The 57671-nt window shown below is 43.4% G+C and carries 52 protein-coding genes and 3 tRNA genes (2 of these 55 cut by a window edge); 33 read left to right on the top strand and 22 right to left on the bottom strand.

Features of this window, described 5'->3' with window-relative positions; all coding sequences use genetic code 11:
- Positions 1-445, bottom strand: partial view of an MFS transporter gene (locus AAC855_RS12285; RefSeq protein WP_340609929.1) — the 5' end (the start) only. Its footprint begins 761 nt before the window's first position; 445 of the gene's 1206 nt are visible here — the first part of the coding sequence; it begins with the start codon at positions 443-445; its stop codon lies off the left edge, out of view.
- Between the two features lie 476 nt (positions 446-921).
- Here AAC855_RS12285 and AAC855_RS12280 point away from each other — a divergent pair, with 476 nt between their 5' ends.
- On the top strand, positions 922-1275 hold the full coding sequence (locus AAC855_RS12280) for a DUF805 domain-containing protein (protein ID WP_340609928.1): 354 nt from the start codon (positions 922-924) through the stop codon (positions 1273-1275).
- A 118-nt stretch (positions 1276-1393) separates the two neighbouring features.
- Here the strand turns inward: AAC855_RS12280 and AAC855_RS12275 are convergent, their stop codons facing one another.
- From AAC855_RS12275 to rsgA, 4 genes are all read right to left on the bottom strand, one after another.
- A complete protein-coding gene (locus AAC855_RS12275) occupies positions 1394-2608 on the bottom strand; it encodes an MFS transporter (protein ID WP_340609927.1) in 1215 nt (404 codons plus the stop codon).
- Between the two features lie 29 nt (positions 2609-2637).
- Positions 2638-5982 (bottom strand): miniconductance mechanosensitive channel MscM, encoded by a 3345-nt coding sequence (gene mscM, locus AAC855_RS12270; RefSeq protein WP_340609926.1) that lies wholly within the window; start codon positions 5980-5982, stop codon positions 2638-2640.
- Positions 5983-6006: 24 nt separating this feature from the next.
- Positions 6007-6948: an archaetidylserine decarboxylase gene (asd, locus tag AAC855_RS12265; protein ID WP_340609925.1), complete on the bottom strand. Its 942-nt coding sequence runs from the start codon at positions 6946-6948 to the stop codon at positions 6007-6009.
- Positions 6949-7062: 114 nt separating this feature from the next.
- The gene (gene rsgA, locus AAC855_RS12260; RefSeq protein ID WP_340609923.1) at positions 7063-8133 is read right to left on the bottom strand and encodes a small ribosomal subunit biogenesis GTPase RsgA; all 1071 of its coding nucleotides are present in this window, start codon (positions 8131-8133) and stop codon (positions 7063-7065) included.
- Between the two features lie 110 nt (positions 8134-8243).
- On the opposite strand from rsgA, the gene orn reads away from it, so the two are divergent.
- Positions 8244-8789 carry an oligoribonuclease gene (orn, locus tag AAC855_RS12255; RefSeq protein ID WP_099109345.1) on the top strand — a complete coding sequence of 182 codons (546 nt, stop codon included), beginning with the start codon at positions 8244-8246 and terminating at the stop codon, positions 8787-8789.
- Positions 8790-8875: 86 nt separating this feature from the next.
- On the opposite strand, the gene AAC855_RS12250 is transcribed toward orn, so the two are convergent.
- Both AAC855_RS12250 and AAC855_RS12245 read right to left on the bottom strand, forming a co-directional pair.
- A complete protein-coding gene (locus tag AAC855_RS12250) occupies positions 8876-9151 on the bottom strand; it encodes a type II toxin-antitoxin system YafQ family toxin (protein WP_340609922.1) in 276 nt (91 codons plus the stop codon).
- 6 nt (positions 9152-9157) lie between these two features.
- Positions 9158-9418 carry a type II toxin-antitoxin system RelB/DinJ family antitoxin gene (locus tag AAC855_RS12245; protein ID WP_340609921.1) on the bottom strand — a complete coding sequence of 87 codons (261 nt, stop codon included), beginning with the start codon at positions 9416-9418 and terminating at the stop codon, positions 9158-9160.
- Between the two features lie 248 nt (positions 9419-9666).
- Here AAC855_RS12245 and AAC855_RS12240 point away from each other — a divergent pair.
- Positions 9667-9742: transfer RNA gene (locus AAC855_RS12240), tRNA-Gly, on the top strand.
- Positions 9743-9836: 94 nt separating this feature from the next.
- Here AAC855_RS12240 and AAC855_RS12235 read toward each other — a convergent pair.
- Positions 9837-11054, bottom strand: a complete 1218-nt coding sequence (locus AAC855_RS12235) for an MFS transporter (RefSeq protein WP_340610015.1) — start codon at positions 11052-11054, stop codon at positions 9837-9839.
- A 385-nt stretch (positions 11055-11439) separates the two neighbouring features.
- Here AAC855_RS12235 and AAC855_RS12230 point away from each other — a divergent pair.
- Positions 11440-11515, top strand: a tRNA-Gly gene (locus AAC855_RS12230).
- A 431-nt stretch (positions 11516-11946) separates the two neighbouring features.
- Positions 11947-12528 (top strand): hypothetical protein, encoded by a 582-nt coding sequence (locus AAC855_RS12225; protein ID WP_340609920.1) that lies wholly within the window; start codon positions 11947-11949, stop codon positions 12526-12528.
- Between the two features lie 133 nt (positions 12529-12661).
- On the opposite strand, the gene AAC855_RS12220 is transcribed toward AAC855_RS12225, so the two are convergent.
- Positions 12662-16054 (bottom strand): indolepyruvate ferredoxin oxidoreductase family protein, encoded by a 3393-nt coding sequence (locus AAC855_RS12220; protein ID WP_340609919.1) that lies wholly within the window; start codon positions 16052-16054, stop codon positions 12662-12664.
- Between the two features lie 373 nt (positions 16055-16427).
- Between AAC855_RS12220 and AAC855_RS12215 the strand changes: the two genes are divergently transcribed.
- A tRNA-Gly gene (locus AAC855_RS12215) sits at positions 16428-16503 on the top strand.
- A 38-nt stretch (positions 16504-16541) separates the two neighbouring features.
- Here the strand turns inward: AAC855_RS12215 and AAC855_RS12210 are convergent.
- The 4 genes from AAC855_RS12210 to AAC855_RS12195 all read right to left on the bottom strand — a co-directional run bounded on the left by AAC855_RS12210 (position 16542) and on the right by AAC855_RS12195 (position 21008).
- Entirely contained in the window at positions 16542-17453 is a 912-nt protein-coding gene (locus tag AAC855_RS12210; protein WP_340609918.1) for an AEC family transporter, read from the bottom strand.
- A 2-nt stretch (positions 17454-17455) separates the two neighbouring features.
- Complete coding sequence (locus AAC855_RS12205; RefSeq protein ID WP_340609917.1) at positions 17456-18364, bottom strand: DMT family transporter; 909 nt, start codon at positions 18362-18364, stop codon at positions 17456-17458.
- 321 nt (positions 18365-18685) lie between these two features.
- Positions 18686-19954, bottom strand: a complete 1269-nt coding sequence (locus AAC855_RS12200) for a tetratricopeptide repeat protein (protein ID WP_340609915.1) — start codon at positions 19952-19954, stop codon at positions 18686-18688.
- 154 nt (positions 19955-20108) lie between these two features.
- Positions 20109-21008 carry a LysR family transcriptional regulator gene (locus tag AAC855_RS12195; RefSeq protein WP_340609914.1) on the bottom strand — a complete coding sequence of 300 codons (900 nt, stop codon included), beginning with the start codon at positions 21006-21008 and terminating at the stop codon, positions 20109-20111.
- Positions 21009-21109: 101 nt separating this feature from the next.
- Between AAC855_RS12195 and AAC855_RS12190 the strand changes: the two genes are divergently transcribed.
- Entirely contained in the window at positions 21110-22594 is a 1485-nt protein-coding gene (locus AAC855_RS12190; protein ID WP_340609913.1) for an MFS transporter, read from the top strand.
- 337 nt (positions 22595-22931) lie between these two features.
- Complete coding sequence (locus AAC855_RS12185) at positions 22932-24365, top strand: 4-hydroxyphenylacetate 3-hydroxylase family protein (protein WP_340609911.1); 1434 nt, start codon at positions 22932-22934, stop codon at positions 24363-24365.
- 527 nt (positions 24366-24892) lie between these two features.
- On the opposite strand, the gene queG is transcribed toward AAC855_RS12185, so the two are convergent.
- Positions 24893-26050: a tRNA epoxyqueuosine(34) reductase QueG gene (gene queG, locus AAC855_RS12180; RefSeq protein ID WP_340609910.1), complete on the bottom strand. Its 1158-nt coding sequence runs from the start codon at positions 26048-26050 to the stop codon at positions 24893-24895.
- Positions 26051-26304: 254 nt separating this feature from the next.
- Between queG and tsaE the strand changes: the two genes are divergently transcribed.
- The 6 genes from tsaE to hflX all read left to right on the top strand — a co-directional run bounded on the left by tsaE (position 26305) and on the right by hflX (position 32974).
- Entirely contained in the window at positions 26305-26769 is a 465-nt protein-coding gene (gene tsaE / locus AAC855_RS12175; RefSeq protein WP_340609909.1) for a tRNA (adenosine(37)-N6)-threonylcarbamoyltransferase complex ATPase subunit type 1 TsaE, read from the top strand.
- A 14-nt stretch (positions 26770-26783) separates the two neighbouring features.
- Positions 26784-28121, top strand: a complete 1338-nt coding sequence (gene amiB, locus AAC855_RS12170; protein ID WP_340609908.1) for an N-acetylmuramoyl-L-alanine amidase AmiB — start codon at positions 26784-26786, stop codon at positions 28119-28121.
- A gap of 76 nt (positions 28122-28197) precedes the next feature.
- Complete coding sequence (mutL, locus tag AAC855_RS12165; RefSeq protein WP_340609906.1) at positions 28198-30168, top strand: DNA mismatch repair endonuclease MutL; 1971 nt, start codon at positions 28198-28200, stop codon at positions 30166-30168.
- Positions 30161-31102 (top strand): tRNA (adenosine(37)-N6)-dimethylallyltransferase MiaA, encoded by a 942-nt coding sequence (gene miaA, locus AAC855_RS12160; RefSeq protein ID WP_340609904.1) that lies wholly within the window; start codon positions 30161-30163, stop codon positions 31100-31102. The genes mutL and miaA overlap by 8 nt, the downstream gene beginning before the upstream one ends.
- Before the next feature lie 107 nt (positions 31103-31209).
- Positions 31210-31512 (top strand): RNA chaperone Hfq, encoded by a 303-nt coding sequence (hfq, locus tag AAC855_RS12155; protein WP_086955100.1) that lies wholly within the window; start codon positions 31210-31212, stop codon positions 31510-31512.
- A 181-nt stretch (positions 31513-31693) separates the two neighbouring features.
- Positions 31694-32974 (top strand): ribosome rescue GTPase HflX, encoded by a 1281-nt coding sequence (gene hflX / locus AAC855_RS12150; protein WP_340609903.1) that lies wholly within the window; start codon positions 31694-31696, stop codon positions 32972-32974.
- A gap of 61 nt (positions 32975-33035) precedes the next feature.
- On the opposite strand, the gene AAC855_RS12145 is transcribed toward hflX, so the two are convergent.
- Positions 33036-33263, bottom strand: coding sequence for a hypothetical protein (locus tag AAC855_RS12145; protein ID WP_228858100.1), 228 nt, complete (start codon positions 33261-33263; stop codon positions 33036-33038).
- Between the two features lie 41 nt (positions 33264-33304).
- Here AAC855_RS12145 and hflK point away from each other — a divergent pair, with 41 nt between their 5' ends.
- The 10 genes from hflK to rplI all read left to right on the top strand — a co-directional run bounded on the left by hflK (position 33305) and on the right by rplI (position 42974).
- Positions 33305-34534, top strand: a complete 1230-nt coding sequence (gene hflK / locus AAC855_RS12140; RefSeq protein WP_340609901.1) for an FtsH protease activity modulator HflK — start codon at positions 33305-33307, stop codon at positions 34532-34534.
- A 2-nt stretch (positions 34535-34536) separates the two neighbouring features.
- Positions 34537-35544, top strand: a complete 1008-nt coding sequence (gene hflC, locus AAC855_RS12135) for a protease modulator HflC (RefSeq protein ID WP_099109363.1) — start codon at positions 34537-34539, stop codon at positions 35542-35544.
- Between the two features lie 301 nt (positions 35545-35845).
- Entirely contained in the window at positions 35846-37144 is a 1299-nt protein-coding gene (locus AAC855_RS12130) for an adenylosuccinate synthase (RefSeq protein ID WP_099109364.1), read from the top strand.
- A 345-nt stretch (positions 37145-37489) separates the two neighbouring features.
- Complete coding sequence (gene nsrR, locus AAC855_RS12125) at positions 37490-37909, top strand: nitric oxide-sensing transcriptional repressor NsrR (RefSeq protein ID WP_099124180.1); 420 nt, start codon at positions 37490-37492, stop codon at positions 37907-37909.
- Between the two features lie 56 nt (positions 37910-37965).
- Positions 37966-40446: a ribonuclease R gene (gene rnr / locus AAC855_RS12120; RefSeq protein ID WP_340609900.1), complete on the top strand. Its 2481-nt coding sequence runs from the start codon at positions 37966-37968 to the stop codon at positions 40444-40446.
- An 87-nt stretch (positions 40447-40533) separates the two neighbouring features.
- The gene (gene rlmB, locus AAC855_RS12115; RefSeq protein ID WP_340609899.1) at positions 40534-41268 is read left to right on the top strand and encodes a 23S rRNA (guanosine(2251)-2'-O)-methyltransferase RlmB; all 735 of its coding nucleotides are present in this window, start codon (positions 40534-40536) and stop codon (positions 41266-41268) included.
- A 260-nt stretch (positions 41269-41528) separates the two neighbouring features.
- On the top strand, positions 41529-41927 hold the full coding sequence (gene rpsF / locus AAC855_RS12110) for a 30S ribosomal protein S6 (protein ID WP_086955108.1): 399 nt from the start codon (positions 41529-41531) through the stop codon (positions 41925-41927).
- A gap of 5 nt (positions 41928-41932) precedes the next feature.
- A complete protein-coding gene (gene priB, locus AAC855_RS12105; protein ID WP_340609898.1) occupies positions 41933-42250 on the top strand; it encodes a primosomal replication protein N in 318 nt (105 codons plus the stop codon).
- Positions 42251-42254: 4 nt separating this feature from the next.
- Complete coding sequence (rpsR, locus tag AAC855_RS12100) at positions 42255-42482, top strand: 30S ribosomal protein S18 (RefSeq protein WP_000135199.1); 228 nt, start codon at positions 42255-42257, stop codon at positions 42480-42482.
- Between the two features lie 39 nt (positions 42483-42521).
- Entirely contained in the window at positions 42522-42974 is a 453-nt protein-coding gene (gene rplI, locus AAC855_RS12095) for a 50S ribosomal protein L9 (protein WP_340609897.1), read from the top strand.
- A gap of 67 nt (positions 42975-43041) precedes the next feature.
- On the opposite strand, the gene AAC855_RS12090 is transcribed toward rplI, so the two are convergent.
- Positions 43042-43371 (bottom strand): type II toxin-antitoxin system PemK/MazF family toxin, encoded by a 330-nt coding sequence (locus tag AAC855_RS12090; RefSeq protein WP_340609895.1) that lies wholly within the window; start codon positions 43369-43371, stop codon positions 43042-43044.
- On the bottom strand, positions 43371-43628 hold the full coding sequence (locus AAC855_RS12085) for an AbrB/MazE/SpoVT family DNA-binding domain-containing protein (RefSeq protein ID WP_340609893.1): 258 nt from the start codon (positions 43626-43628) through the stop codon (positions 43371-43373). Before AAC855_RS12085 ends, AAC855_RS12090 begins: the two co-directional genes overlap by 1 nt.
- A 154-nt stretch (positions 43629-43782) precedes the next feature.
- On the opposite strand from AAC855_RS12085, the gene AAC855_RS12080 reads away from it, so the two are divergent.
- Together AAC855_RS12080 and cysQ are read left to right on the top strand one after the other, a co-directional pair.
- A complete protein-coding gene (locus AAC855_RS12080) occupies positions 43783-44403 on the top strand; it encodes a BamJ family beta-barrel-assembly machinery protein (RefSeq protein ID WP_099109373.1) in 621 nt (206 codons plus the stop codon).
- A 61-nt stretch (positions 44404-44464) separates the two neighbouring features.
- Entirely contained in the window at positions 44465-45205 is a 741-nt protein-coding gene (cysQ, locus tag AAC855_RS12075) for a 3'(2'),5'-bisphosphate nucleotidase CysQ (protein ID WP_340609891.1), read from the top strand.
- Between the two features lie 75 nt (positions 45206-45280).
- Here the strand turns inward: cysQ and AAC855_RS12070 are convergent, their stop codons facing one another.
- Positions 45281-45838, bottom strand: coding sequence for a YtfJ family protein (locus tag AAC855_RS12070; RefSeq protein ID WP_340609889.1), 558 nt, complete (start codon positions 45836-45838; stop codon positions 45281-45283).
- A 324-nt stretch (positions 45839-46162) separates the two neighbouring features.
- Here AAC855_RS12070 and AAC855_RS12065 point away from each other — a divergent pair, with 324 nt between their 5' ends.
- Positions 46163-46369, top strand: coding sequence for a DUF1107 domain-containing protein (locus AAC855_RS12065; protein ID WP_340609887.1), 207 nt, complete (start codon positions 46163-46165; stop codon positions 46367-46369).
- 65 nt (positions 46370-46434) lie between these two features.
- Here AAC855_RS12065 and paeA read toward each other — a convergent pair whose 3' ends face one another.
- Together paeA and msrA are read right to left on the bottom strand one after the other, a co-directional pair.
- Entirely contained in the window at positions 46435-47763 is a 1329-nt protein-coding gene (gene paeA, locus AAC855_RS12060) for a polyamine export protein PaeA (protein ID WP_340609885.1), read from the bottom strand.
- A gap of 163 nt (positions 47764-47926) precedes the next feature.
- A complete protein-coding gene (msrA, locus tag AAC855_RS12055; protein WP_340609884.1) occupies positions 47927-48574 on the bottom strand; it encodes a peptide-methionine (S)-S-oxide reductase MsrA in 648 nt (215 codons plus the stop codon).
- A gap of 135 nt (positions 48575-48709) precedes the next feature.
- On the opposite strand from msrA, the gene tamA reads away from it, so the two are divergent.
- Genes tamA through AAC855_RS12040 form a run of 3 tightly spaced genes read left to right on the top strand, consistent with a single transcriptional unit; the run spans position 48710 to position 54560 of the window.
- The gene (gene tamA, locus AAC855_RS12050; RefSeq protein ID WP_340609883.1) at positions 48710-50452 is read left to right on the top strand and encodes an autotransporter assembly complex protein TamA; all 1743 of its coding nucleotides are present in this window, start codon (positions 48710-48712) and stop codon (positions 50450-50452) included.
- A complete protein-coding gene (tamB, locus tag AAC855_RS12045) occupies positions 50449-54210 on the top strand; it encodes an autotransporter assembly complex protein TamB (protein WP_340609881.1) in 3762 nt (1253 codons plus the stop codon). Before tamA ends, tamB begins: the two co-directional genes overlap by 4 nt.
- Positions 54211-54212: 2 nt before the next feature.
- Positions 54213-54560 (top strand): gamma-glutamylcyclotransferase family protein, encoded by a 348-nt coding sequence (locus AAC855_RS12040; protein ID WP_099109381.1) that lies wholly within the window; start codon positions 54213-54215, stop codon positions 54558-54560.
- Positions 54561-54793: 233 nt separating this feature from the next.
- Here the strand turns inward: AAC855_RS12040 and ppa are convergent, their stop codons facing one another.
- Positions 54794-55324 carry an inorganic diphosphatase gene (ppa, locus tag AAC855_RS12035; RefSeq protein WP_340609880.1) on the bottom strand — a complete coding sequence of 177 codons (531 nt, stop codon included), beginning with the start codon at positions 55322-55324 and terminating at the stop codon, positions 54794-54796.
- Positions 55325-55560: 236 nt separating this feature from the next.
- On the opposite strand from ppa, the gene AAC855_RS12030 reads away from it, so the two are divergent.
- Together AAC855_RS12030 and AAC855_RS12025 are read left to right on the top strand one after the other, a co-directional pair.
- Positions 55561-55839 carry a type II toxin-antitoxin system HicA family toxin gene (locus AAC855_RS12030; RefSeq protein WP_340609878.1) on the top strand — a complete coding sequence of 93 codons (279 nt, stop codon included), beginning with the start codon at positions 55561-55563 and terminating at the stop codon, positions 55837-55839.
- Entirely contained in the window at positions 55836-56192 is a 357-nt protein-coding gene (locus AAC855_RS12025) for a type II toxin-antitoxin system HicB family antitoxin (RefSeq protein WP_340609877.1), read from the top strand. Before AAC855_RS12030 ends, AAC855_RS12025 begins: the two co-directional genes overlap by 4 nt.
- Positions 56193-56251: 59 nt before the next feature.
- On the opposite strand, the gene fbp is transcribed toward AAC855_RS12025, so the two are convergent.
- Entirely contained in the window at positions 56252-57256 is a 1005-nt protein-coding gene (fbp, locus tag AAC855_RS12020) for a class 1 fructose-bisphosphatase (protein WP_340609875.1), read from the bottom strand.
- Between the two features lie 170 nt (positions 57257-57426).
- Here fbp and mpl point away from each other — a divergent pair, with 170 nt between their 5' ends.
- Positions 57427-57671, top strand: partial view of a UDP-N-acetylmuramate:L-alanyl-gamma-D-glutamyl-meso-diaminopimelate ligase gene (mpl, locus tag AAC855_RS12015; RefSeq protein ID WP_340609873.1) — the start only. 1126 nt of this gene lie beyond the right edge of the window; the window shows 245 of its 1371 coding nt (coding positions 1-245); the start codon lies at positions 57427-57429; the stop codon falls past the right edge of the window.

Genomic DNA, 57671 nt, shown 5'->3' with positions numbered 1-57671 from the left:
GGGATTCTATTTCAAGAATGGCATTAATACGATACAGCTCACTGGCCTGAAAAACATCTTTAATAAATCCCTGGCGGGTTGTATAGAAAACCGCGAAATAAATCTGAATGCAGATATAGGCACAGATTAGGGCATACAATTGGTTCGAAAATGTATTACCTGAGAGAGAAAGAAACAGGAAAAGTATCAGAACTGCAATGGTGATAAACATCAGGATTGATTTTCGGTTGAAGGAATCGATTATTTTACCAATAAAAGGAGTCAAACAAAGGACTAACACAGCAGAAAACATGGCAGTTGTTGCCAGAGCAGAAGGATCACCTGCATTATTGCTGATATACCACGGAATAAGATACATTCCTATTGCAACAGCAATTGAAGAGAAAAGATTTGCTATCAGGAAAAAAGTTATTAGTAACCATGGTCTGCCGGATAAGGTTTTCATATCATCTCAAACGATAAGAGTATGTTTATTATTTAAGCTGGGATAATAGGATGTTGTTAAATTTATGTAAATATCATGGCTGGTGTAACCGCATTTTTTGCATGTGCGCGATGATTGATAATTGATTAGAGTATTTTTCAGGAGCATCATTTCTTTTTTAAATGATTTAATTAATTATAAGCATGCTAAACAAATGTTATTTTATGGTCAGTTAATGCTGCATTAATTGGCTTTTTTTTTCTGATTAATTGATAGCTAACTTTGATATGAAGTAGAAGAATATATATTAAAATTACGTTGTATTTTATATTGGGCAGACTTTATTAATTAAATATCGGAGGATTACATGGTTTGGTCAATGTTATTTCTTTAAGGGCGTGGTGTGGACTTTAAAAGATAAGTGAGTATAAAATCCCGCATCCTTTATAGTTTGTCTCCTTTTGTTTTATAAAATTTTCTCTTAAAGAAGTAATATTATGAATTGGTATGTTCAGGTTTTAAAAAATTACGCTGATTTTTCCGGGCGTGCACGTCGTAAAGAATATTGGATGTTTTATCTGTTTAATATGCTGGCCCTTTTGGCAGTGTTTATATTATCCTCACTTCTTGGTGAGACCATCGGACTCATATTAGTTGTTCTTTATGTGGTAATAACTTTTATCCCATCACTGGCAGTATCAGTACGCCGTCTGCACGATTCTAATCGTTCTGGCTGGTGGTTATTACTGAATATTATCCCGGCTGGCGGTATTGTCGTATTTATCTTTACTCTTCTGGAAGGTACAGAAGGCAGTAATGAATACGGCGCTGACCCGAAGGGACTGCGTTAATATAGTAATATCTCTTTGATCTTTTTCTTTAGTTTGCCAAAACTATAAAAACGCTGCTTATGATTTTATAACAGCGTTTTCTTATAAATAAAAAATCACCTTATTTTTCCGCATTTCCTTATTTTAAATTCCCCCTTTTTCCTCGCAGAAGTAAATAAACTAATATTCCACTCAATACTATTACCGCCATAATAAGAGGTGTTTGTTGGGCGATTCTGGATTCCAGCACAGCACCGAAAAAGATATACCCGACAGGAACGCTGATAAACCGGGTAGAGGTAAACAGAGTCATTATCCTGCCAAACAGATTTTCAGGTACTTTGCGTTGAATCAACGTAATTTCTACGGGAGCAGAGAAACCAATGCCACAGCCGATGATAAAAAGCTGGATAAACAGAATATATTGCCCACTGAATAGAGACAAAGACAGGAAGCATAACCCAAGCAGGCTGTAGCCGGAGAGAAGGATACGGTGGCTGGAGAAATTTTTTCCATAGATACCGTACAGCAAAGAGGAAAGAGCCGTGCCTATACCAAAGCATGTCATTGAAACCCCAAGGCTGATAACGGAATTAAATTCGGTTTTATTTACGTAAGGCAGATAAACAGTCAGGAATGGGGTGATAACAAAATTGATGATTGAGCTGAGGACAAGAACAGAAAACAGTTCCTTCTCTGATTTAATGTAGCTCAAGGCTTCAAGGAAATAACGGTGCGGTAGAGAAGGGGCTTCCGTTGTCTGATTTATATCAGAGACAAAATGTTTTTTCAGAATAATAATACCAAGAGCAACAACTAAAAAGCTCACCGCATCGAAGTATAACGCATTAATTGTACCCAGCATGGCGATAATGAGTGAGCCAAAAGCAGGGCCAACAAGATCACAAATATTTTCAATGGTACTATTTATGCCATTGATTAATTCATTCTCTCTTTTATGCAGTTTTATTTCCTTTGCCAGCATAATATCTTTTGCCAGACGCCCTGGGGCATCCAGAATAGTTGAAAATATTAATAAAATCGCTAAAAGATAAAGGTGAAGAATATCCATTGTATAAAATACGGGGATGAATAAGACACTCAGGAAATTAACGAAATCTGATAATACTGAGATCCGAAATGCGCCGTACCGATCAACCAATTGTGCACTGAAAAAAACAGATAATATTAATGGCAGCATTTTGGCTGACATCACAGCAGCAACCAATAATGGACTACCTGATATTTCCAGAATTAACCAAGGAATGGCAATTTCTGTAATGGTGTTTCCCAGAATGGAAACACCATTTAATGCCAGTAAGCCACTTATCTGAACAGGGATGCGCCTTACCATATTTTTGTTCTCTTTTTCCCTAAATTAAATTATAGATCTCCCGGTTTACGTGGAAGATTGCGACCTGATGTGTTGGTTGTAGCACTGCGGATCTCCTGTCCGAAAATATCAACACGAGCCTGAAATGGCGGGAATGGCAGGGTGATATTGTGGTTATGGAATTCCTGCAAAATATACTGATGTACTTCATGACGAGCAGGCATACGATGCCCCATTTCTGCGGCATAAGCTCGCAGTTCATAAATCTGAATCCCTTGTTGCAGGTCAACCAGATAGGCTTCAGGCATCGGATTATCGATAATTAACGGGCATCGTTTTGCAGCAGTCAGTAATATTTCTGTTGCTTTCGCAGATTCTGTTTCCACGGGAACAGGGATCGTCAGGACAATACGGGTGATGGTATCAGACAATGACCAGTTTATAAATTGTTCAGTAATAAATGCTCTATTGGGAACGATGATCTCTTTTCTGTCCCAGTCAGTCAGAGTCGTTGCCCGCGTATTAATTTTGGTGATGCTACCGGTCAGCCCACGGATAGTGACGGTATCACCAATACGGATTGGTTTTTCGAACAGGATCATCAGCCCGGAAATAATGTTGGCAAAAATTTCCTGTAACCCAAAACCAAGACCAACCCCCATTGCTGCAACTAACCATTGCAGTTTTGACCACTCAATACCTACTAATGAGAAACCGACGATACTGCCGATTAGCGTAATACCGTATTTGGTTAAGGTAGTGATGGCATAGCCTGTACCGGGTGTCAGTTCAAGATGTTGTAACAGTGCCAGTTCCAGTAATGCAGGGAGATTACGGACAAGCTGAGTCGTAATAATAATGACTAGAATGGCTATCAGGATAGAACCCAGCGTGATTGACTGGATAGTATCAATACCGTTGATGCTTGTGGTGACATCCCATAACCGGATATTTTCAAGGAAAGAGAACGCAGAATGTAGTTCTGACCATAACAGGATAAGTGAAACCAGTGCCAGCATCGTCAGGATGGAGCGTACCAGACCTAAAGACTGGGCACTGATTGCATCCAGATCGATAACCGGCTCTTCAACTTCAATCACCCCTTCAACACTGCTGTTAATGTTGCTGGAATCTTCTTCACTTTTAGCGCGCTGGGCGAGGATATCGGCCCGGCGTTGTTTTGCCCTTTCGAACGCAATTTTACGGCGCTGGATTAACATCCATCGACGGGTTATGTGATAAATGACCAGCAGGGAGAACCAGATGGCAACGGAGGTTTCCAACCGTGCTAACAGGGCCTGCGAAGTTTGCAGATAACCTAGTACAGAAGCCAGCGCGGCCAGAATCGGCGCAGAAAGTAATATCCACCATAAAACAGAGTTGATGACGTTTTCACCTGACCCATGTTTATCCATGTACAGTGGAATACCTGCCCGTTTCAGACTGGTTGTGACCAGACTCAGCGAGACGCAGAGCATGAGAAAACATAATCTGCCGAGGGTTGCACCAAACTCACGATCACTGTAATTGTTAAAGGTGATTAGCGCCATCATCAATGGCACAATCAGGAAAATTGATACCCGATAAAAGCGCATTGCCCGTTTGACGCGTTCTTCCGGCCAGCGGAAATGAGCAATAAACAGACCATTCGGATGGGCAAATGCGGCACTGAGCATGAAAATCCATAAGATTGGCGTTGTTTCGCTGACACCGTTACCGATAGCGGTTGCCATTGGATACTGCCAAGCATTTTTCAGACCGTAGCCAATCGCTGACCAGAGCATTGGCAGGGGCAAAGCCGCCACAACAGACCAGAACACGGTTCTTATGGTCAGAGAGAAGTGATCTTGTGTCACCTTGCCGATACGGTTGCTGGAACGTTCAAGGAAAGCGTGATATTGGCGGTGTGAACTGATGCTGAATATCACCAGTAACAACGTACCCAGCAGATAAAGCAAGGTATCCTGCGTTGTCAGCATCACGTGGATTGCAATGCCTAGTTGGGAAATTGTATCCAGAGAAAGTAATCGGGTTAAATCCCGTACAACCAATAGAGGGTAATGCAGTGAAATGGGATCGACATCCGCTACCCAGAATAGGTAGCGGTGTGTGGCATCCTTAACTTCTTTCAATGCCTCATTTAACTGGCTGGTAGAGACTTTGAGTTTTGTTAATTCCAATATTTCGCTGTCATAACCGGAAAGCAGGGAGTTAAGTAACTCTTTTCTGGTACGGATAAGGGAATCATAAACCTGTTTTTGGGTTGGCGTCAGGCTGTTATTTGTAATAGGAGTCTGTTCGCTTTCCCGCTGAGAGTGTTCCAACATTTCTTCATATTTCAGCCTTTCAACCCGTAATTCAACGATATTTCGGTCGAGCTGCTGAGATTTAGGGACATCAGGGATGCGGGTTAACTGTGCCCTTAACGCGGCGCCTAATGTTGTTGAATCACCCAGCCATTGCGCCTGTTCGCGGATAGTATTAAGGGTCTGGCGTACCCGCAGAATATCATCGGCCGCTTTGCGTTGTTGAGAGCCAATAGCATCCATGCGTAGGGTCTGCTGATTGAGCATTTGTGAGAGATGGCGGTTTTGCTGAAGTTCATCCAGCAGAAACTGAGGTAGTTTTCCACCATTCTGTTCTGCCAGCATTTCAGTATGCTCAAGAGCTGATTCTGCTTTTTGCTGCCGCTGGGCGTTTAACTGGCTACGAAGTTGCTGGAGCTGGATATCCAGATTTTGATAGCGTTTTTTAAATAATTCTGCTCGTAAGCGGGCAATCTCCTGCCGATTATTAGCAGAAAGTTGTGCCATCTCCAGTTCACTGGTCACCGTTTTGCGGGCATTCACTTCTGCCTGAGCAAGCGTTAACTGGGCGTCACCCAGTCCCGCAGAAGGTGGATTTAATGACTGAAGCCGGGAAGTGGCCTCAGCTAACAGGCGTCTGGCTTCTGTTTGCTGTTGAGGCATGAGACTGACGGACTCACTAATCTCCCGGATTTTCTCTTGTTCTTGTTGTAACTGCCGTTCCTGCTCCAGTAATTGACTGTTGAGCTGGATAATCTGTTGTTCCAGACTGCTGATGGTCTGATTAGCCGGAATAGCAGGCGGTGGTTCACTGGCTGCCAGTATTTTCTGGCGTAATTCTTTGATTAATTTTGGGAAATCATCAATTGACTGTTGGTATTTTGCAATCCGTTCCTTGGCGGATTTTGTATCACTAATCCAAGTGATAGCCCCTTGCAGTGCTTGCGCAATTTCAGCGTCCTGCGGATTTTTACTGCTTTCAATCTGTTTCAGCTCCTGTTTAAGCTGGTTTTCATCCAGCTGTGTTGTAGAGGCAAAAGCCAGATTCGCAATAAGCAGGCTAAGAAATAAACTGATAATCAGGCGCACAATAAGGGGCTCCTTGGTAATAAATTAACTGGCGCTATTTTGATTCATGGAAACATCGTCAGTTGTTTGCTCAATATGCTCTTGATCATGCTCTTCATCGCTTGAGATAGCCTGTGCCAGCAGGCCACCCATCAGGGTTTGTGAACCACTGTATAAGTTATTAGCAAACTGAATCTGATTAGGGGCAAACAAGTTGATTACGGTTGAACCCAATTTGAAACGGCCCATTTCTTCTCCCTTCTTGAGAGAAACAGCCCCTTCTTCGCCTTCTGCCGGATAGACCCAACGCTTGATAATACCTTCGCGTGGCGGAGTGACACAGCCACTCCAGACAGTCTCTATACTACCCACAATTGTGGCACCAACCAGGATTTGTGCCATTGGGCCAAAAGCAGTATCAAACATACAGATAACGCGTTCATTACGTGCAAATAAATTCGGTACATTGGCGGCAGTCAACGGGTTGACTGAAAACAGATCGCCGGGAACATAAATCATCTCTTTCAATACGCCGTCACATGGCATATGAACACGGTGATAGTCTTTCGGTGATAAGTAAATCGTCACAAACTGGCCATTACGGAATTGTTCAGCAAGTTGGTGCTGCCCGGCCAATAGTGCTTCTACAGTATAGTAGTGACCTTTAGCCTGAATAATCTGCTCTTCCCGGATGGCCCCCAATTGGCTGATGGCTCCATCTGCGGGCAGTGCCAACAGGTGTGTTTCATTGACGACGGGGCGAATGCCCTCTTTTAGTGGCCGGACAAAGAATTCGTTAAAGGTTGAATAAGCCTGAAAAGATGAGTTCTGGGCTTCATTCATATCAACTTTATAAACTTTAGCAAAAGCCTTAATGACAAGTTGTGTCAACCAGCCTGCTTTTTTATTGGCGAACCAGCCTGCTAAGTGAGTAATACATTGCTTTGGCAGTAAATATTGTAGTCTGATTTTAATATTATCCAGCACGTCAACCTCTTGAAGTGTTTTATAGGCCAATGTTTATAGGAAAATTGGGCAAAAGTCCGCTATTCTACCTGCCCTTACCTTGAATGTCAGGGCAACGTATTGCTAATTATTGCCTTACTTTTGACCTTCAGTGAAATTTTTGCGTGGTTTAACCTGTGCCATGCTTTCCAGGATCCGGTGGTAGTTTTCAAAGCGCTCTTCTGCAATAGCGCCTTGCTCCAGTGCATCGCGTAAAGCGCAGCCGGGATCATCAAGATGTTTGCAATCGCGGAATTTACAGCTTCCAAGGTAATCACGAAATTCAATAAACCCTTGTACCACCTGTTCTGGTGTCAGATGCCATAAGCCGAATTCCCGGACGCCGGGAGAATCAATGACATCTCCTCCCTGTGGAAAATGGTAGAGACGCGCTGTCGTCGTCGTGTGCTGACCCAGACCGGAGTTATCTGAAACCTCATTAACCAAAATGGTTTCTTCATTGTCCGGAAGCAGGGTGTTCAGCAGGCTGGATTTCCCGACCCCTGATTGACCCGCGAATATACTGATTTTATCAGCCAGTAATTGGATCAGTTCAGGAATGCCTTCTCCGGTATGGCTGGAAACTTCCAGTACCCGATACCCGATGTGACGGTAAATATCCATGACACCGTTAACCCATGCACGGCTTTCATCGTCCAGAAGATCGATTTTATTCAGCACTATCAAGGGTTCAATATTGAGTGTTTCACAGGCGACCAGATAACGATCGACAATATTCAGTGAGAGTTCAGGCAAGATAGCGGAAACAATCACAATTTGGTTGATATTAGCGGCAATGGGTTTAATACCATCATAATAATCAGGGCGGGTAAGCACGGAAGTACGCTCATGAACCGCTTCTACGATCCCATTGACCCTTACATCTGACTGAAGCTGTAAGGCAGGACGCCATACGACACGATCACCGGTAACCAGTGAACGAATTGTCCTGCGGATATTACAGCGTTGTATGGAGGCATCTGCGGCCTCAATATCTGCATGTTGCCCGAATCGGCTGATAACCAGCCCTTCTTGTGGCTCACCAAACTGGCTGTCGTCCAGCTCTGGTTTTTGGGCGTCATTCCTGCTGAGCGGCTGTTTTAGCCTGCGCTGGTGATTGGCCTGCACACGGCGTTGCTGCCCTTTGGAGAGTTTACTTTTAGCCACCGAACCTCACTTATTTCATCTATCTTGCTGGTTATCGCTGCGGGTGATCAAAAACGCTATGATACACCTCTGATACAGATTACCTGTTTTAAAGGAACCTAGGATATATCATGTCAAAAAGTGAGAACAATCTTATCTGGATAGATTTAGAGATGACGGGTCTGGATCCCGAGCGCGATCGCATAATTGAAATTGCAACTATCGTGACAGATTCAGAGCTGAATATTCTTGCAGAAGGACCGGTTATTGCGGTACACCAGCCAGCTGAGCAACTGGCCCTGATGGATGAATGGAACGTCAGGACTCACACTGGCAGTGGTTTAGTGGAGCGTGTAAAACAGAGTTCGTTTAGTGAGGCTGAAGCTGAAAAAGCGACGATAGCGTTTCTGGAGCAGTGGGTTCCGGCAGGAAAATCCCCTATTTGCGGTAATAGCATTGGTCAGGATCGCCGTTTCCTGTTCCGTTATATGCCCGAGCTGGAAAAATATTTTCACTATCGCTATCTGGATGTCAGCACACTTAAGGAGTTGGCTCGTCGCTGGAAGCCAGAAATGCTGGCGGGTTTAAGCAAGAAAAATACTCATCAGGCATTGGATGATATCCGGGAGTCAATTGCGGAGCTGGTTTACTACCGCGAGCATTTTATTCAGAAGTAAATGGCGGTATTTTGCTGATGTTAGTTGATTAAGTGGGGCGGAAACCCACTTAATCAACGTTTATCGTTACTTGCGTTGCTAGCAATTTAAAATAGGTCTGAGTGTGTTCCTGTGCGTTCAAATCGGAGAAGGTCACTGGTTATTTTGTAGATGAGGATCCAATCCGGTTCTATGTGAGCGTCCCTATAGCCTTTATAGTTACCATGTAGCGGATGATCTTTGTAAACAGTAGGCAATGGCAACTCATTGTTAATCAAGAGTTTCATTAGCTCTTTCAGTTTTTCTATGTCTTTATGTCTTTTCTGAGCTAACTTCACATCTTTTTGAAACTGAGTGGAATATTCAATAGCCCTTTGTTTCATGAGTGATTAGATACCCAGTTTATCAAAGATATCATCAGCATCTTTTGCTTGGTGAACATCAATGCCTTTTTGGCTATTGGCAATGGTTTTAGCTGTTAGCTCATTAGGAATACGCATATCAAATGGTAAAGCTTTTTCTGTGGCGACTTTAGTGAGTGTTATGCGAACTAGATCGGAAACGGTTAACCCCATGCTTGCTAGTACAGCTGCTGCTTCATTTTTCAATTTTTCATCTATGCGAGCGCGAACAAATGCATTTGCGGCCATATTTAAACCTCCTTTGATTAATAAGTGTACTGTAGCTCATTTGAGCTACACGATCAAATATGGATATGTATCAATCAAAGTAAGATATCTCTATCTGAATCACTAAACAGATTTCTCGTTTGATAACTGACCAGTTAAAAAGAAAGTCCAATTTTTTTCGTCTTGGTACTTGCCATAAGGTGAATTATTTGTATAATGCGCTCCCCGTACCGATGAAGAATTTCAAAAGTACAGCACACCAAAATTAAGCGGGAATAGCTCAGTTGGTAGAGCACAACCTTGCCAAGGTTGGGGTCGCGAGTTCGAGTCTCGTTTCCCGCTCCAAATCTTTTTTATCAGACTCAGCCCTGAATTTTTTATCACTCCCCAAATTCTGACAATACTCCTGATACAAACTGCTTTTAAGTAAATTTTTTGTTCAGTGCAATGTCATTGCCGTTCTGACACTACGTGGCATAAGCGAAAGTAAAGCAAAAACAGCCAGAATTAAGCCAATCCAAAGTGGTGATATTAATCCATACCCGGCGGCAATGCTTAACCCTCCAGCCCATGAGATAAAGGCAGAACCACTATTAATGAAAGCGACATGGACGCTGTTAACCAAAGGGCCTGCATTTGCCACGCGCATAACCCGTGTAATCAGAGCCGGGCTCATAGAGACACCAACAATGCCAATGATTAAAAAAGCGATCACACTGATATAGCGGTTTTCCGGGAAAAGCGCGAATATCAGCAGTGATATTGTCAGTATGCTGATCCCGATTGTCAGGACTGCAAAGGTGTGACGATCAGCAAAACGACCTGTGAGCGAAGTACCGATGACGTTTGCAACGCCGTAAAAGCCAAGAACAGCAGGAATGATAGTGGGTAATAACCCTGTAATTTCAGTCAGGATAACAGAGATATAGCTGAAAGCAGCGTAAGAAGCACCAATAATCAGAGCGCTTGACGCATAAGCTGCCCAGAGTTTCCCATTTTTGAATGAGGCAAGTTGCTCGCTGATACAGATATTGGCTGTATTGTGTGAAAATGGCACCCTTGTCCATAAAATCAAAGTACAAATAATGGTGAAGATAACGATTAACCAAAAACTGAAGCGCCAGCCGAGATACTGATCGATCATGATCGCTGCGGGAACGCCCAGAACATTTGCCAGCATCATGCCTGTGAATACAATCGATGACGCTTTTCCTCTTATTTCTGTTTTAACCACTTCACCACAGATTGCCAAAGAAATGCCGATGCAGGCCGATCCTGCAAAACCGGTCATAACGCGGGCGATAGCCATAACATAATAACTCCCGGCAATTGCGGCTATGACCCCTCCAATACTATAGAGCGTTAATATCCAAAGCAGCGCTTGCTTGTTGGGGATCCGAAGTACGCCAAATATCGTTGTCAATATCGGCCCGCCGATGAACATTCCTACTCCGTAGAGTGAAAGCAGGTAGCCGATATCAGTGACTGTAACGTCAAACGCATCCATTAACGATGGCATCATGCCCACAACCATAAACGCGGAAGTATTCAGGATGAATATCGTCAATCCGAGTAAATATATGGAGAGAGGTATATCCCGATGTTTTTTATCTGATACTTCTGGTGAGGCTTCTGTATTTATTTTCTCTGACGCCATGTTATTCACGGTGGATTTCCTCAATGTAGCTGTATTTTGATTGTCGATAAAAAGCAGTGTGGAACATAAAAATATCATTCAATTTAATAATTGAATATTAGATTAATTCGATGTCAAATTTTAGTCAAGAGGCTACACAATTCATGTTTTTTTGTTTTTTATTAAAGAGAGAATGTGCAGATGTTGAGCGATAATTAAGGCGGTAGTGGTGTTTATTGGGTCTGCTAGCATGTATTTTGAGCACTTGATGTTTTATGGCGTGTAAAATACTTGCCATCTTTATTAAATAAGTTCATAATGGCGCCCATCTTGATGCCGTTAAAGATAAAACATCAACCTAATCAATGAGTTGAGTGTTTTATATGTTCAATAACGCATTAACTATGCGGGAATAGCTCAGTTGGTAGAGCACAACCTTGCCAAGGTTGGGGTCGCGAGTTCGAGTCTCGTTTCCCGCTCCAAATTCAGGACGGTAGATTATTAATAATCTGCAAGTCATAGAAAAAAGCGCTGAAAGGCGCTTTTTTTTGTTTTTTTATTATGCAAATCCATTCTTGTGAATTGTGGTGTATCTGTTTTACTTAACAACATCCTGATTACCGACCGATCTCTGCTCTTGTGATTTTCCCCTGTTTATTCCTGAAATACTGATAAACAGCTTTTGATTGATTTATTTGGTAACGGATGGTCAAATAGCATAATCGAAATAAATATTTTTCAAATATATGCTGCCCCTCTCGATACTATTAGATACATCACAACCAATTACATCTAAAAGTATCATTCATAGAGTTAAACTTTCTAATTTAAAGCAAAGTGATGACCTATCTAATTTATATCGATTTTTAGAAAATAGATTTGATTGGTATCAGGAGATAAATGAGGAATGATTATGAATGAGATTAATAAAAGTGACAGTTATGAATTCGACAATTATATTTTCAGATTAAATACTAATGCCACTGAAGATAAGTTAATCATAGAAGAACATAAAAATAATAAAACTATTTTCTCAGGTTCGTTTAATGAAATAGATGATGTTTTATTGTTGGGTAAAAAAATTTACATTAATTTAATTGATAAAAACAAACCCATTATCATTAATTTTTCTGCTTTTTCTAATAAACTGGAAGTGTTTAAAGCTTACCAAAAGCTAGAGCGTAGTTTTCATGAAATAAAATTAAGAAATAAATTTAATGACTCATATGGAAAATACAAGAAAGAGGCTGAGGAAGTTTATAAAAAATATATTAAAGTGTGTGGTAGGTTTAAGAAAAGCATGCGAGAAGCGGGGAGTATATATGTCAAACTGAAAAAGGAAAATGAGGAATTAACTCATCAACTGAATACGCTGTTAGACCAGAAAAAAGATGAAAATATGAGTCATAAATCAGCTAAAAAAAGTATAAAAACATCAACGGGTAAAAGTTTTAACGGCGTACATTATAACGATAGTTTGTTAGAAGGAGGTTAGGGCAAGATTGTGACAACGATATTAATAAAATCATTAATAAATTCGGGACTTGATACACTCCATTCACTAAAAAATAATAAAATGGATGGATATCACCGTAGCCAGTGATATCCATCTGTTTTTAATAGGTATTTCAACACGTCATTTCAGCAAGCTCTTTTAGCAATAATTCCCTGCGTTCCTGCATATTTTTTATCGTTTTTTGCTTCACATGCCCAAAACCACGGATTTGGTCGGGTAAAACAGCGAGTTTCTGGCAGATCTCCATGTTATTGCGATTTAATTTTTCTACGAGTAGATCAATGAGTTGTTCATATTCGGATAGTAAATCCCTTTCTTGTTTCCGTTCTTCCTGATAGCCAAAAATATCAAAAATAGTACCGCGCAATGGCTTACAGGCAGCGAGAAAGCGAAAAACAGGAATTATCCAGGAGCCATACTCCCGTTTTCCTCTTTCACCCGTTCTGGGATCTTTACGATTGAAAAATGGTGCACTGAGGTGAAAGCGGATCTTATCCGTCTTATCAAACTGTGAACGGAGCTTATCTAAGAACCCGGTTTTGACGTAAAGGCGGGCAACTTCATACTCGTCTTTATAGGCCATCAGCTTGAATAAGTTTTCTGCGATAGATTTCGCCAGCCCTTCGGCATCAATTTGCTGCGTAACCTGTTGGATTTGAGCGATACGGCTGAGATACCGCAGTGCATATTTTTCATTCTGGTACTCAACCAGAAGCTGGTATCGGTGCAAAATGAGGTCATCCAGTGTTCTGATGGTCTGCTTCGGTTCAACATGCAGTGAATTATTCAGGATATCTGGTTGCACGGCCGCAATTCTACCGATATGTAAAGCGCGCCGTGCATTCTCTATAACATGATTTGTTATGCCACTTTTCTGTATGGCCTGCTCGATAGAGCTTAGGCTGATTGGGATTTTACCAAGCTGCCAAGCGTAACCGATTAAAACGATATTAGTTTGATTTCTGTCCCCAACCAAATCGGCTGCAATCTGCTCGGCATCAATGGATTGTAATGTCCGGCAATACTGGCGGAGAGTATCCTGTATTCTGGCCTGATCTAAACTTATTGCCGGATTTCTCAGCATGGCGCCGATTTGCGTCTCATGGGTATTCAGTACACAACTGGTTTTTGATTTTGACATCACTTCCAGTGAATTTTGCCCTGTGACAGTGACTAAATCAGCCGCAATAGCAAGATCAGCCTGCCCCCGATCGATTCTGACCTGATGCAATTGTTCGGTATTCTGACTCAATCGGATATGGGTCATTGCTTCGCCCCCTTTTTGAGCGAAGCCTGTAAAATCAAGCAGATTAACAGCGTATTTTTCAATTTCGGCAGCAAGACCAAGCATATGACCAGCAGTAATGATACCGTTTCCTCCGACACCGGCTAATAAAATTTCAAAGGGAGCCTCTGCCATTTTTATTGTTGGTTCAGGTAGTTTAATCAGCAGGTTATCAATCTCTTCCTGCGACATTATTGTGCTGGCATCCTGAACGGGATTGGCGTTTTCGATAGTAATAAAACTGGGGCAGAAGCCTTTCAGGCAGGATAGATCGGAATTACAGACATGGTGATCTATCGCACGTTTAGTGCCCAGCGGTGTTTCAACCGGAATAACCGCAAGACAATTGGATTGAATTTGGCAATCACCACAGCCTTCACAAACGGCCTCATTGATCACAGCCCGCCTTTTTGCTTGTGGGATTAACCCTCTTTTTCTTTTACGGCGTAATTCTGTTGCACAGACCTGCTCATAGATGATGATTGTCACGCCTTTGATATCCCGCAGACGTTTCTGCACATCTTCGAGATAATCCGGCTGATAAATTTTGACATCGGCAGGAAGGCTATTCTGGCCTTTATATTTATCCGGGTTATCGGTGACGACGACAACGTCTTTAGCCCCTTCAGCCAGCATTAAAGAGACAATTTGTTGGATCGTTATATTGCCATCCAGAGCCTGCCCTCCTGTCATTGCGACCGCATCATTAAATAACAGCTTATAGGTGATGTTGCTGCCAGCAGCGATGGATTGACGAATGGCTAAATGCCCCGAATGGAAATAAGTTCCGTCTCCCAGATTTTGAAACACATGAGAGCGATTGATAAAGGCGGAATGGCCTATCCAGTCAACACCTTCTGACCCCATTGCGGTCAGGCCGTAACCCGTATTACGGTCCATCCATGCTGCCATTACATGACATCCGATGCCGATTTGTGCCTGACTGCCTTCAGGCAGACGGGTTGAAGTACTGTGGGGGCAGCCAGCGCAGAAATAAGGTGTACGTTTGGGCAGCGTGATATCGTGTAATGTCGTCTGGGTTATCCATTCCAAAGGAACAGAAAGAGGTAAGTCGAATTTTTTTAACCAATCCGCCAGAAGAGGGGCAAGCCCGGAAGGACGTAACTCCATATCTGTAGAGACTAATTTGTTGCCGAGATGATCGTGTTTCCCAATCAGGTTAATTTGTCTTGGCAAATTAATGAGATCCCGCGCGAGAAGCAGTTCAACGACAGCACTTTTTTCTTCAATGACAAAAATATCAGCAACCTGTGATGCCATCTCACTGAGAAGGGGTGATAAAGGATAAACCAGTCGGACATGGAGAAGAGCAACACCATTTTTTGCCAGTTCAGCAGGTGTCAGCCCTCCGATACGCAGTGCTTCCAGAACATCATGATGAGCTTTACCAACGGTAACTAATAAAGCGCGCGGATGCTGGCATGGTGCGATGAGTTGGTCTATCGGGTTGAGTCTGGCGAAGTCCTGAACAGCTTTCAGCTTATAGACCAGCCGTTGTTCTATCAAAGGGCTGGGAAGGTCAGGCCAGCGCCAATGTAACCCAGTCGGCCCGGGATCTATTTCCGGTATCTTATACTCAGGAAGCGTTTTTTCTTCCCGGGTAGCACAGCTTTCTACGACTTCACTGATTGCTTTGAAACCAATCCATGTCCCGCTGATACGAGAGGCGGCCCAGCCCCATAATCCCACATCGTGGTAATCAGACACGGAAGCGGGATGTAAGACCGGCATGCCCCATGATATCAGTGAGAGGTCAGATTGATGTGACATAGAAGAAGAGACGCATCCATGGTCATCGCCCAAAATAACCAGCACCCCGCCATTGGGTGAAGTACCATAGGCATTGCCGTGCTTGAGTGCATCTCCGGAGCGATCAACACCCGGCCCTTTGCCATACCACATACAAAAAACACCGGTGACATTGCGGTCGGGGTCGGATTCAACTTTTTGAGTACCATAAATCGCAGTTGCTGCAAGATCTTCATTGATTGCAGGGTGAAAACGTATATTAGCCTGAGCCAGTTTTTTCCCGCTTTGCCATAATGCCTGATCCAAGCGGGCTAATGGCGAACCCCGATACCCTGAAACAAATCCTGCGGTATTGAGATTATGGCTTTTATCCAGCTCTGCCTGAGCGAGAAGAAGATCGATAAGGGCGTCATTGCCAGTAACAAATTTAGGTGGAGAGTATAGAGTCATATAATTCGGCCTTTACTTAAGAGCATTACCGTTTGAGATACGACTAAAAATGGATCTAATCTATTTCCAGCAAATTATTCCGACAAGTACAAATCTTATTAGAGGCCAATTGTATATATTATGTTAATTTTCGGATAACATAATGTACCATATTGCAATGGCAGCATTCTATAAACATATGCAAAGTATGCGGTATATACAGATTTGAATGTCTTTTGAGCGGTTAGTATTGATGTCTGGGTAAATGGCTTGCCATCTTTATCTGAGGCGTTCATAATAGCGCGCGTTCCTGAGATGCGGGAAGTTGATAGTTACGAGTGTTTACCGTAATTTCAAACTCAAGTTAAAGCATTTCTGGTTCACCATCCATAATGCGGGAATAGCTCAGTTGGTAGAGCACAACCTTGCCAAGGTTGGGGTCGCGAGTTCGAGTCTCGTTTCCCGCTCCAAATCAAATTTCCATTCTATAAACTAGCCAATCGATCAATTAGTCGAATCTCAAGCTTAATACAATAGGTAATGTAATTACTGCAAGCATTGTTTGCAACGTGATAATCGCTGACATCAACTGACTGTCTCCATTTAACTGACGGGTTAAAATATAAGCTGTCGGTGCTGTAGGTATGGCGAAAAAGAGAACCAGTAAGTTGATTTCCAACATATTCAGTTCAAATAAGAAGCCAACAACACCGGCGACCAAAGGCATACATAATAATCTGCACAAGCTATTAATCATGATCGGTTTTTTCTCTGTTCTCAGCGTTGATGGCTGCAACGATGCACCGATACAAATTAACCCCAGAGGAAGGCTCGCTCCTGCCAGAATTTTTAAAAATTGCCCTGAACCGTAAGGTAAGCCAATATGAGTGAGATTGAGGGATATCCCAATGAAACAGGCTAATATCAGCGGGTTTTTAGTAATTATCATGACAAACTGCTTAATTGATAACGTCTTTATATCTGGTGTTAATGCAAAAACAGAAATTGCATTGCAAAGAGGAACCAAGATCGCGAGTATCAGCGATGCTATAGCGATCCCATGAGAGCCGAAAATATCTACCGTAATGGCTAATCCGAGATAAGTATTGAAACGCAATAACCCCTGTACATAAACACCAAAACGTTGAGCCGGCCACTTGAGTAAAAACTTAATGACGATTAATGTTATTAAACCTGTGCTAATGATAGCGAGAATGGCCCAAAATAGCTGTGGTAGCTGAGGATTATCCAGAGACGCGGTTGCCAGACTATTGATCAATAAAGCAGGAAACAGCAGAAAATAATTAAGTTTCTCTGCTCCTTGCCAAAATAAAGGATTAAATGAGGTATTACGCCTTAGAATAAAGCCTAATAGTATCAATGCAAATAATGGCCATAGGATGGTAATAATCTGATTCATATTTATTTTGTTATCTTTTTATTGGTCATAACAATTCCCGCAATAATGAAAACCCCACCAATACATATAGATACAGTAAATTTTTCCTGTAAAAAGAGAACGCCGCCCAATATCGCTGTCAGCGGATTTAATGCAATAAAAACACCTGCTCTTGTCGCGCCAATCTTACCAATGCCATCATAATATAAAACATACGCAATAGCTGACCCGATAACACCTAAATACGTTAGACTTATCAGATCGCTCATGGACAAAGAAACCAGTGCAGTGGAGTGTATATCACCCGTTATTAACGCGGTTATTGTTAACATTATCGCACCCGCAATAACTGAATAGGCGACAGTATATAATGCACCAATTTCATTGATTGTTTTCCTGCCGAAAACACTGTAAATCACCCAACTGATGACACATCCTAAAATAGAGATATCACCGATCATATTACCTTTGTTGCTCAATAATGATGATAAGTTGTTTCCGATAATTACAATTCCCGCACCAAACAAACAGAGTGAAATCCCGATGGTTTTTATGGTGGACATTTTCTCCTTAAACAAAAAATAAGAAACTACTGCTATCACTGCGGGGTTTATCGCTACAATCAGGGAAGCTCTGGAAGCATCAATATATTTCAGGCCATAAAAAAAGCAAAGGTTATAGACATAAATACCAAAAAAACCCAGCATGATAATATTTACCATTTGTGACTTATTAATTTTGATAAATCCTTTTTTAGAAAAAGTGATAATTATCATTAGCACAAATGCTGCGAAAATAAATCTAACTGAAGCTGATAATAACGAACTGGTATCAGACGAAATAAACCTTCCTGCTATGAACGTTCCACCCCATATAATGGAAACAAGAGTTAATTTAAGGTAGCTTGAGTAATCATCTGGTTTTGTTGTCATATTTATTATCGCCTTGTGATATTTTCTTATTTTATTTTTCCGTAATGAAATTATAATGGTAAATGATACTATTTTATGATTTCCTATTAATTACATTATATTATTGACGTTAGTCAACTCAGCATAGCAATATCATCATAAAAAACAAAGAGGGAAAACTATCTCTGGCGAGGATTATTAGACGTTAATGTAATTTAATGCTAAGTAATCTATTTTTTACGTTCTAGATTATTTTGACGGATTAGCTAAATTAGTTTAGCCATATAATTAACTATATGGCTAATCTTGAGGTGGTAAATTCCGAATGTATATGGCTTTGTTTTATATTTCAGTGGGTATTAAAATATTTTTAATTTTATTCTTGTTTTCCTTTATTCCTAACTTTAATTTAGCATCATTAAATATTTCATCGATAATACTTCGTTGAATCCGACTCCCTCCCATGAATTGATAGTTCATAGGCTCTTGCAAAATTAAGACTACATTCTGATAATTTTCCTGACTATAATTTCTTATCGACTCAAGGATGTTTATTTTTGTATTATAATAGCCTATCGGATTACTCTTTTCTGTTTTTTCAATTAAGAAATCTATCATATCGAATCGTTTATTAATGCCAAAGACTAACGCTGCATGGAAATCATTGAAGAAATAAAATCCAAGTTCTTCTTTATTATTCCATGACTCGAAAAGTAAATTTGCATGTTTTTGTATATATTGGTCGTTCCTTCCATGTGTGAATTTCATCTTAAATAATAAAGAGGTGGCGTCTAAATCTTCAAGCCCATATCTGTCATTTTTATGACGAATTTGATGATATATATCTAACGCTTGATCAATTTCGTCCATTTCCATAAGAAACATCGCATAGTGCCAGAATAGATGGATTCTCATACCATAGTTGTTATGCCAAATGTCCTTCATTTCATCCATCCATTCTTTTCCTTCGTGAAATAATTTCTTATCATAAAAATAGTGGCAGATGGCATGAATAGCATAAATATCGAAACTATTTATTTTCAATGAACTGGCTGCGCTGTCATAAGACTCATCATGATAACCATTTTCATTCAGGATGAACGCCTTAATTCCTTTGAAATAACTATAAAATTCATCGTTAATCTCCCAGTGCTTGTTAACAAGACTGAGTGTTTCAAGCATGGTTCCGGTCATACCATTGTTGAATTCAATCATATGACATGTATAAAAACTGAATATATCTTTAGGGTTTTTTAGTAAGCACTGATAAAAACAATTTCTGGCCTGATAATAACTTTTATTAATTAAAGAAATTATCCCTGAGTTGATTAAATCAGCGCGTTCATCAGATTCTTTTTTACTTATTTTTTCTAATATCTCAATGAATGATTTAGCCTGTTTATATTTACTCTTCTCCATTGAGAGAAGTAAGTCAACTATATGTATCTGTAATATTGAAAGAGAAATATCACTTGAGTGAAACCAATTTATATTGGTGAGTTTTTCGTTTCTTTTCATTCCCAGTATGCAATGATAACATTCATGTATGAGTGATAAATCATCAATTGTATTAACAACTTGTGATACATTTGACTTATCATTAATAATCATAGGTAACAACCTCATGTAGAGTTGATTGATATGTTATTTTTATATAAGTTTATATTTAATTGTTCTATGATAAATATATAATAAAAAGGAATGAAAATTAATCTGTTCTTTTAAAAGAAAGAGTCTATTAGTATTGGATGTATATCGAATGTTGTTATATATTTTCAACCTGCTGCCAGCATTCGGTCATCCAATCACTTAATACTAATATCCGTTTGAGGACATAGCTATTTTGTACTCTTAAAAGATGAACGGGTAGTGAAGGGAGAGTCCAGTCAGGCAATAATTGGATTAATATTCCATCTTTGATGGCTCTATTGAATAACCACGTTGGTCCAGCATGGATACCGGCTCCATCACATACAGTCTGGTAAATTGCGCCTACATGATTAAGGTAAAAACTACTGAATAACTCGACTCGTTCGATTAACCCATTACGGGATAATTGAAGACTGGATGGATGAGTATTTTGATGTAGTGAGTAAATAATCGATTTGTGTTTCGTTAAATCCTGTGGATGCATTGGTGTTCCATACTTTGCCAGATATTTAGGGCTGGCGCATAATACTCCAGAAATATTTCCCAATTTTTTAGCGATGAGTGTTGAATCAGGTAACTCGCCAATTCGGATCGCGAGATCAATCCCTTCTTGCCGGAGATCCAGACAACTATCTGAAAGTACTATGTCAAATATAATGTCTGGATTTTTATGTTGAAATAGGGTTAACCATTGAGTGATGTAGTGTTCTCCAAAACTCACCGGAGCCGTAATCTTGATTATTCCTGACAGTGAATTACCGCTGATATCACTCAATGTATTATCTATTTCATTGAGTAAAGGTAACATCCGGACATAAGCTAATTCTCCTGCTTCTGTCAGACTTAATTTTCTGGTTGAACGATTAATCAATTGAACTTTTAGCTGTTGTTCAAGAGTTGCTAAACGTCGGCTAGCAACAGAGGGATCTAATCGTAAGTCTTTTGCTGCTTTTATTAGGCTTCCTTTTTCGACAATTCGAAAAAATAGATGCCAGAGTGCCAGATCATGATTCATGCTATTTCCGCAATTTTAATTTGAATATATAGCAATATTATTATGATGGTACATAAGTAAAATAAAGCTATTAAAAACTTTTCTTGGAGCAGGATTTGCAAATGGCGAAGAAGTCATGGCGTTGCTATTGGGTATTGGCTGCTGTTTGTATTGCAGGGTTAATTTTACCTCTTGAATATACGGGGCCGGCTGTCGCTTTACCAGCGATCCAATCTGAATTGGGGGGAAGTGCAATTGCACTATCTTGGATTATTAATGCGTTTGCATTAAGTTTTGGTAGTGCCGTAATGGCAGCAGGAGCGTTAGCTGATCAATATGGGCGCAAGAAAATGTTTGTCATCGGTATCACTGGTTTCACACTATTTTCTCTTCTTGTTACTGCTGCCAATAGTGTTGTTTATCTTGATTTATTACGTGGAATACAGGGATTTTTCGCGGCACTGGCTATGGCGGGGGGGAATGCTGCTTTAGCACAGGAATTTGATGGAAGAGCGAGAACAAAGGCTTTTGGCTTGTTAGGCACGGCTTTTGGTGTGGGTTTAGCATTTGGGCCAGTGATATCAGGCGCTTTGATAGAAGTATTTGGTTGGAGAGCAGTATTCTTATTGGGTGCTCTGTTTGGTGTAGTTGCACTGGTAATTGGTGGTATCCAAATGCGTGAGACACGGGATCCTGATGCAGCCAAACTCGATATTAAAGGTGTATTTAGTTTCACGGCATTTTTAGTGCTATTAACATTTGGTATTATGCAAATTCCGCAAAGTGGTATTGGAAGCACTACTGTTATTGCACTCTTTGGCTCTTCTATCATGATGCTATGCATTTTCATTATCTGTGAATTAGCACATGCTCGTCCAATGCTGGATTTGTCTCTTTTTCGTTTTAAAAAGTTTGTTGGAGTACAGCTTTTGCCACTGGCAACTGCGATTTGTTTTATTGTGTTGCTGATTCTGTTTCCAATTCGGTTAATTGGTATTGAGGGTTACAGTGCAATTGAAGCTGGCGAAATGATGCTTGCATTGTCAGTACCAATGCTTGTTGTTCCTTTTCTCGCAGCTTTGTTAACGCGTTGGTTTTCATCATCAATACTTTCATGTCTGGGTTTGTTATGTGCCGCAGCAGGATTAGCATGGTTAGCTGACATACCTGTTGGTACACAACCGACAGAGTTAATATTGCCATTGATGTTGATAGGTGTGGGTACAGGTTTTCCGTGGGGATTGATGGATGATCTTGCTATCAGGGTAGTACCTATAGAACGGGCAGGAATGGCAACCGGTATTTTCACAACTATGCGAGCTTGTGGTGAAGCCATATGCGTTGCGGGAGCATTAGCAATACTGAATTTTTTACTACAAATAAATTTACAGCAAGTTTCACAACAGACTACCAATGTGATTTCTACGGCGGCCAGTAATTTGACGACGGGTAATTTTGACAATGCCAGAAGTCTGTTTATTCATTTATCTCCTCAGGAACTCCTGATTATTTACAATGATGCTTTCAATATATTGATATATATATTAATGGGAATAACAATATTGGCTTCTATTATTTGTTTTATAACATTAAAAAACGAAAGGTAGTTATTTTATTTGGTTTATATTATTATTTTTTCCATAAAAATCATTCCATATATTACTGATCACGCCAGTGTTGTAATTTGATATGGCTTTTCTGGTTAATCCGAATGAATATATCCTATTTCATTGAAAGTATATTTTTGCCGGAAATGGTAATCACGATCTTTATTATTGTAGTTTATGGTTTTCTGTTCTCTGGCGTATTTTAATGAGAGCTATTGTAATTATACTATTTCCAGTTTTGGACAGTTTCCTTTGTATATTAGATATCTCGTGCTGACTGAAAAGATTTCTCTGCTTGACCTTTAAAATTATCATTATCGATAGGAGCATGGAAAGTATGATAAGAACCGGAAAGCAATATATAGAAAATTTGCGTGATGGACGCACCATTTTTATTAATGGAGAAAAAGTTACAGATCATGTGGATCACCCGGCGTTCAGGAATGCGATTAGATCTGTAGCAAACCTGTATGATTATAAAATCCAACATGCAGATAAAATGACTTTCAGGACAGAAACAGGCGAGCAGATGAGCCTGTACTGGCAGTTACCTTCCACTCCCGAGAAGTTGATTGCACGTGGTCAGGCTGCATATGAGTGGGCTAAGCAGACCGTTGGCTGGCTTGGCAGAAGCCCGGATAATGCGGCCGCAGTGCTTACCGGAATGGTCACGCATATTGAGTTGTTCGAATCTTATTCTCAGGAACGTGCTGATGCTTTACGGAATTATTTTGCCTATGTGAGTGAAAATGATCTTTATCTGGCCTATGCGCTGATTAACCCACAGGGCGATCGCTCAAAAACACCGGGGGCGCATGAAAAGAATATTTACCATGCCCTTGGCGTGGTGGAAAAAAATGCTAAAGGTATTGTTGTTCGCGGGGCCAAAATGGTTGCTACCGGTGCAGCATTAGCAGATGAAATATTAGTGGGTTCACATAAGCCACTGAAAAAAGGCGTTGATGAACGTTATGCGCTCTCTTTTGCTATGCCGATCAATACAAAGGGTATAAAAATTATATCCAGACGCTCTTACGAGCAGGGGGCTAATCCTGCGGATTATCCGTTATCATCTCGCTTTGATGAGAACGATTCCACAATCTATTTTGATGATGTCTTGGTTCCCTGGGAAAGGGTATTCGTCTGCGAAGATATCGAGATGTGTTTTAAGCAGGTGGATTCAACCGCAACGGAACGTCTGATGGATATTCAGAGTATTGCCCGTTACGCGGTGAAATTACATTTTCTGGCAGGTATTGCTCAGGAAATGGCTGAAAATAATGGTGTCAGCGAATACCCACCCGTAAAAGAATCACTGGCACAGCTTGCTTCTTATGCCATGAACATTGAAGGATTATTCAAAAGTGCGATCCATTGCCCAAAAATTGATAATGGATTTTATGTACCTGACAAAACGTTGCTTTATACATATCGGGTCATCGGGCAGTCTATATATCCAAATGTACTGGAAACTATCAGAAAGTTGGCGGGCGGCGGTATTTTGATGATGCCATCAAGTCAGTCTGATTTAGAAGATGCTGAAATTTTGGGGATTATTGAGAAAACACAATACTCATCCATTGTTTCCCCTGCTGAGAAGGTTAGGTTCATGAAACTGGTCTGGGATGCTATTGGTTCTGAATTTGCCTCAAGGCATCACCAATATGAACTGTTTTACGCCGGAGCGCCTTATCAGACTCTGGGACGGCTTTACAATGAGTATGACTGGGGATTATCAAGAGAATTAGTGGAAAAGATAAAAGCCCTTTAACCCACGTTTTGTTGCCATACTTGCCCCCGCTGTGGGGCAATAGTAGCAATTATTTGCTATCTTATTCCCATCAAAAATAATTTTCTGAAAGCGCTTGCCATCCTGCTTTAACAGGTCCATAATGCCGCCTCATTTTTGGATAGGCAGAGGAAAATTTCTCCACTATTGTCTAGAATGGATGAAGAGTTTCCATTTTTACTGCTGATCTATGATGCTTTCCAGTGAAGTACAATTTCTATTTTTTATCCACAGAATTTAACATAACAACCATCTTGAGTTGCCCTGTATTGATTTTCTTGTTACACAGAGTTATCCACAGGCGATATGGTCGCGTCTAACTTTTTTAAGTTATTATCTCAAATAAGATATATCAATTAACTAATTGATAAATTTGAATAATTCAATTTTATTTAAAGTATCTTAATTGATATTTATCTTTCCTTCTTACTTTGAGCAGAAAAGCATTTTTATTTTATTCACAAGGAAACAGACGCTTTTTTTTAAGCAAAAATCAGGCTGATTGTATATTAAGCATCTCGGGGCAACCCTTTGGTAATTGCGCGTATTAACCGTTTTTGTTGTGATGTTTGAACGTTAATTGCATCAATATTTCGGCGGGATAGTTGTTGGGCAATAGCCCAGTGGATATGTTCATCTAACACCTCACTTAGCCCAATTCTTTTCTCTAAAACCAGTACGATTTCATCAAGGTATGGGGCATTACCCAATGCGACTGAAATATTACGCAGCCAACGTAAATAGCCGATACGACGTATTGCTGAACCTTCTGTTATGCGCAGGAATTTTTCTTCGCTCCAATTGAATAAATCAAGTAGTTCAGGAGTATGCAGTGCTGCCCGGGGGCTAAAATCGGCTTCATCAGTTAATTGTGAGAAACGATTCCAAGGACAGATAAGCTGACAGTCGTCACAACCATAAATCCGGTTGCCCATTAATGGGCGAAACTCTTCTGGGATCACACCGTCAAGTTCAATGGTCAGGTATGAAATGCAGCGGCGGGCATCAATGGTATAAGGCTCTACAATGGCACCTGTCGGGCACGTGGTCATACAGGCAACACAACGCCCGCATTGTTCTTCTTGAGGAGAGTCAACGGGAAGGGGGAGGTTGATCAGTAATTCACCGAGGAAGAACCAAGAGCCTGATTCTCTATTTAATATAAGTGAGTGTTTACCAACCCAGCCAATTCCGGCTTTAGCGGCAAGCGGGCGTTCCATAATAGGCGCAGAATCAACAAAAGGCCGGAAATTAAGTATTCCCTGATATTCATGAGCGCAGCAATATTCCTGAATTTGCTCACCCAGCTTTTTAAGCCGCTGGCGTAGCAGTTTATGATAATCTCTGCCCAGTGCGTAGCGACTAACATATCCCTGCTCAGGGTTATTCAGGGTGCTGGCAAAAGCGGCTTTGGCCGGGAGATAATTCATGCGCACGCTGATCACCCGTAAAGTACCGGGTAGCAATTCATGAGGACGTGCTCGCATCATGCCGTGGCGCGCCATCCAATCCATTTCGCCGTGATATTGCTTATCGAGCCACTCCTGTAGTCTCGGTTCTTCTGTGGATAAATCGGTATCACAAATACCAACTTGCTGAAAACCGAGAGAAAGACCCCATTGTTTGATGTTTACTGCCAGAAGGTTCAGATCGAGAGGGATTGCCATTGGATATTAAGTGACTGCTGTAAAGGATACTTAGCATAGGTTAACACAGCATAGATTGAGATAAAAAATAGGGTACCTGCTTTGTTTCTGAATAGAAGATAATAAATGATAATAGCTGAGTTATGTTATGGTTATTGGTTAAACTATCTAACTAATATGTCTTTCATATATCCTATGGGTTTCAGACGATAGTCTGGGAAACGATGGATATATTCCAATTGGCTTTAATTCAATAAAACAATAGATAATTCTCTATGAAAGAACTTGTTTTATCACTTCCGAATGAAAATGCCACCGTTGCATTGGGCAATGCAGTGGCAGCAGCCTGCAAACGCGGCTATGTTATTTATCTATATGGCGATCTTGGTGCCGGAAAAACGACGTTCAGCCGTGGTTTTTTACAGGCGCTGGGTCATCAGGGGCACGTGAAAAGTCCGACTTATACACTGGTTGAACCTTATGCTTTACAGCCACGCCCTGTTTATCATTTTGATTTGTATCGTCTGGCAGATCCTGAAGAACTGGAATTTATGGGGATCCGCGATTATTTTCATCAGGATGCCATTTGTCTGGTGGAATGGCCGCAACAAGGAACGGGGTTTTTACCCAATGCTGATATTGAGTTGCATCTGGCCTATAACAATGAAGGGAGACAGGCTCATTTTGTGGCGTTATCTGAATATGGTGAAAGTTTATTGGATAATCTGAAATCCTTATGAAGGAATCCCTGACCATGATGAATGCCTTCTGCGTGAAGACGATAAAAAAATGGCAATCCCATTGGCTGACGTTTCTTATGCTGTTTATTGTTCTGAGCCAATTGGTTATGACAACGGCGGTAGCATCCGCACTATCAAATGTACATGTGAGTAACAGTTCATCTGAAGCCACTGTAACGTTGGGGTTCACTGGCGGGCATCCCGAATATCGCTTTTTTCCTCTTCATAATCCTGAAAGGCTGGTTGTCGATATTCGTCAGTCAGCTGATATAACAGGATTGCCGATGCGTTTATCTGGCCAGAATCTGGTGAAGATAGCCCGAACGAGCCAGCCTCCTGATGCGAAACATAAGCGGGTTGTACTGGAACTGGCTCAGAAGGCAACAGTGACTTCCGTTGTAAAGAAGTCAGGGAATCAATATCAGATTATTTTTACTCTGAAAGCTGAGGGAGCTGCAAACAGCGCTTCAATACACGAAGTGAATGCTGCATCCAGAGAGGATTCAATCCCGCAGAAAAGTAAGCAGTTACTAACAGCTAAGGCGGCTGAGGCTACTTCGGTAAAGCAGGAAACAAAACCGGCGTCCACGCATAATGCCCCGGTTGTGAAAAAGCAGTTAACTAAAACTGCTCAGGGGAAATATCCGATTGTGATTGCTATTGATGCCGGGCATGGAGGGCAGGATCCGGGGGCCATCGGGCCGCGAGGGTTACGGGAAAAAAATGTGACTATCAGTGTGGCGCGCAGGCTGGAAGAACTTTTACGTAATGACCCGATGTTTACACCTGTTCTGACACGCAACGGAGATTATTTTATCTCGGTAGCCGGACGTTCTGAGGTTGCTCGTAAGCACAAAGCAAATATGTTGGTTTCCATTCATGCGGATGCTGCACCTAATCGTAGTGCCAGAGGGGCTTCTGTCTGGGTGCTGTCTAATCGTCGCGCAAACAGTGAGATGGGAAACTGGCTGGAGCAGCATGAGAAACAATCTGAATTATTGGGAGGCGCGGGAGACGCTCTGGCTAATGGTACAGATCCGTTTTTGAGTCAGGCAGTGCTGGATTTACAATTCGGGCATTCACAGCGTGTGGGCTATGACGTTGCTGTTAAGGTGCTACAACAATTATCTCAAGTTGGCTCTCTGCATAAACGTACGCCGGAACATGCCAGTTTAGGGGTTTTGCGCTCACCGGATATTCCTTCCATTCTGGTGGAGACAGGATTTATCAGTAACACATCAGAAGAAGAGCTGTTAGGCTCAAATCAGTATCAGGAAAAGCTGGCGCAGGCGATTCATCTTGGGTTGCGTCACTATTTTCAGGCAAATCCGTTGCAGACAGCACCAAAATAATTTTAAGCGGTACGTAAGAAACCCAGTCATTTAAGAAAAATCGGAAATTACGAATAAAGAGTAGGTAAGATCGAATATGGCTATCAGGATATTACCCCCACAATTAGCAAACCAGATTGCTGCTGGTGAAGTGGTTGAACGCCCGGCATCGGTAGTGAAAGAGCTGGTGGAAAATAGCCTTGATGCCGGCACTACCCGTATTGATATCGATATTGAACGTGGTGGCGCAAAATTAATCCGTATACGTGATAATGGTTGTGGAATTAGCCGACAGGATCTCACATTAGCGCTGGCCCGTCATGCGACCAGTAAAATAGCTTCTCTGGATGATTTAGAAGCGATTGTCAGTATGGGGTTTCGTGGTGAAGCACTTGCCAGTATCAGTTCTGTTTCACGGTTGACTCTGACTTCCCGCCCTGAGGAACAGTCGGAAGCATGGCAGGCTTATGCCGAAGGTCGTGATATGGACGTGACGGTAAAACCTGCCGCCCATCCTGTCGGAACAACAGTTGAGGTTTTGGATCTGTTTTACAATACCCCTGCCCGACGCAAGTTTCTGAGAACAGAAAAAACCGAATTCGGCCATATTGATGAGGTCGTGCGAAGAATAGCCCTCGCTCGTCTGGATGTGGCGATTAACCTGAATCACAATGGGAAACTCGTGCGTCAGTATCGTCCGGCCAAAGAGGAGTCCCAGCATGAACGGAGGCTGGCAGCGATTTGTGGTACGGCATTTATGCAGCAGGCGCTGGCACTGTCATGGCAGCACGATATGCTGGCCATCAAAGGCTGGGTTGCGGACCCAAAAAATTCTCATGCTGCGGGGGATATTCAGTATTGCTATGTGAATGGGCGCATGATGCGGGATCGGCTGATTAATCATGCTATCCGTCAGGCTTATCAGGATTTGCTGCAAGGTGAACAGCAACCGGCCTATGTCTTGTATTTAGAGATAGACCCGCATCAGGTTGATGTGAATGTGCATCCAGCTAAACATGAAGTACGTTTTCATCAGGCTCGTCTGGTACATGATTTTATTTATCAGGGTGTTGCTGCGGTGCTGAAACAGCGCAGCAACGGCGCTGGGCTGGGGCTTGATTGTCAGGAAGAAACAACAGACTGGATACCGGAAAACCGGCCTTCTGCGGGAGAAAACCATTTTCTCCGACAAAAACAAATAACTCCGGCTGGATCATCGCAAAAAACGCCATCCTCCCCCCGAGCCGCTTCTGAAACCCCGTCTTCAAGTCATCAGACAGGGCATAGTGGTATCCGGCAGCCTTATCAGGGGGAAAATTACCAGAAAAAACAAGGCGAGCTGTACCAAAAATTGATGCAGTTTGCACCAGAAGAAAAGCAGCCACTTTTTCCTGAACGGTCAGATGCAGAAAGAGAAATTTCCGAAAAGTCGGCTTCTGTCACAGAAAAAACACCATTAATGCCTGCTCGTTCAACCGCTGTACAGGGAAAGAATAGTAGTTATAGTTTCGGGAAAGTATTGAGTATCTATGCCCCCCACTATGCATTGCTTGAATCAGACTCAGGTATTGGATTATTGTCACTGCCTGTTGCTGAACGTTGGTTACGGCAGGCTCAGTTAACGCCGGGGGAGCAGGGGCTTAAACCACAGCCACTTCTTATCCCACTGAAGTTGCCTCTCAGTGAGACAGAGGTCAATGTTTTACGACAGAATAGTGAGTTATTGAAGACTTTTGGCATTGAATCGACTGTCGCACATGGAAAAGTGACCATTCATGCGGTATCGTTGCCTCTGCGCCAACAAAACCTGCCAAAACTTTTTCCGGCGTTGTTGGGTTATCTGATGGAACAGTCATCAGTTTCAGCACGATCAGTTTCAGTAGAGCAGGTGGCAATCTGGCTTGCCCGCCATTTGGGCAGTGAACATGAAACGTGGAATATTGCACAGGCTGTTCAGCTTTTAGCTGATGTTGAGCGTCTTTGCCCTCAACTAGTGGGATCTCCGCCAGAGGGTTTATTACAATTAATTGATTTACAAGCAGTGGTGGCACTTTTTAATCATGAGTGATTTAAAAACTCAACATTTGCCCACAGCCATTTTTATCATGGGGCCGACAGCCTCAGGAAAAACGGCATTATCAATCGCTTTGCGTCAGCACCTTCCGGTTGAACTGATTAGCGTTGATTCTGCACTGGTTTATCGTGGCATGGATATTGGTACTGCGAAACCGTCTGCAGAAGAGCAGGCTCAGGCTCCGCACCGTTTGATTGATATTCTGGATCCTGCCGAAGTGTATTCTGCTGCTGATTTCCGTCGCGATGCGCTGGAACAAATGGCAGAAATTACGGCTGCCGGGAGAATTCCGCTCTTGGTCGGCGGAACCATGCTATATTTCAAAGCATTACTGGAAGGGTTATCACCACTACCTTCTGCAAACCCTGAAGTCAGGGCAGTCATTGAGCAGGAGGCAGAAGAACATGGGTGGGAGGCTTTGCATCAGCAATTGCAGGAGATTGATCCGGTTGCCGCGGCAAGAATCCATCCGAATGATCCACAACGTCTTACTCGCGCACTGGAAGTTTTTCGGATTTCGGGTAACACTCTAACTACATTGACAGAAACGTCTGGGGAAGTATTACCTTATCGTGTTCATCAGTTCGCTATTGCGCCTGCAAGCCGTGAAATTTTACATCAGCGCATTGCAGCCCGATTTGAACAGATGATCAAATCAGGGTTTGAAGATGAAGTTAAAGCGCTTTATGCTCGTAACGATTTGCATACGGATTTACCCTCCATTCGTTGTGTTGGTTATCGTCAAATGTGGTCTTACCTCGCAGGCGAGATTTCTCATGATGAGATGGTTTATCGTGGTATCTGCGCAACTCGCCAGTTGGCGAAGCGTCAGATAACCTGGCTCAGGGGGTGGGACGATGTGGCCTGGTTGGACAGCGACCAGCCTGAGCAGGCCTTGAAAACAGTCATGCAGGTTATTGGTACATAAATTCGTTGATTGTGTACAATTATCAGTACAAAGCGTCATTTTTGAGTAGTTACTTTTTCGAACCAACGGGTTCTTAGTTAAAAACAACAAAATAAGGAAAATATAGAATGGCTAAGGGGCAATCTTTGCAAGATCCATTCCTGAACGCATTACGTCGTGAAAGGGTCCCGGTTTCTATTTATTTAGTCAACGGCATCAAATTGCAGGGTCAAATTGAGTCTTTTGACCAGTTTGTCATTTTGCTGAAAAACACGGTTAGCCAGATGGTTTATAAACACGCCATCTCTACTGTTGTGCCTTCCCGTCCGGTATCTCACCACGGTAGCAATGCTAATATGGCATCCAGTGTGGGAAATTATCAGGCTGGTAACAGTCCGGCAGCACAACAGGAAAATGATATCGCTGAGTAAATCAGTGATAATGCCTGACATAAATAAAAACATAGGTAGGGAGACTTTACCTATGTTTTTCCTATGGAATTTTATACCCAATGGATTTCGAGTTGCATCACGGCGGCAAGGGAGTGAATCTCTGCGCATAAAAGAGGCAGTTTGAAAGACGAAGGGGATACTCAGCCTGAGGGTTGCACCATTGTTTGATCGTTACGAAGGCGGAGAACTAGCCGTTCTGGTGCATGTTTTTTTCTCACAGGAAAAAGACACGGAAAATCTCAGTGAATTTGAATCATTGGTGACTTCCGCAGGTGTTTCTCCTGTGCAGATTGTAACAGGAAGCCGTAAGGCTCCGCATCCGAAATATTTTGTCGGGGAAGGCAAGGCAGAAGAAATTGCTGAAGCAGTCAAAAACAGCGGTGCAGATGTGGTGCTGTTTGATCACGCACTTTCTCCTGCTCAGGAACGTAATCTGGAACGCTTGTGCCAATGCCGTGTTGTTGATCGTACTGGTGTAATACTGGATATTTTTGCCCAGCGGGCGAGAACACATGAAGGTAAGCTGCAGGTAGAACTTGCACAATTACGCCATTTATCTACCCGCTTAGTCCGAGGCTGGACTCATCTTGAACGCCAGAAAGGCGGAATTGGTTTGCGTGGGCCGGGGGAAACCCAGCTGGAATCAGATCGCCGTATGTTGCGCGATAAAATTAAGCAGATTCTGGGGCGTCTTGGTAAAGTAGAAAGACAGCGTGAACAGGGGCGTCAGGCGCGCAACAAAGCAGATATTCCCACCGTTTCCCTTGTTGGTTACACCAATGCCGGAAAATCAAGTTTATTCAATAGAATAACCTCGGCTGAGGTATATGCTGCTGATCAGCTTTTTGCTACTCTCGACCCGACATTGCGTCGGATCGCTGTAAATGATGTCGGCCCGGTTGTTCTGGCTGATACTGTTGGTTTCATTCGTCACTTACCACATGATTTGGTGGCAGCGTTTAAGGCCACTTTGCAGGAAACAAGGCAGGCAAAATTATTGCTTCACGTTGTTGATGCGGCTGATAACCGGCTGGATGAGAACATTCTTGCAGTGGACAGTGTTCTGGAAGAGATTGAAGCACATGAAATCCCTTCTTTGCTGGTGATGAATAAAATCGACATGCTGGATGATTTTGAACCCCGGATTGACCGTGATGAAGAAAATCGTCCGGTGAGAGTCTGGCTTTCAGCCCAGACCGGGGAAGGAATATCCCTGCTATTGCAGGCACTGACTGAACTTCTTTCCGGTGAGATTGCACATTATGAATTGCATTTGCCTCCGGAAGCCGGGCGTTTGCGTAGCCGTTTTTACCAGCTTCAGGCCATTGAGCGTGAGTGGATGGAAGAAAGCGGTCAGTTGGGGCTTGAAGTCAGGATGCCGATGATCGACTGGCGTCGTCTGTGTAAGCAGGAACCAAATTTACCAGACTATGTCGTCTGATTGATTGGCGCAGGGCGACAAACAAGGTATTATTTTAGCCGCCATTTCAGTGTACTTAGCGTTATGGAGTAACGGTGATGAAATGGCGGTGATGAAATGATTGTGCCAGAATTGCAGTGACGAAATCCGCACTGTCATCAGCACTGTCAAAAGGTATCACCCAAAAATATTGGTTGCTTATGAAACGGTGAAGTTTATCGTTTTTGCCCATGGAGGTTGTGTCTGAAGTGTCAGTAACAGCGGCCTGTGAAGTGGGAAGCCTCACCCGTGTGGGTGGAAGAGCAGTCACCTCTGAAAAACCAGTGAAAAACTAAAAAGTGGAGCTAAAACATGGCGTGGAATCAGCCCGGTAATAACGGACAGGACCGCGACCCGTGGGGAAGCAGCAATAATAATGGCGGCAACTCCGGCGGCAACAATAAAGGTGGTCGAAACCGTGGGGCAACTGATCTCGACGATCTGTTCCGTAAACTGAGCCAAAAACTCGGTGGCCTCGGTGGAAACAAAGGTGGAAATGGTTCTGGGCAGAACCCTAAATTTGGTGGACGTCTTATTGGTCTCGCCATTGCTGTTGTAGTTGTTGTTTGGGTTGTCAGTGGTTTCTATACAATCAAGGAAACAGAACGTGGCGTTGTTACCCGTTTGGGTAAATTCAGCCATATCGTACAGCCCGGCCTGAACTGGAAGATGACATTTATCGACCGCGTTCGTGCTGTTAACGTTGAATCTGTTCGCGAACTGGCAACATCGGGTGTCATGCTGACATCGGATGAAAACGTAGTACGTGCTGAAATGAACGTTCAGTATCGTGTTACTGATCCTGAAGCCTATCTTTTCAATGTCACCAATCCTGATAACAGTCTTCGTCAGGCGACTGACAGTGCTGTGCGCGGGGTTGTCGGCAAATACACAATGGAAAAAATCCTGACAGCGGATCGTACTATTGTGCGTAATGATACCCAAAAAGTGCTGGAAGAAACGATTCGTCCATACCACATGGGGATCACTCTGCTGGATGTTAACTTTCAGACTGCGCGTCCGCCTGAAGAGGTGAAAGCGGCATTTGATGACGTTATCGCAGCTCGTGAAGAAGAACAGAAAACCATTCGTGAAGCAGAAGCCTATAAAAACTCTGTCTTACCCATTGCCAAAGGTAATGCTCAACGTATTATCGAAGAAGCCAAAGCTTATAAGGTCAGTGTGGTATTGAATGCACGGGGTGAAGTAGCCAGTTTTGCCAAAATCCTGCCTGAATATAAAGCGGCACCGGAAATTACCCGTGAGCGCCTTTATATCGAGACAATGGAACGTGTTCTGAGTAATACCCGTAAAGTGATTGCTAATGAAAAGAGCAATAATATGCTGGTATTGCCACTGGATCAGGTTCTTCGTAGTCAGGCTGAAGCAGCAAAGGCTAAATCACCAGAAGTGAAAGTAGCACCAGAGCATCGCAGCACGACTCATTCTACACCAGCACATGGACAATCAGGTTATGGTAGTTCTGGCTATGGTGATTCAGACAACCTGCGTGGTGATACGACAAGACAGGGGAGACCATAATCATGCGTAAGTCGTTCGTCTTTGTTATTGCCGCCATATTGGTTGTGCTCTATTCATCAATCTTTATCGTATATGAAGGCCAGCGTGGGATCGTACTGCGTTTTGGCAAAGTAGTACGTGATGCTGAAAATAAGCCAGTGGTTTATCAGCCTGGCCCGCATTTCAAGATCCCATTTATTGAAACTGTCAAAACACTTGATGCCCGTATCCAGACAATGGATATCAAGGCAGACCGTTTCCTGACCAGTGAAAATAAAGACCTGATTGTTGACTCTTATCTGAAATGGCGCATTAAAGATTTCAGCAGCTATTATCTGGCTACCGGTAATGGTTCAATTTCTCAGGCTGAAGTGCTGTTAAAACGTAAATTCAGTGACCGCCTGCGTTCTGAAATCGGTCGTCTGGATGTTCGTGGCATCGTAACAGATTCCCGTGGTCGTCTGACGACGGATGTACGTAATGCGCTGAACTTGGGAACAAGTGATGAAGATTCTTCCGCAGACGATGCAATCGCTTCTGCTGCTGCCCGTGTGAAGAAAGAAACTAAAGGTGCACAGCCTGCTTTCAATCCGAACAGTATGGCTGCATTGGGGATTGAGGTTGTGGATGTCCGTATCAAGCAGATCAACCTGCCGGATGAAGTTTCAGGAGCAATCTACCAGCGTATGCGTGCAGAGCGTGAAGCGGTAGCACGTCGTCACCGTTCACAGGGGCTGGAAGAAGCTGAGAAGGTCCGCGCAGCAGCTGATAAATCAGCGACTGAAGTCAAAGCAGCCGCATATAGTGAGGCTTTGATTTTACGCGGTGAAGGTGATGCGGAAGCAACAAAACTGTTTGCCGATGCTTTCAATAAAGATCCTGATTTTTATGCCTTTATCCGTAGCCTGCGTGCGTACGAGAATAGCTTCAGGAATGAAGGGAATATCATGGTTCTCAGTCCTGATACTGACTTCTTCCGCTACATGAAAGATCCCTCTAAACAGCGCACTCATAGTCGTGCTAATGACTGATAGTTTCTGACAGGTAAATTGATTACAGATAAATTGTCTGATATTTACCTGAGTTAACAGAAATAAACGTCATCTCTGAGCCACTGTAAGCAAACTTACAGTGGCTTTTTACGTCTTTTTTATACCTTCAGTCTTCCAAATCGTTTCTTTTATCGCTCTTATTAGTTATTCCGTCATTACCAATGCTTACTTATCAGCCCATTAATATGACGAAACGAAATAACAGAAGTGAGAAAAAATACTGAAAGGTGCTAAATGAGATGGTAGAATCCATTTTTAAGCAACCGAGTGAACTTTTGAAATGGGTAAGAACGTTGTCGTATTGGGCACCCAATGGGGTGACGAGGGCAAGGGTAAAATCGTCGACTTGCTGACTGAACGGGCTAAATATGTTGTCCGTTATCAGGGGGGCCATAATGCGGGCCATACATTAGTCATTAACGGTGAAAAAACCGTTCTCCACTTAATCCCATCTGGGATCCTGCGTGAAAATGTCATTAGCATTATCGCTAATGGAGTCGTTTTAGCACCAGATGCTTTGATGAAAGAAATGAAACAGCTTGAATCACGTGGGATTCCTGTACGTGAGCGCTTGCTTATTTCTGAAGCTTGTCCATTGATCCTGCCTTATCATGTTGCATTGGACAATGCTCGTGAAAAAGCGCGTGGTGCGAAGGCAATCGGTACAACCGGTCGTGGCATCGGTCCTGCATACGAAGACAAAGTGGCTCGCCGTGGTCTGCGTGTGGGTGATTTGTTCGATAAAGAAACTTTCGCAGCTAAACTGAAAGAAATCATCGATTATCATAACTTCCAGCTGGTTAACTATTACAACGAACCTGCCGTTGATTTCCAGAAAACGCTGGATGATATTCTGGCGATTGCGGATATCCTGACTGGCATGGTAGTTGACGTTTCTGACCTGCTTTACAAAGCAACTCAGAAAGGTGAGCTGGTAATGTTTGAAGGTGCTCAGGGTACATTACTGGATATCGACCACGGTACTTATCCTTATGTAACCTCTTCTAATACCACTGCGGGTGGTGTTGCAACGGGTTCAGGTCTGGGTCCACGTTACGTTGATTATGTACTGGGTATTGTCAAAGCTTACTCCACCCGTGTTGGTGCAGGTCCATTCCCAACGGAACTGTTTGATGAAACCGGTGAATATCTGCGCCAGAAAGGTCAGGAATTCGGTGCTACCACAGGCCGTAGCCGTCGTACTGGCTGGTTGGATATCGTCGCTATCCGCCGCGCTATTCAAATCAACTCCCTGTCCGGCTTCTGTATGACCAAACTGGATGTATTGGATGGTCTGAAAGAAGTTAAAATCTGCGTAGGTTATCGTCAGGCTGATGGTACTGTCATCGACACTACACCACTGGCAGCAGAGAACTGGGAAGGTCTGGAAGCGGTATATGAAACCCTGCCGGGCTGGGATGAAAGCACTTTCGGTGTGAAAGAGCACAGCCAGTTGCCAGAAGCTGCGCTGAACTACATTAAGCGTGTAGAAGAACTGTCTGGTGTTCCTGTTGATATTATTTCTACAGGTCCTGATCGTTCTGAAACGATGATCCTGCGCGATCCATTTGATGCTTAACTGATTCTAATCAGTCAGTATCTATAACCGGGCTTTATGCCCGGTTTTTGCATTTTTGGGACACAGACAGCAGTACCTCTCTCCTTTTTCTGGTGACAGCTTGCTTTGCTTAATTTTTAAAATACCCACATAATGTGGTCAGTTAATGATGATAAGCCAATAATATTGACTTGTTTGGTTTCCAATATACACAATGAATTTCAAGATATATCGCGGCGGCAAGGGAGAGAATCTCCGGGAGCATAGATAACTATGTGACCGGGATGAACGAGAGCAGCTAACAAAGAGGTAACTTGAAAAGCGAAGTGTAAAATCCCCGTTATATTCAGCCACCCAGAGGTGAGTGTGCAGTTAACCAGTTTTACCGATTACGGCTTGCGTGCCCTGATTTATATGGCTTCTTTACCTGAAGGCCAGATGACAAATATTACTGAAGTCACAGAAGTTTACGGTGTATCACGTAATCATATGGTAAAAATCATTAATCAACTGAGTAATCTGGGATTAGTGAATGCTGTCAGAGGAAAAAACGGCGGCATTAGTCTGGGAAAACCCGCCAGTGAAATTAAAATTGGTGATGTGGTGCGTTTACTGGAACCACTTGGATTAGTTAACTGCGACAGCTGCCATATTACTCCGGCCTGTCGTCTAAAATCAGTATTGAATCAGGCAGTGGAAAATTTTTTGGAAGAATTAAATCAATATTCTTTGGCCGATATGGTTGAAGACAATCGTCCCCTTTATCAATTGTTGCTGACGAAATGAAGCAGGAAATAAAGCGCGGGGATAAACAGCTTACTGATGACAACAGAGGAATAGCGATGTCAAAAGATCCTTTTCAGGAACGAGAGGCTGCAAAATACGAATCTCCTATCCCAAGTCGGGAATATATCTTGGATATCCTTTCTAAACACACCACTCCGGTAAGTCGTCAGGAAATAGCACAAGAACTTAAATTAACCAGCGCAGATGCGCAGGAAGCATTGCGTCGCCGTTTGCGTGCAATGGAACGTGATGGTCAGTTAGTTTTCACTCGTCGTCAGTGTTATGCGTTGCCGGAAAGATTGGATCTATTAAAAGGCACTGTCATTGGGCACCGTGATGGTTATGGGTTTTTACGGGTTGAAGGCCACAAAGAGGATTTTTATCTGTCAGCAGAACAGATGAAGATGGCAATTCACGGCGATGTTGTTTTGGCTCAACCTTTGCGTCCGGATCGTAAAGGCCGTATTGAAGTGCGTATCGTCCGGGTATTGGAGCCAAAGACCAGCCAAATTGTCGGGCGGTATTTTATCGATGCGGGCATGGGTTTTGTGGTTCCTGACGACAGCCGTTTGTGCTTCGATATCCTGATCCCGAAAGAAGAAATTTGTGGAGCAAGGATGGGGAATGTCGTTGTCGTTGAACTGATGAATCACCCAACCCGCCGTACTAAAGCCATCGGCAAAATAGTTGAAGTGCTCGGTGAAACAATGGGAACGAGCATGGCGGTGGATATCGCCCTCCGAACCCATGAAATCCCTTATAACTGGCCACCAACGGTGGAAAAACAGTTAGCTGGTCTGGATGAAAATGTCCCGGAATCGGCGAAAGAAGGTCGGGTTGATTTACGAGCACTGCCGTTAGTTACTATTGATGGTGAAGATGCCCGTGATTTCGATGACGCAGTATATTGTGAAAGAAAACGCGGTGGCGGTTGGCGTTTATGGGTTGCCATTGCTGATGTCAGTTACTATGTCCGCCCACAAACCCCTTTGGATGCCGAAGCATGTAGCCGTGGTAACTCCGTTTATTTCCCGTCGCAGGTTGTGCCAATGCTGCCGGAGGTGTTATCAAACGGATTATGTTCGCTAAATCCAGAGGTTGATCGCTTGTGTATGGTGTGTGAAATGACGATTTCCGCTCAGGGAAAATTGTCTTCATACAAATTTTACGAAGCGGTGATGAATTCTCACGCTCGTTTGACTTATACCAAAGTAGGGAAAATCCTACAGGGCGATCAGGAACTGCGGGAACATTACAAGCCGCTGGTGAAGCATATTGAGCATCTGCATGAACTTTATCAGGCGTTGGATGTATCCCGTGACGAGCGGGGAGCAATTTCGTTTGAATCTGAAGAAGCGAAATTTATCTTCAATGCAGAAAGGCGTATTGAGCGCATTGAACCGGTTGTGCGTAACGATGCGCATAAGTTGATCGAAGAGTGCATGATTCTGGCAAATATCGCGGCTGCGCGTTTTGTCGAAAAACACCGTGAGCCTGCTCTGTATCGTATTCATGATCGGCCACGAGAAGAAAGTATTCTGAATTTGCGTTCGGTCTTTAATGAATTGGGATTGGAACTGCCGGGAGGCATGACGCCAGAGCCGAAAGACTTTGCTGAACTGATGAAGCTGGTCTCTGAACGTCCCGACCATGAGCTGTTGCAAACGATGTTGTTGCGTTCCATGAAACAGGCCATTTATGATCCGGAAAATCGCGGTCACTTTGGTCTGGCCCTGCGCGCTTATGCACATTTTACATCGCCGATCCGTCGTTATCCTGATTTAGTCTTGCACCGGGCAATTAAATATCTGCTGGCACAAGAAAACGGTACAGCTGAACAGCACTGGACACCAACCGGTGGCTGGCACAATGATATGGCACAAATGCTGCAACTGGGTGATCACTGCTCAATGACAGAGCGCCGTGCTGATGAAGCGACACGAGATGTGGCTGACTGGCTGAAATGTGATTTCATGCAGGATCAGGTGGGTAATGTTTTCACCGGTCTGATTACCAGTGTGACGGGCTTTGGTTTCTTTGTCAGGTTGCATGATCTGTTCATTGATGGTTTGGTACATGTTTCCACACTGGATAATGACTATTACCGTCATGATAATGTTGGTCAGCGTCTCATCGGTGAATCTTCCGGGCAGACTTATCGGCTCGGCGATGAAGTCGAAATCCGTGTAGAAGCGGTTCACATGGATGAACGTAAGATTGACTTTGCTCTGCTTTCTACGACCCGTAAGGCCCGTAATAAAGGCAAAACAGCACGGGATAAAGCGAAAAAAGGCACATTTGAGCGTAAAGGCGGCAATAAAGGCCGTAATTATAAAAAATCAGATAATTTTGAGCCGGATAGCAGTTTCCGTAAGAAGAAAAAAACGGAAAAAGCCAATTCAGGCAGTAAGTCAGATAAAACATCAGACAATAAGCCGGGAAAAGCAGGTAAAAAGAAAAAAGTTTCAGATAAAACCAAAAAGATAACGGCAAAGCTGAAAGCTAAACGGGCGAAAAAGCCGCAGGAAAATAGCTGATAGCGAATTAGCGTAAGAAGTATTAGTGAAAAATATAGACGACAGGGCGGTTTTCGCCGCCCTCCATTTTTTAGGTATCATCCAGTCATGAGTGAAATTATCTACGGTATTCATGCCGTTAAAGCCTTATTGGAGCGTGACCCGCAACGCTTCATGGAAGTTTATGTCCTGAAAGGGCGCGAAGATCGTCGTTTGACCCCGTTGTTGCAGGAACTGGAAAGCATCGGGATTTCTGTTCAACTGGCTAACCGCCAATGGCTGGATACACAGACAGAAAATGCGGTACATCAGGGGATCATCGCTAAAGTTAAACCCGGACGCCAATATCAGGAGAATGATCTGCCTGATTTACTGGCTCAGTGTGAACGTCCTTTCCTGCTGGTGCTGGATGGTGTGACTGACCCACATAATCTGGGAGCCTGCCTGCGTACTGCGGATGCCGCTGGAGTTCATGCCGTTATCGTTCCCCGTGACCGTTCAGCGCAGCTGAATGCAACCGCGAAGAAAGTTGCCTGTGGTGCCGCAGAAAGCGTGCCGCTGATCCGCGTGACTAACCTCGCCCGTACTTTGCGTTTATTGCAGGAACACAATGTCTGGATTGTGGGTACAGCGGGAGAAGCCACTCATTCCCTGTATCAAAGCAAATTGACCGGCCCGATGGCATTGGTCATGGGTGCTGAGGGTGAAGGTATGCGCCGTCTGACTCGTGATCATTGTGATGAGCTGGTCAGTATTCCGATGGCTGGTTCTGTTTCTTCTCTGAATGTCTCCGTTGCAACGGGCGTTTGCCTGTTTGAAATCATGCGTCAGAGAAGTGCTTAAAAATATACCCTATGGATTTCGAGATGCGTCGCGGCAGCAAGGGAGTGCATCCCCGGAAGCATAGATAACTATGTGACCGGGGTGAGTGAGCGCTGCCAACAAAGAGGCAGATTGAAAGACGACGGGTATTACTTGAGTTTTTTCTACTACGCAGGTATAGTGACGCGTCGATTTTTCAGCCGTACTTAACACGTTCCTTGCCTCCATGGGCCACGGCTGACCCTGACAGGAGGCTGAATAATCCGTAAGGAGCAATGATAATGCGTCATTACGAAATCGTTTTTATGGTCCATCCTGACCAGAGCGAACAGGTTCCGGGCATGATCGAGCGTTACAGTGCAACTATCACTAACGCACAAGGTCAGATCCATCGTCTGGAAGACTGGGGCCGCCGTCAACTGGCTTATCCAATCAACAAACTGCACAAAGCTCACTACGTTCTGTTGAACGTTGAAGCTCCACAAGAAGCGATTGATGAGCTGGAAACTAACTTCCGCTTCAACGATGCCGTTATCCGCAGCATGGTTATGCGTACTAAGCACGCAGTAACTGAACCATCACCAATGGTTAAGGCTAAAGACGAACGTCGCAGCCGTGACCTGGTCCTGGAAGAAGGCCTGGTTGATGATGTTGATGAAGCTGGGGATTCTGAAGAGTAATCTCTGTGACAGCTAATCGTTTGGTGCTTTCTGGCACAGTGTGCAAGACACCGATACGAAAAGTCAGTCCATCTGGTATTCCGCATTGTCAGTTTGTGCTTGAACATCGTTCACAGCAACAGGAAGCCGGGTTCAACAGGCAGTCATGGTGCAGAATGCCCGTGATTGCCAGCGGACAATTGTTACAAGAATATACTCACAGTATAACGGTCGGTAGTCGAATAACCGTTTCAGGATTCATTAACTCCCATCATGGGCGTAATGGTCTTAGCAAACTGGTTCTTCATGCCGAGCAGATTGAATTGATAGATTCTGGAGACTAGCCAAATGGCACGTTATTTCCGTCGTCGCAAGTTCTGCCGTTTCACAGCGGAAGGCGTACAAGAGATTGATTATAAAGACATTGCTACGCTGAAAAACTACATCACTGAAAGTGGTAAAATTGTACCTAGCCGCATCACCGGCACTCGTGCAAAATATCAGCGTCAGCTCGCTCGTGCTATCAAGCGTGCACGCTACCTGTCTTTGTTGCCTTATACTGATCGTCATCAGTAATAGGCACAGTCCATTCACGACTTTGAGAAGGATAAGGTAATGCAAGTTATTCTGCTTGATAAAGTAGCGAACCTGGGTAGCCTGGGTGACCAAGTTAACGTTAAAGCGGGTTATGCCCGTAACTTCTTAGTTCCACAGGGCAAAGCTGTTCCTGCAACTAAGAAAAACATCGAATTTTTCGAAGCTCGCCGTGCTGAACTGGAAGCTAAACTGGCTGACGTTCTGGCAGCAGCACAAGCTCGTGCAGAGCAAATCAATGCACTGGGCGCTGTGACTATCGCTTCTAAAGCGGGTGACGAAGGCAAACTGTTCGGTTCTATCGGTACTCGTGACATCGCTGATGCAGTTACTGCTGCTGGTGTTGCTGTAGCTAAGAGCGAAGTTCGTCTGCCTAACGGCGTTCTGCGTACTGTTGGTGAGCACGAAGTTCACTTCCAGGTACACAGCGATGTGTTCGCACAGCTGAACGTTAGCATTGTTCCAGAAGCTTAATCTCTGATTAGCGACAAGAACATGTGAACAACAAAAAACGCTGGCATTGCCAGCGTTTTTTGTTTTCTCATGAAATGATGATCTTAGCTATTTCACTTACTTTTTCGGTGATATCTTGAGGTGCTCTCTCAATAAATTTGACCTGCCAATTAGAAAAATCTAATGATTTTATCTGATGAATAAGTATTGCGCCTTGGGTAGAGAGATCCTTGGGTAAGATAACCTCCATATTCATCCCTCTCTTCATACTGGTAATCGGGGCTACAATAGCAAACCCTGTATGCTCGTTGAACATTTTGCGAGAGAGTACAAATGCAGGACGACGTTTCATGATCTCTTTTCCTGCACTTGGGTCAAAATCTAATGAAACAATGTCTCCTTTTTCTGGTATATACATCAGAGTATTTCCTTACCAGCAGGCTTGGAGTTAAGCCACTCTTTATCTTCTTCTGTGATTGTAAAGCATTCTTTGGGGCTTCCTGCTAACAGTGATTCCAGAGTTAATTCTTCTTCAATTGGTGTGAGTACAATTCTGTTATCCTGAATGGACAGTTCTAACTTTGAGCCAGTATGCAGATTCAGTGTTTTCACAATCGCTTTTGGAATACTAACAATGTTAGCTCCCCCAGATTGACGAATAACGACAGCAGCCATAATTGTGTCTCCTTCTGCTTAATTTATGCTCTAGTATAGCAATAGGTAATGTTTTACAAAAGTAAAACTCCCTCTTTTTAATTCCTTCGTGCGTTTACCCATCCAGACAGGGCTGTTATGCTTGAACCTTTATTTATCCAATAAAGGTAATTTCATGACAAAACCTTCTTTTGAATCTATTGAAGCACGTGCAAGCTACGGTATTGGTTTGCAGGTTGGACAACAATTGCAGGAATCCGGTTTGCAAGGGCTTGAGCCAGAAGCTTTGCTGGCAGGTCTGTGTGATGCACTGGAAAGCCGTGCTCCGGCACTTCCTGTAGAAGAACTGCATCGTGCTCTGCGTGAAGTACATGAGCGTGCCGATGGTGTTCGTCGTGAGCGTCAACAGGCAATGGCGGAAGAAGGCAAAAAGTTCCTGGCAGAAAATGTACAGCGTGAAGGTGTGAGCAGCACTGAGTCTGGTTTACAGTTCTCTGTTCTGACTCAGGGTGATGGTGCAATTCCGGCTCGCAGTGACCGTGTTCGCGTTCACTACACTGGCCGTCTGATCGATGGCACTGTATTTGACAGCTCTGTACAGCGTGGAACACCAGCAGAATTTCCTGTCAGCGGTGTGATCCCAGGCTGGATTGAGGCTTTGACGCTGATGCCTGTTGGTTCGAAGTGGGAACTTTATATTCCTCACAACCTGGCTTACGGTGAGCGCGGTGCAGGTGCTTCTATTCCTCCTTACAGCACTCTGATCTTTGAAGTAGAACTACTTGAGATCCTGTAATTCTGAACAATAAAATAGCTGGATAACCGGCTATTTTATTTTAGAAAATGCAGAGGTGTATATGTTACAACAGATCTGCCAACTTGCACGGGAAGCAGGTGCCGCCATCATGTCCGTTTATCATGATGAGCAACCGATGCAAATAAAGCATAAAACCGATGATTCACCCGTTACTGCTGCGGATATTGCCGCACATAAAATCATCAAAGCAGGGCTGACACGTATTTCGCCTGATATTCCACTAATATCCGAAGAAGACCCTCCAACATGGGATGAGAGAAAAAACTGGCGTCGTTACTGGCTGGTGGATCCATTGGATGGAACGAAAGAATTCATTAATCGGAATGGCGAATTTACGGTCAATATCGCACTGATTGAAGAGGGTATTCCTGTCATGGGGGTTGTGTATGTTCCAGTACGCGACGTCCTTTATTCAGGGTATGAGCGGCATGCGTGGAAGGAAACTAACGGGCAGAAATTCCCTATCAAAGTGGTTTCTGCAACACCCCCAACTGTCGTGGTTAGCCGTTCTCATATGGATGATGAACTGAAGGATTATCTTACCCAGCTAGGGGCTCACCAAACACTGTCAGTCGGGTCGTCACTTAAATTTTGCATGGTAGCTGAGGGGAAAGCCCAGCTTTATCCTCGCTTCGGGCCGACAAATATCTGGGATACTGCCGCAGGCCATGCTGTTGCACTGGCTGCAGGTGGGCATGTCACCGACTGGGCAGGTAAAACTCTGGACTATACGCCGCGTGAATCGTTTTTAAACCCGGGATTTAGGGTGACGATTTTTTAATGAGGTAAAGTGATAATGGTTCCTGATGAAACCATTATCACCAGCCAATATAATCGGATATTTTTAATATAACGATTAATTTTTCAGCTCTTCTTTGATTAACGTAAGGACATGCTTGATATCTTCATTGTTCAACTTGCCATCTTTGACAAACTGTACGATACCGTTTTTATCCAACACAATAATCGCTGAGCTTTTAGGCTCCAGACCCCATGCTTGTTTGGCAACACCATCACTATCGACAATAAATTGCGACCATGGGAACTCTTTCTTGCTGTCTTCAAGGCTGCTACGGACGAAAGCACTGGTGCCGAAGATCGCATCATCAGTGTTTACAACACTGGTTGTCTGATATTTATCTTTCGGAAGGTCAGCGGCTTTTAGGGCTTGAATGAGAGGATCATTCATCTCTTTGGCAGAGCTGCGTCCGGCAATATGCTGGATGGTTCTGACTTTCCCCGGCAGTTCTGCACTGCTCCATTGCTGATAGCTAAACTTGCCATTGTTGAGAAGGAGTTCACCTTTGTCTGCTACAATTACGGCAGGTACAGGTTGCCCGACAGTCATGTTATGAGCAAATGCAGTAATTGAAGTTAAGCCCAAAATCAAAGTTAACACTATGTTTCTTAGCATATTTATTCCTTACTTATCATGATGTGACATGTTATCAGGGAGTATCATACCCAGCATAGCGACTGTTAACTGGTCTGCTCTCATAAAATAAAACAATTTGCTAACATTCGAAATAAAATATAAGCAAATCTCCAACAAGGATAACATAATGCTCTATTTTTTCATTATGTTACGCTAAAACAGCGATTGAATCTTCGGCATTCGGGAACGAATTTCCAGATGCAGAGTCTATAGAACGTACACAGCAGTGATGTGCCTTTTGATTCACTAATTGTACAGCACAGAAAAATAGTATCGTAAGAAGCATGGAGGAGTAAAAAAGAGATGAAAATCTTTCAGCGCTATAATCCACTAAAAATTGCTCTCTACGTAAAAACCCTATTTCGTGGAAGGTTATACATCAAAGACATGGGTGCCTTTGAATTTAATTATGGGAAAATTCTACCTCCCAAAATAAAAGATAAACGCCATTTCAGTGTCATGAGTGAAGTTAACCAACAGGTATTGCTTCTACAGGCCGAAATGGGGTAGTTCCAAAATAAAATAGTTTTGGGAATTGAATGAACGGCCTTTCGGCCGTTTTTTATTATTGGGCGTTATTCAGATATTGCCTGCTCTGCGTGGCTACTGGAAGGGGTTGGGGTATCAACAATTTTGGTTACCAGTAGTTGGTCGATTTTATAATTATCAATATCGACCACTTCGAATTTATACCCACTGAACTTCACATAATCGGTACGTTTCGGAATTTTCCGCAGACGGAACATCATAAAGCCAGCAATGGTTTCATAATTGCTGGAGTCCGGGAAGTCTTCAATATCCAAAACCCGTAACACATCTTCGATAGGCGTGCCGCCTTCGACTAACCAGGAATTTTCATCACGGACAACAATCTGCTCTTCCTGACCCTGACCAATTAAATCTCCCATGAGAGTCGTCATGACGTCATTCAGCGTTATCACACCCATTACCAGCGCGTATTCATTCAGAATGATGGCGAAGTCATCTCCGGCAGCCTTGAAACTTTCCAGTGTGTCAGATAGCGAAAGGGTATCAGGGATCATTAATGCATTGCGGATTTGAACACCACTTTTCAGGTTGAGACTTTGCCCACTCAGAACACGGTTCAGTAAATCTTTGGAGTCTACATAACCCATGACATGGTCGATATCGCCATCACACACAAGGAATTTTGAGTGTGGATGAGTAGAGATCTTTTCTTTGATACTGTTTTCGTCTTCATTCTTATCAAAATAAATCACGCTTTCGCGGGAGGTCATGGCAGACGGAACCGTACGGGATTCCAGTTCGAAAACATTTTCAATTAATTCATGCTCTTGCTTACGTAATACCCCTGCGACAGCACCAGCTTCAACGACAGCATAAATATCATCAGAGGTAATATCTTCATTACGGGCCATCGGGATTTTAAAAATCTTGAATATGCAGTCCGCAAGCCCATTGAATAGCCAGACTAAAGGCCGGGATATTGCCAGACAAAAACGCATTGGGTTAACAATCCTGATAGCAACGGCTTCAGGCTTAATCATTCCAAGACGCTTAGGTGTTAGATCAGCAAGTAGAATGAAAAGGCTGGTGACGATAATAAAAGAGCAGATAAAGCCGAGTTGCTCTGCCCAGTCATGGGGCATGAAGCTGGTCAGTAGTGACTTAATGGCAGGTGAAAATGCCGATTCTCCAACAACACCCGCGAGGATTGCTACTGCATTCAGACCAATCTGTACGACAGTAAAAAACCGGCCCGGAGTTTCCTGTAACTTAAGAACGCGGGCAGCATTAATATTTCCCTCGTTCACCATCAGTTTTAGTTTGATTCTTCTTGAAGCTGCCAGAGAAATTTCAGATAACGAAAAAAATGCGCTGATAGCACAAAGCAAAAGTATGATTAATAAACTGTTTAACATAAAGTATCCATGTCTTATCTTCAGTGGCAGGGTAGTTTTTTATTTGAATAACACTGAAGAAAGGAGTGAAAAATTACACAAATAAAAACTTACGACAATGATAATATGCCGTAAGTTAAATGAATTTAGTCAAATAATTATAACATTGGGTTGACTAAACTGGCTAGTTTCTGGACGTAGGTGGGAAACAGATCCCCGTTCCTCCCAGTCCACAATATCCTTCAGGGTTTTTCATCAGGTATTGCTGGTGATAATCTTCCGCAAAATAGAAGGGGCCGGCTGCCCGGATCTCTGTGGTGATCGTGCGCTGATCCCCATTCGCATCCATCGCTAACTGATATTGCTCAAGGCTGGCGACTGCCTGTGCATAGTGTTCAGGAGAAACAGTATAAAGAGCGGAACGATATTGTGTACCAATATCACCATGCTGACGCATCCCCTGTGCCGGATCGTGATTTTCCCAGAACAGTTTTAATAATTGGCTATAGGTAATTTTTGTCGGGTCAAACACAATTCTGACAACTTCAGCATGCCCGGTTAATCCTGAACAAACTTCTTCATAGGTCGGGTTAGGCGTAATGCCGCCACTATAGCCGGCTGAAGTGGTATAAACCCCTTCTTGTTGCCAGAACAGGCGCTCAACACCCCAGAAGCACCCCATTCCGATATACGCAATTTCCATATTTTCAGGGATGTTATCTATCGCATGCTGTGTAACGTAATGATAGGGTGATACAGTTAATGGTAATTCTCGACCGGGTAATGCACTTTGTTCAGAAACATGTTGGCTTTCGTTAGTTGAATTTGGCAAGATTCTCTCCTGTTTATCATCTATTTTATGGTTATAGCGTTGCTTGTGTATCTATAAAGCTTTACCAAAATTAATTTATGGCAGTATTTTTATACTGCTGAATACTACCCCTAAATAAATGTATTAGGAGTGAGCGTGTCACGATACTCTTTCATATTTGTGCTTTGTGTGTCTATCGCAACTCCATCGGCTTATAGTGCAAATTTACGATTGAAAGTGGAAGGACTTTCTGGCGAACTGGAAAAAAATGCCAGAGTGCAGCTCTCAAACATTAGTACTGATGAAGTTTCTCCCGATGGACGTTTTCGTGCCCGTGTTGAGAAAGCTATACGAAAAGGACTCAGGCCACTGGGATATTATGAGCCTACAATTGAATTCACTTATCAGGAAAATATTCCGCCTTCCCGCCCTGTTTTAACAGCGAAAGTCACGTTAGGGGAACCGGTTCGGATTGCCGGTGTTAAAGTTGATTTGGAAGGCGGAGCCAGAACCGATCCTGATTATGCGGCAATGATCAAAAAAAATATGCCGAAGGATGGGACGATCCTGAATCATGGTGAGTATGAAAGTTTTAAGAGTGCGCTGAATAATCTTGCTCTCAGGAAAGGGTATTTTGATGCCGAAATGAAAAAAAGTGAGCTGGAAGTCTCTAAAGAACGGCATATATCTTACTGGGATTTTGATTTCGATAGCGGGCAGCGTTATCGTTTTGGCCCTGTTAAATTTCAGGGTTCACAAATCCGCGAAAACTACCTGAATAATCTGGTGCCATTTAAAGAGGGTGATTATTACTCTTCGGAAGAGCTGGCAGAACTTAACCGTCGTTTGGCTGATACCGGCTGGTTTAACTCAGCGGTTGTCGTACCTGATTTTAAAACGGGCCGGGAGAGTAAAGATAAAATATTACCGCTGGATGCGTCATTAGTTCCCCGCTCTGCCAACTATGTTGAGTTAGGTGGAGGGTATGCAACAGATGTTGGTCCCCGTGTTCAGATTAAATGGAAAAAACCGTGGCTGAATTCCCGTGGGCATAGTTTAAGCACCAGTATCAATGTTTCCAGGCGTGATCAGGTGATTGATGCATCTTATAAAATGCCACTTAAGGCTAACCCGCTTGAGCAGTATTACGAATTGCAAACCGGTTATAAACGTAAAGAACTCAACGATACCACTTCTGATACAGCAACTTTAAACCTCTCCCGCAACTGGGATCTCTCCACCGGATGGCGCTATGGTGTCAACCTGCGCTGGAGCCTAAGCCACTTTACACAGGCTAATGTGACTAATACCACCGCGTTGCTTTATCCGGGAGCTAATGTCAGCCGAATCCGCCAGCGTGGGGGCACAATGCCTTATTGGGGGGATAGCCAGCGCTATTCAATTGATATCTCTGATACAACCTGGCATTCAGATGTAGATTTTATGGTGTTACAGGCTCATCACGTCTGGATCAGGACGTTACGTGATAAACATCGTTTTGTTGTGCGTGGTGATCTTGGTTGGATAGAAACCAATCAATTTGAGCGGGTGCCGCCGGATTTGCGTTTCTTCGCTGGTGGCGATCGCAGTATTCGTGGTTACAAGTATCAGAAAATTTCACCTAAAGACAGTGATGGTAAATTGACAGGTGCATCAAAACTGGTTATTGGCTCGCTGGAGTATCAATACAATGTTCATGGCAACTGGTGGGGAGCGATGTTTGTGGATACCGGCGAAGCAGTCAATGATATCAAAAGGAGTAACTTCAAAACCGGTGCAGGTATTGGCGTGCGCTGGGCTTCTCCCGTCGGGCCGATTAAGTTCGACCTTGCTTCTCCGGTAGGGGACAAAAATAATCATGAGGTTCAGTTTTACATTGGCTTAGGGGCTGAACTATGAGGTGGGTAAAAAGAGTTAGTATTGCTTTCCTGCTGATTGTTGGCTTGTTGTTAATCACGGTTGTGGGATTAGTGACGACACAAACCGGCCTGCATTTTATGATTAACAGTGCAACGCGTTTGGTGCCGGGGCTGGAGATAGCAAGTGTCAGTGGTGGCTGGCGTGATTTAACGCTGAAAGGCATTAAATATAAGATGCCGGGTATCGATGTTAATGCTGATAATTTTCACCTTTCACTACGGCTTTCCTGTTTACATCGCAGCCATATCTGCGCCAATGCTCTGACAACGGAAGGCGTCTCTGTTCTGGTTAATACAGCAGAGCTTCCGCCATCAGAGAAATCGCCGGAGTCTGAGCCATTAACTGAACTGAAAACGCCGTATCCTATCGAGTTAGATCTGCTTTCTTTAAAGAATATTCACGTCAAAGTCGACGATATCGCGATTGATTTAGGTGAATTTAATGCGGGAGCACAGTGGCAGGAAAAGCATCTGACGTTAAGGCCAATACAAATCAGCAATCTTTTGGTTGCACTACCCAAAAAGCCTGTTGAGCCTGCTGAACAAAAACCCCGGCCAAAAACTGAATCTGAACAATCATTGGGTGAAATTTTAAAGACGCTGTTTGCCAAGCCACTTTTGGCAGACTTGCCTGCGGTTCCTATTCCTCTTGATATCACGGTAGAAAATATTCACGGTCGCCAGCTTCGTTTGACGGGGGATACCGATATCACCATCAATGATGTGGAGCTGAAAGCCAGTAATCAGGGGCAAGATGTAGATATCAAAAACTTTAGCGTGAGTGCGCCGGAAGGCTCTTTAACAATACAGGGAACGGCAAAGCTTGCAGAACAGTGGCCGGTTAAATTGTCAGTTAAGGGTAGTACTACGCTGGAACCGGTCAAAGGACAACATTTTCAGGCAAAACTGAATGGGGCCTTGCTACAGCAACTGAATCTGGTACTAAATCTTGCAGGGCCCGTGGATGCGGATCTGGATGTTCAGGCGGAATTAGCTAAAGCAAACTTACCTATGCGCCTGACACTGGTCAGTAAACACCTACAATGGCCATTAACGGAAGAAGCGGAATATCAGCTTAATGATGTCAGGTTACACCTGAATGGTAAAGCCAGCGATTATGACCTTTCCCTGCGCTCTGATATTAAAGGGAATGAACTTCCTCCGGCATTATTGGTTCTGGATGCAAAGGGAAATGAGGAGCTGCTCCGACTCACTCGTTTGCGCCTGTCTGCATTACAGGGCAATGCCGATCTCACAGGTGTGGTTGACTGGAGTAAAGCCATTAGCTGGAATGCTCAGTTGCACCTGCATGGTATTGACACTGAAAAACAGTGGCCGGAATGGCCTGCCAGAATAGACGGTAAGGTAGCGGTTCGAGGTAGCTTATACGGTGGGAGCTGGCAGCTTCAGTTACCTGAGATAGCCCTTGATGGTCATGTGAAACAGAACAGTATCAAAATGCATGGCAAAGTTTCCGGCAATGCAGCGGGACAATGGGATATCCCCCAATTTAACGTTATTTTCGGGCGTAATACGCTGGATGTGAAAGGCAGTCTTACTGATGAAAAATGGGAATTGGATGGCGATATTCATGCACCGCAATTAAATGGCCTGTTACCGGGGCTGTCTGGTGTGGTTATGGGGGATTTGAAACTGCGTGGCAACCTCAAAGCGCCTCAGGTCGTTGCAGACTTAAACGCGCGTGGTGTGCGTTGGCAAAATGATTTGTCGGTAGATAGCGCGGTTATTAAAGGTGATTTACGTTCAACGGATCAAATTGAAGGCCGGTTATCAGTCATCATTCAGCAGCTGAAACAGGCGGACTTGGCTATCAATAATCTGGAGCTTAACGCCAAGGGCACAGAAAGACAGCATGAACTGCAATTACGGGTGGATGGAAGCCCTGTATCAGGCCATTTGGCTCTGAATGGCAGTTTTGACCGTAAACAGGAACGCTGGAAAGGTAATATCAATAATACTTACTTTGATACGCCTGTTGGCGAGTGGCGTTTAAGTAAAGCCGTGACGTTTGATTACCAACATTCACAGCAGAAAGTGCTCGTGGGCACTCATTGTTGGCTGAACCCGAATGCTCAGCTCTGTATCCCGAAACCGATAGAAGCAGGCAGCAGCGGGCAGGCTGATATCATACTGGAGCGTTTTGATCTTGCCATGATCCAGCCATATCTGGATAAGACAACTCAGCTAAAAGGGATATTCAGTGGTCATGCTAATGTCAAATGGACGGAAGGGCATCAATTACCACAGGTAAAAATGGCGCTTGAAGGTGATGGTGTTCAGCTTCGACAGATTGTGGAAGGTTCTACGTTACCCGTTGATTTCGAAAGGTTGACTTTGAATGCTGGCTTAAAAAACGGGAAGGTTGATTTATCGTGGTTGTTTAAACTGGTCGGCAATGGCCAATTAGATGGTAATGTTCAGATAGATGATTTGGCGGGACGACGTAAATTATCGGGTAATGTCGATGCCCGTTTTCTTTCTCTTAAGCTGATTAAGCCCATTTTGGACAAAGGTGAAAAAGCTGACGGAACTTTGAATGCAAATCTGAACCTTGGCGGGAGTGCCAAGAATCCATTGTTGTATGGTTTTCTGAAGGCAGATGTTTTACAGGTTAATAGTCACTGGCTGCCATTTGATATTAACCAGAGCCAGTTATCCGTTTATTTTGATGGCGTCCGTTCAGATCTGGAAGGTGTCATTAAAACCCCTCAGGGGCAGCTTAATCTCCACGGGAATGCAGACTGGCGTAATTTAAACGCCTGGTCTGCCAGAGTCACTGCTTATGGGGATAAACTGCGGGTGACTGTGCCACCCATGGTTAAAATAGATGTCAGTCCTGATTTGGTTTTTGAGGCAACACCCCATTTATTGAAGCTCAATGGTAGTGTGGGTATCCCATGGGCCCGTATTACTGTACAAGAGTTGCCTGAATCTGCCGTAGGTATTTCTTCTGACGAAGTTATGTTGGATAAAAATCTTCAGCCGATAGAAAAGAAAAAGTCTTCCATTTTGATTCAAAGTGACTTAAATATTCACATAGGTAATGATGTTCGCTTGAATGCATTTGGCTTGAATGCCCAGTTGAAAGGCGATCTGAAAGTTATTCAGGATCAACAAGGTCTGGCGCTGAATGGTCAAATTGATATTCCGGATGGTCAATTTCGTGCTTATGGGCAGGATTTACAGGTGCGCAAGGGGCTGATTATGTTCTCTGGCCCACCGGATCAACCCCTGTTGAATATTGAAGCAATCCGCAATCCTGAATCGACAGCGAATAATGTCATCGCTGGTGTGAGGGTGATGGGGCTGGCAGATAAGCCTAAAATTGAAATTTTCTCTGAGCCGGTTAAATCGCAACAGGAAGCACTTTCTTACTTGTTGCGTGGTGAAGGTTTAGAGAAGGGAGGCTCTGACAACTCCCAGATGACTTCTATGCTGATCGGCCTCGGCGTTGCCCAGAGCGGTAAATTAGTAGGCAAAATAGGTGAAACCTTTGGTGTCTCTGATCTGGCTTTGGATACTCAGGGAATTGGTAATAAATCGCAGGTTGTTGTGAGTGGTAAAATTACCAACGACTTACAGGTAAAATATGGCGTTGGCATTTTTGACTCACTGGCAACTCTGACCCTACGTTACCGAGTAATGCCAAGATTGTATCTGGAAGCGGTATCTGGTATTGATCAGGCTTTAGATCTGCTCTATGAGTTTGAGTTTTAACGATGCGAGTTATTGTTTATGGTAGCCTGAGGCGCAAACAAGGCAATCACCACTGGATGACCTATGCCCAACTTTTAGGGGAGCATCGGCTTGAGGGGTATGAAATTTATGACCTGGGGCATTATCCCGCGGTAGTCCGCGGCGAAGGCACTCTTGAATGTGAAGTTTATCGCATTACATCATCTATTTTGACTGAACTGGATGATTTGAAAAAGAACACTCAGGAATATCAAAGGGAATTGATCAAAACCCCCTACGGCAGTGCATGGATTTATTTGTATATGTTATCTGTCGAGGGTCTTACCCGAATAGAAAGTGGTGACTGGCTGAAACGTCACGAAGAAAAATAACGGTCTGTAGTGTATTTTAGGATCACTTTAATAACTATACACAATGAATTTCAAGATGCGTCGCGGCGGCAAGGGAGAGAATCCCCGGGAGCATAGATAACTATGTGACTGGGGTGAACGAGCGTAGCCAACAAAGAGGCAACTTGAAAGGCGAAGTGTATAAACAAAAAACCTCTGTGCCGATAAGAACACAGAGGTTTTTTACGATCAAAACTTGCTGTTATCCGTCAGGATTATTTTTTTGCAGCACGTTCGAAAGAAGTCAGGATTTCAGCTTTAGCGGCTTCAATATTTTCCCAGCCGTCAACTTTTACCCACTTGCCTTTTTCCAGATCTTTGTAGTGTTCAAAGAAATGGGTAATCTGAGAACGCAGCAGTTCTGGCAGATCGTTCACATCTTTAATGTGATCGTATTCTTTGCTCAGTTTAGTATGAGGAACAGCAACCAGTTTAGCATCTTCACCGGATTCATCGGTCATTTTCAGCATACCAACCGGGCGGCAGCGGATAACGGAGCCTGGCTGCAATGGGTATGGAGTTGGAACCAGTACGTCAACCGGGTCACCATCAAGGGACAAAGTGTTGTTGATGTAACCGTAGTTGCACGGATAGAACATAGCCGTTGACATGAAACGGTCTACAAACAGAGCGCCGGAGTCTTTGTCGACTTCATATTTAATTGGATCCGCATTTGCCGGGATCTCAATGATAACGTAGATGTCTTCTGGCAGTTCTTTACCCGCCGGTACGTTGTTCAGGCTCATAAAAGGTTTCCTTCAATTTCAAACCAAAATGGAGTGCGGGGTATTATAGCCAAAACAGGCCTAAAGTAATTCCATTTTTCTGATCCGCGGAGTGAACCATAATTTATGAAAGGTGTATTTCTTTATAAAGACAGGATGAAAGAAATCAGACAAGAGTTAGAAATAAAGGGATTTGATTTCTTTTTACAGTAGCTCTAATATGACTTCATGATTTGAAGTCGTAGTGTATTGAGATTATGGATAAACAGATTTCAGCGCTTCGAACGAGGCAGAGACGCACATTAGATCAAATATTTAAAACGCCTATTCCTTCTGGGATTAAATGGTCAGATATTGAATCTCTTATTAAAGCATTAGGTGGAGAGATCAAGGAAGGGCGAGGTTCGCGTTGTAAATTTGTATTAAATGGCAGTATCGCCAATTTTCATCGTCCTCATCCGTCTCCCGATACAGATAAAGGTGCTGTAGTTGGTTTACGGGAATGGTTGGAGAGTATCGGAGTCATGCCATTATGAGTAAAAAACACACTAATATTATGGAAATAGCCGAGCATCAGGCTGTTATTAGTTATGTACCTGAAATTAGAATGTTTCGGGGAAAATTTTTAGGATTATCTGGTTATTGTGATTTTGTAGCTGACAGTATCGCTGGGTTACATACCGAAGGGCGGTTATCACTGGATGAATATCTGGAGGATTGCCGTATTGCTGATATCGAACCCTATCAACAGCGTGAAAAAACAAAAAACTTCACATTGCGTTATCCTGAGTCCTTTGGCGAGCGTTTAATCCAAGCGGCTGCGGAGCACCAGATGTCCATTAATGCGTTTATTCTTGATACGCTAGATGAACGTATTCACCATAAATAATATTCTTCAATTGAAGAGACGAAACACCGTCTCTTCAATTAACTATTTAATAAATCGATTTATTCTTCGGGAAACTCAGCCATAAAACTTTCGGCTTTTTCCACCATCGATTTGGTTCCGACAAACAGAGGAACGCGCTGGTGTAACTCGCTTGGTTTGATATCCAATATCCGGCTTGTACCGTCACTGGCTTTGCCGCCAGCTTGTTCAGCCAGGAATGCAATCGGGTTGCACTCATACAGCAGACGTAATTTACCGGTCGGATGGCTGGCTGTACTTGGGTAAATGTAAATACCACCTTTCAGCAGGTTGCGATGGAAGTCAGCAACCAGTGAGCCAACATAACGCGTAGTGTAAGGACGCTGAGTTTCTTCATCCTGCTCCTGACAATATTTGATGTACTTTTTCACACCCAGAGGGAATTTAATGTAGTTCCCTTCGTTAATGGAATACATATTGCCTTTTGCCGGGAACTGAACTTTTTCATGAGTCAGACAGAAGACACCCAGAGAAGGATCATAAGTGAAGGTATGAACACCACAGCCAGTGGTGTAAACCAACATGGTGGATGAGCCGTAGACGACATAACCAGCCGCAACCTGACGATGGCCCGGTTGCAGAAAATCTTCTTCAGTCACCGGTTGCCCGATCGGTGTAATCCGGCGGTAAATGGAGAAAATAGTACCGACGGAAACGTTTACATCAATATTCGAAGAACCATCCAGTGGGTCCATCAAAACAACATATTTTGCATTTTCTGCCCGGTCGCCATCAAAGATGACGATGTCGTCTTCTTCTTCAGAAGCGATACCAGCTACTTCACCGCGAGCTTTCAGTGCTGCCTTGAGTTTTTCATTGGCATACAAGTCCAGCTTCATCTGAACTTCACCCTGAACATTTGAAACACCGCTAGTACCCAGAATATCTACGAGACCTGCTTTATTGATGTCCCGATGAATGATCTTGGCACCCAGTTTGATAGCAGAAAGTAATGCGGTCAATTCACCTGTAGCATGAGGAAAGTCGTGCTGTTTTTCGACGATGAATTCGCCTAATGTTTTCATGACGAAGGCCCTGATTTGGTTATGATTTTAAAAGAGTGCAGCACATTTGTGTTGCACTTAAGTGCGGGCAGTTTAGCTAAAGAATAGAATGATTGATAGGCCATTGCATTTCTAATCTATGATTTGATGGTTAGAATAGTGATACACTTCATGATATCGGATAGAAATAAATGCGTATTCATATTCTTGGCATCTGCGGAACTTTCATGGGAGGGCTGGCAATCCTCGCTCGCTCGTTAGGCCACGAAGTTACCGGCTCCGACGCCAATGTGTATCCTCCTATGAGTACTCTGTTGGAAAATCAGGGTATTGAACTGATCCAAGGATACGATCCTTCACAACTCAATCCTGTACCAGATATGGTGATCATCGGTAATGCCATGACGCGGGGTAATCCTTGTGTTGAGGCGGTTTT

Origin of the sequence: Xenorhabdus bharatensis (genome assembly GCF_037996705.1) — a bacterium.
Taxonomy (GTDB): Bacteria; Pseudomonadota; Gammaproteobacteria; order Enterobacterales; family Enterobacteriaceae; genus Xenorhabdus; species Xenorhabdus bharatensis.
This window is presented reverse-complemented; position numbering and strand designations above follow the sequence as displayed.

What these genes read in the sequence shown, in the direction of transcription:
- AAC855_RS12195 (WP_340609914.1), bottom strand. Translation starts at nt 21,008, where the DNA reads ATGAATCATGATCTGGCACTCTGGCATCTATTTTTTCGAATTGTCGAA.
- AAC855_RS12080 (WP_099109373.1), top strand. Translation starts at nt 43,783, where the DNA reads ATGACAAAACCTTCTTTTGAATCTATTGAAGCACGTGCAAGCTACGGT.
- AAC855_RS12130 (WP_099109364.1), top strand. Translation starts at nt 35,846, where the DNA reads ATGGGTAAGAACGTTGTCGTATTGGGCACCCAATGGGGTGACGAGGGC.
- hflK (WP_340609901.1), top strand. Translation starts at nt 33,305, where the DNA reads ATGGCGTGGAATCAGCCCGGTAATAACGGACAGGACCGCGACCCGTGG.
- AAC855_RS12250 (WP_340609922.1), bottom strand. Translation starts at nt 9,151, where the DNA reads ATGAAACAAAGGGCTATTGAATATTCCACTCAGTTTCAAAAAGATGTG.
- fbp (WP_340609875.1), bottom strand. Translation starts at nt 57,256, where the DNA reads ATGAAAACATTAGGCGAATTCATCGTCGAAAAACAGCACGACTTTCCT.
- rpsF (WP_086955108.1), top strand. Translation starts at nt 41,529, where the DNA reads ATGCGTCATTACGAAATCGTTTTTATGGTCCATCCTGACCAGAGCGAA.
- rpsR (WP_000135199.1), top strand. Translation starts at nt 42,255, where the DNA reads ATGGCACGTTATTTCCGTCGTCGCAAGTTCTGCCGTTTCACAGCGGAA.
- AAC855_RS12025 (WP_340609877.1), top strand. Translation starts at nt 55,836, where the DNA reads ATGAGTAAAAAACACACTAATATTATGGAAATAGCCGAGCATCAGGCT.
- AAC855_RS12210 (WP_340609918.1), bottom strand. Translation starts at nt 17,453, where the DNA reads ATGAATCAGATTATTACCATCCTATGGCCATTATTTGCATTGATACTA.
- AAC855_RS12220 (WP_340609919.1), bottom strand. Translation starts at nt 16,054, where the DNA reads ATGACTCTATACTCTCCACCTAAATTTGTTACTGGCAATGACGCCCTT.
- AAC855_RS12235 (WP_340610015.1), bottom strand. Translation starts at nt 11,054, where the DNA reads ATGGCGTCAGAGAAAATAAATACAGAAGCCTCACCAGAAGTATCAGAT.
- queG (WP_340609910.1), bottom strand. Translation starts at nt 26,050, where the DNA reads ATGGCAATCCCTCTCGATCTGAACCTTCTGGCAGTAAACATCAAACAA.
- AAC855_RS12085 (WP_340609893.1), bottom strand. Translation starts at nt 43,628, where the DNA reads ATGGCTGCTGTCGTTATTCGTCAATCTGGGGGAGCTAACATTGTTAGT.
- AAC855_RS12030 (WP_340609878.1), top strand. Translation starts at nt 55,561, where the DNA reads ATGGATAAACAGATTTCAGCGCTTCGAACGAGGCAGAGACGCACATTA.
- tsaE (WP_340609909.1), top strand. Translation starts at nt 26,305, where the DNA reads ATGAAAGAACTTGTTTTATCACTTCCGAATGAAAATGCCACCGTTGCA.
- miaA (WP_340609904.1), top strand. Translation starts at nt 30,161, where the DNA reads ATGAGTGATTTAAAAACTCAACATTTGCCCACAGCCATTTTTATCATG.
- tamB (WP_340609881.1), top strand. Translation starts at nt 50,449, where the DNA reads ATGAGGTGGGTAAAAAGAGTTAGTATTGCTTTCCTGCTGATTGTTGGC.
- cysQ (WP_340609891.1), top strand. Translation starts at nt 44,465, where the DNA reads ATGTTACAACAGATCTGCCAACTTGCACGGGAAGCAGGTGCCGCCATC.
- AAC855_RS12275 (WP_340609927.1), bottom strand. Translation starts at nt 2,608, where the DNA reads ATGGTAAGGCGCATCCCTGTTCAGATAAGTGGCTTACTGGCATTAAAT.
- AAC855_RS12205 (WP_340609917.1), bottom strand. Translation starts at nt 18,364, where the DNA reads ATGACAACAAAACCAGATGATTACTCAAGCTACCTTAAATTAACTCTT.
- AAC855_RS12190 (WP_340609913.1), top strand. Translation starts at nt 21,110, where the DNA reads ATGGCGAAGAAGTCATGGCGTTGCTATTGGGTATTGGCTGCTGTTTGT.
- hflC (WP_099109363.1), top strand. Translation starts at nt 34,537, where the DNA reads ATGCGTAAGTCGTTCGTCTTTGTTATTGCCGCCATATTGGTTGTGCTC.
- AAC855_RS12245 (WP_340609921.1), bottom strand. Translation starts at nt 9,418, where the DNA reads ATGGCCGCAAATGCATTTGTTCGCGCTCGCATAGATGAAAAATTGAAA.
- rlmB (WP_340609899.1), top strand. Translation starts at nt 40,534, where the DNA reads ATGAGTGAAATTATCTACGGTATTCATGCCGTTAAAGCCTTATTGGAG.
- mutL (WP_340609906.1), top strand. Translation starts at nt 28,198, where the DNA reads ATGGCTATCAGGATATTACCCCCACAATTAGCAAACCAGATTGCTGCT.
- AAC855_RS12040 (WP_099109381.1), top strand. Translation starts at nt 54,213, where the DNA reads ATGCGAGTTATTGTTTATGGTAGCCTGAGGCGCAAACAAGGCAATCAC.
- AAC855_RS12070 (WP_340609889.1), bottom strand. Translation starts at nt 45,838, where the DNA reads ATGCTAAGAAACATAGTGTTAACTTTGATTTTGGGCTTAACTTCAATT.
- rnr (WP_340609900.1), top strand. Translation starts at nt 37,966, where the DNA reads ATGTCAAAAGATCCTTTTCAGGAACGAGAGGCTGCAAAATACGAATCT.
- AAC855_RS12090 (WP_340609895.1), bottom strand. Translation starts at nt 43,371, where the DNA reads ATGTATATACCAGAAAAAGGAGACATTGTTTCATTAGATTTTGACCCA.
- ppa (WP_340609880.1), bottom strand. Translation starts at nt 55,324, where the DNA reads ATGAGCCTGAACAACGTACCGGCGGGTAAAGAACTGCCAGAAGACATC.
- paeA (WP_340609885.1), bottom strand. Translation starts at nt 47,763, where the DNA reads ATGTTAAACAGTTTATTAATCATACTTTTGCTTTGTGCTATCAGCGCA.
- hfq (WP_086955100.1), top strand. Translation starts at nt 31,210, where the DNA reads ATGGCTAAGGGGCAATCTTTGCAAGATCCATTCCTGAACGCATTACGT.
- AAC855_RS12200 (WP_340609915.1), bottom strand. Translation starts at nt 19,954, where the DNA reads ATGATTATTAATGATAAGTCAAATGTATCACAAGTTGTTAATACAATT.
- AAC855_RS12225 (WP_340609920.1), top strand. Translation starts at nt 11,947, where the DNA reads ATGAATGAGATTAATAAAAGTGACAGTTATGAATTCGACAATTATATT.
- amiB (WP_340609908.1), top strand. Translation starts at nt 26,784, where the DNA reads ATGATGAATGCCTTCTGCGTGAAGACGATAAAAAAATGGCAATCCCAT.
- AAC855_RS12280 (WP_340609928.1), top strand. Translation starts at nt 922, where the DNA reads ATGAATTGGTATGTTCAGGTTTTAAAAAATTACGCTGATTTTTCCGGG.
- orn (WP_099109345.1), top strand. Translation starts at nt 8,244, where the DNA reads ATGTCAAAAAGTGAGAACAATCTTATCTGGATAGATTTAGAGATGACG.
- AAC855_RS12065 (WP_340609887.1), top strand. Translation starts at nt 46,163, where the DNA reads ATGAAAATCTTTCAGCGCTATAATCCACTAAAAATTGCTCTCTACGTA.
- rplI (WP_340609897.1), top strand. Translation starts at nt 42,522, where the DNA reads ATGCAAGTTATTCTGCTTGATAAAGTAGCGAACCTGGGTAGCCTGGGT.
- AAC855_RS12185 (WP_340609911.1), top strand. Translation starts at nt 22,932, where the DNA reads ATGATAAGAACCGGAAAGCAATATATAGAAAATTTGCGTGATGGACGC.